A 57671-nucleotide genomic window follows, 5' to 3' on the forward strand; every position below is an offset into this window, starting at 1 on the left:
CGGGTGACGCGCTGCTCGAACAGGCGGTGCACGGCCGCGTCTCGCGGATACGGGTACCGGGTGGCGTTGCAGGTGTGTAGCAAGGCCTGACGCTCTATTGCATCGACCAGTTCCACCTGTGCCAGCACCTGCTGGGCGTCATCCGCCATCGCCCACAACAGGCGCTCGAAATACCCCATGTAACGCTGCACGGTCACGGGGTCAAACAGCGCCGTGGCGTAGTCGAGGCTGCCGACCAGGGTGTCGCCACGTTCGCCCAGGTTGAGCGTGAGGTCGAACTTGGCCACTGTCGCGGCCTGGGCCACGGCCTCCAGCTGCAAGCCCTGCAAGTGCAACGCCGCGCCCTCGGTCGCCTGCCAGTTCAGGGAAGTCTGGAACAGCGGTGTATGCCCAAGGCTGCGTGTCGGGCGGAGCATTTCCACCACGTGCTCGAACGGCAGGTCCTGGTGGGCCTGGGCTTCCAGCACTCGGCTGCGCACCTGCTGTAGCAGCGCTTGGCCGGTGGGCGCCGCACTGCTGTCAATGCGCATCGCCAGGGTGTTGACGAACAGCCCGGCCAGCGGCTCCAGCTCGGCCCGGCCGCGCCCCGCCACCGGACAACCGACCACCACCTCCGGCTGGCCTGCCAGGCGGCCGAGCAAGGCCGCCCAGGCAGCGAGCACGGTCATGTACAGCGTTACCCCGTGGCGCTGGGCCAAGGTCCGCAATGCGGCCGTCAGGCGCGGTTCAAGCTGCAGCGCCAGGCTGGCACCGGCAAAGTCCTGGCGCTCCGGACGTTGACGGTCAGCAGGCAGCTTGAGCAGCTCAGGTGCACCTTCCAGCATTTGTTGCCAGTAGGTCGCCTGGCGTTGCAACTGGTCACCGGCCAGCCAGCGGCGCTGCCACACGGCGTAGTCGCCGTACTGGATGGCCAGCGGCGGCAGCGGGTCATCACTGCCGTTGCACAAGGCTGCGTATTGGGCGCTCAGCTCGTGGGTCAGCACGCCCAGCGACCAGCCGTCGGCAACGATATGGTGAACAGTCAGGGCCAGCACATGCTGTTGCGCCCCCAGGCGCAGCAGGTTGGCCCGCAGCAGCGGCCCGTGGGCCAGGTCGAACGGTGCCGCGGCAAAATCGCGCAGGCGGCCCGGCACGGCCTCGGCGGCTGCGTCTTCACAGTGGAACCAGTCGGCGCCGGGGATCGCGGCAATCACCACCTCGGCGCTGTCATCGCGCGGGATGAAGCGGCTGCGCAAGGTCTGGTGGCGCTCGATGATGCGCAGCAGCGCGCCTTCCAGCGCAGCGGCATCCAGCGGCCCGCGCAGCCCCAGGGCCAACGGCACGTTGTAGGCCTGGTTCCCGCCTTCCATCTGCGCCAGGAACCACAGCCGCTGCTGGGCGAACGACATCGGCAAGGCCTGCTCGTGCGCGACCGGCATAATCTGCGGCAGCTCGCTGCGCCCGGCAGTGGCGAGCACCTGGGCAACGGCAGCGAGCTGCGGGTTGGCAAACAGCTGCGCCAGGCTCAGCTCCACGCCCAGGCGCAGGCGCACCTGCGACACCATGCGCATGGCCAGCAGTGAGTGGCCGCCCAACGCGAAGAAATGGTCACTGCGCCCTACCCGCTCGACCTGCAACAGTTCCGCCCAGAGCTGCGCGAGAGCTTGCTCCAGCTCGCTTTCCGGCGCCTCGTAGGCCTGCTCGAACAGTGCTGTACGCCCAGGCCTTGGCAGCGCCCGGCGGTCGAGCTTGCCGTTGGCCGTGAGCGGCAGTGCCGGCAGCTCGACGAAAGCTACCGGCACCATGTACTCCGGCAAATGCGCCTGCATCTGCGTGCGCAGGCCTTCCGGGGTAAGTGGCTGAACGTCGGCCTTGGCCGTGAAGTAGGCCACCAGTTGCGGCTGCCCGGGCTGGTCCTCACGCGCGATCACCACCGCTTCGTCGATACCGGCCAGGGTCGCCAGGCGGCTTTCGATTTCGCCCAGTTCGATCCGCACGCCACGGATCTTCACCTGATCGTCGTTGCGGCCCAGGTAATCAAGCGTGCCATCGGCCAGCCAGCGCACCAGGTCACCGCTACGGTACATGCGCCCGGCCGCCACGAACGGGTCGTCGAGGAAGCGTTCGGCCGTCAGCTGCGGGCGGTTCAGGTAGCCACGGGCAACCCCGGCGCCGCCGATGTATAGCTCGCCGGGCACGCCCAGCGGCACCGGTTGCAGGTGCGCATCGAGTACATACAGCCGCGCGTTGTCCACCGGCTTGCCGATATGCAGCACACTCCCCGCCTGCAACGCCCCGGAGCTGGCCACCACGGTGGTTTCGGTCGGCCCGTAGTTGTTGACCACGGCAAAGCGCTGGGTGCGGTTGAACTGGCGCAGGCGGTCGCCACCGATCAGCAGGGTGCGCAAGGTCGGGTGTTCCAGTTGGTGGTTGAAGGCATATTCAGCCACCGGGGTGGGGAGGAAGCTCACGTCCAGCGGCTGTGCCTGCCACCAGGCGAGCATGGCGTCGAGGTCGTCGTGGCCCTCGGTCGCGGGGGCCAGGTGCAGCGTGGCCCCGGCGCACAAGGCCGGCCATACCTCCCAGGCCATGGCGTCGAAGCCAAAGCCGGCCAGGCTCGAGGTGTGCCGGCCCTGGCACAGGTCGAAGGCACGGCAGTGCCAGTCGACCAGGTTGTTGACGCTGCGGTGTTCGACCATCACGCCTTTGGGCTGGCCGGTCGAACCCGAGGTGTAGATCACATAGGCCAGGTGGTGCGCGGCAAGCCCTTGAACGGTCGGGTTGCCGTCGGCTGCCGGCCAGCTCGGCTGATCCAGCAACAGCAGGGGTACGTCAACATGCGCAAGGCGATGGCGCAGCGCCTGTTGCGTCAGCACCACCACCGGGCTGCTGTCTTCCAGCAGGTAGCCAACGCGCTCGTCCGGGTGCGCCGGGTCCACCGGTACATAGCCGGCGCCGGCCTTGAGCACGGCCAGCAAGCCCACCAGCGTTTCCAGGCCGCGCCGGGCCACCACCGCAACCCGCTCGTCCGGGCGCACGCCAAGCGCAATCAAGTGATGGGCCAAGGCATTGGCCTGCTGGTTTAGGGCGGCATAGCTCAGCTGCGCGCCGTCACTGGTCGCGGCAATGGCTTGCGGGACGCTGGCGGCTTGCTGCTCGAAACGCTGGTGCAGGGTAAGGTGCTGCTCGTAGCTGGCAGCGCAGGTGTTGAAGCCTTCCAGCAGTTCTTCGCGCTCAGCGGCGGGGAGCATGCCCAGCCGGTTCACGGCCACTTGCGGGGTTTGCAGCAGGCTGTGCAGGGCCTGTTGCAGGTAGGCGCAGACCCGCTGGGCCGGCACTTCGGCGCTGGCCAGCAGGGTCAGGCGGAAGGCCTCGCCGAGGTCGTCCACGCTCAAGGTCAGCGGGTAGTTGGTGGCCTCGGCCGACTCGACAATGTCGATGCCGGCCAACGCGGCCCGACGTGGTTGGGCACTGCCCGGCGCGCTGTGGCGGTAGTTGAGCAAGGCATTGAACAGCGGCGCTGGCGCAGCCACGCCACTGCAACGCTGGGCCAGGGCCAGTGGCGCATGTTCATGGCGCATCAGTGCGCTCAGGCGCTGATGGGTGGCGCGTACGGCGCTAGCCAGGTCGGCGCCGCCCAGGTCCACCCGCAGTGGCAAGGTGTTGATGAAGATGCCCAGCGCCCGGTCAGTGGCTTCTGCGCCCAGCAGGCGGCCCATCAGCACGGTGCCGAATACCACCTGCTCACGCCCGGTCAGGCCGCCCAGCACCCGGCCCCAAGCCAGGTGAAACAGGCTGGCGACACTCACCCCCAGGCTGCGGGCCTGGGCACGCAGCCCTTGGCACAGGGCCGGTGGCAGCTCGAGTTGGTGCTCGTTGTGTGCCGGGCCTGCGCCCTGTACGTCCTGCAGCCCGTAGGCCAGGGTGGCTTCGTCGATATCGCCGAGCATGTCGCGGAAGAACGCTTCGTGCCCGGCTTCGCTGATACCCAGCACCGCTTGTGCCACGTAGTTGCGAAACGGCACCGGTGTGCCCAGCTGCGCCTGCTCGCCACTGAGGAAGGCAATCAGCTCGTGGCGCACCACATCCAGCGCGCTGTGGTCCATGGCGATATGGTGGAACTGCAAGATGGCGGCGAGGCTGCCGTCGGCCTGCGGCGCTTCACGCAGCAGGCGCATCAGCGGCGCCTGGGTCAGGTCGAGCCATTCGCGCCCCGGGGCATCGGCAGGCAGGCTCAGTACCGCCAGCTCGGCGTGGCGCCATACCACCTGCACCGGCGCTTCCAGCCCCTGCCAGTGCACCGAGGTGCGCAGGATGTCGTGGCGGGCGATTACCCCGCGCAAAGCGTCGGCGAACGCCAACAGACGCGCCTCGCTGGCGAACACGAAGCGCGCCTGCATCACGTAGGGGTCATGGTCGGTGGCACTGGCGTGGTGGAACAGCATGCCTTGCTGCAACGGCGCCAGTGGGTAGATGTCCTGCACATTGGCCGCACCGCCGGGGATTGCGCCGACGATGCTGTCCAGGCTGGCCTGGTCGAGCGTGACCAGGTTGAGCATGGGCGGGGTGATGTGCGTGCAGCCTTCCGGGATCAGGTTGCCCGGCACCTGCACCGCGCCCTGCTTCACCGCCACGTATTCGCCACGCTCGATCATGCCGACCAGGGTGGGCTTGTGCGCCCGCAGTTGCGCCACCAGGGTGGTGTCGGTCAGTGCCTGGCGGTTGCCCTGGACCACCAGCTGGCCATCCTTGAGTGCCAGTTGCACATTGTGCGCGGTCAGTGTTGCCAGTAATTGGTTGATGCTCACAGGACGATCTCCATGCTGTCTGTGATGGCTGCGTAGCCGGCCAGGGTCGGTTGGTCGAACAGGGCGCGCACATCGGCCTCCAGGCCTTGCTCACGCAGCCGCGACGTCAGTGTCACTGCCAGCAGCGAGTGGCCGCCCAGTTCGAAGAAGTTATCGTGGCGCCCTACCCGCTCCACGCCCAGCAGCTCGCACCACAGTGCAGCCAGCAGGGTTTCGGTTTCGCCTTCGGGGGCGGCATAAGGGCGCTCCTCGATGGCACCGGGTGCAGGCAAGGCCTTGCGGTCGAGCTTGCCGTTGGGGCTCAGCGGCAGTGCTTCGAGGTGCATGAACTGCGCCGGGACCATGAATTCCGGCAGGTGCGCGAGCAGCGACGTGCGCAGGGTTTCGAGGGTTAGCGCCTGGCCGGTGTAATAAGCGATCAGGCGTTGGTCGTGAGCGAGCACCACGGCCTCCTTGATACCGTCGATGGCAGTGAGGCCGGCCTGTATTTCGCCCAGTTCGATGCGCAGGCCACGCAGTTTGACCTGGTCGTCGTTGCGGCCCAGGTACTCGATGTTGCCGTCGGCCAGGTGGCGGGCCAGGTCGCCGGTGCGGTACAGGCGTGCGCCGGGTACGAACGGGTCGTCGATGAAGCGCTCGGCGGTGAGCTCGGCGCGGTTCAGGTAGCCGCGGGCGACCTGCACGCCGCCGATGTACAGCTCGCCGGCAACGCCCTGCGGGACCGGTTGTTGCTGGTCGTCGAGGATGTACAGGGTGGTGTTGGCGATGGGTTTGCCGATGGGGGTGTTGTCGGGGGCGGTTGTGCAGTGCCAGGCGCTGACGTCGACGGCGGCCTCGGTTGGGCCGTAGAGGTTGTGCAGTTCGACGGTTGGCAATTGTGCGTGGAAGCGCCGTACCAGATTCCCCGGCAATGCTTCGCCCGAACAGATCACGCGGACCAATCGTGGGATCGGTGCATTGTCCGGGGCACACGCCGACCCTGTGGGAGCGGGCGCGCCCGCGAACACCGGCGAAGCCGGTGCCATGCACCGTGTTGGATTCTTCGCGGGCGCGCCCGCTCCCACAGGAATTGCAGTGGGGCCAGATGAGAGGAACACATCCAGCATTGACGGGACGAAATGCAGGGTGGTGATGTGTTCGCGGGCAATCACTTCACGCAGGTACTCGGGGTCGCGGTGCCCGCCTGGGCGCGCCATGACCAGCCTGGCGCCGGTCTGCAATGGCCAGAGGAACTCCCACACCGACACGTCAAAGCTGAACGGGGTCTTTTGCAGCACCACGTCATCAGCATCCAGGCCGTAGGCGTCCTGCATCCACAGCAACCGGTTGACCACCCCGGCATGCTCGTTCATCACGCCTTTCGGCAAACCGGTGGAGCCCGAGGTGTAGATCACGTAGGCCAGGTGTCGCGGGGTCAGTTCATCCACGGTCGGGTTGCTGGCAGCCAGGTCGCCCCAGTTCGGGTGATCAAGATCAATCCGCAGGCCGGCTTCCGGTACTTGCCGGGTAGCCGCATGCACCAGCACCGCCACTGGCGCGCTGTCGCTCAGCATGTGCCGTACCCGCTCTGCCGGGTAATCCGGGTCGACCGGCACATAAGCGCCACCCGCCTTGAGGATGGCCAGCAACCCAACCACCATCGACAGCCCGCGTTCGACGCAGATCGCTACCCGATCATCCGGTTTAACGCCCAACCCGATCAGATGATGCGCCAGGCGGTTGGCCTGTTCGTTGAGCTGACGGTAAGTGAGTTCGCCCTCTTCAGCCCGCACCGCCACGGCATCCGGCGTGCGCACAACCTGCGCTTCAATCATGCCGTGCAGGGTCTGCTCAAGGTTGTAGTCAACCGCCGTGTCGTTGAACGCCACCAGCACGCGCTGGCGCTCCTCGGCCGGCAATACGGGCAGGCACTGCAACGGCAGCTCCGGCTCATGCTCCAGGGCTTCGACCATGCCTTGCAACACCTGGTCCATCTGCCCGCAAATGCGCGCCGCACCCACTTCGACCGGTGTCATGGCCACCAATCGGAAGCCCTGCCCGGTGTCGTCCACGTTCAGGCCCAGCGGGTAGTTGCTGCGTTCCTGGCTTTCCAGGCTGTCGATACCCGCAGTCGCCTGTTTCTGGCTGGCGGTGGCCTGGCTGCTGTGGCGGTAGTTGAGCATCGCGCTGAACAATGGCTGCGGCGCCGCGACACCGCTGCAACGCTGGGCCAGGGCCAGCGAGGCATGCTCGTGGGCCAGCAGCACACTGAGCGACTGGTGGGTGGCATTGGCACCTTCGCGCAGGCTGACGCCGGCAAGGTCGATGCGCAGCGGCAGGGTGTTGATGAACATACCCAGCGCGCGTTCGGCGCCCTCGCCACCTTGCAGGCGGCCTAGCAGTACCGTACCGAACACCACCCGCGGCTGGCCGCTCGCAGCGCCCAGCAAGCGTGCCCAGGCCAGGTGGAACAGGCTGGCGACGCTGATGCCCAGGTGCCGCGCCTGCGCACGCAGGCGTTGCGCCAGGGCTTCATCCAGCCACAGCTGTGCTTCTTCGATGTCGCGGCCATCGCCTTGCACATCGCTGAGGCCGAACGGCAAGGTCGGCTCGTCGATATCGGCCAGTTGCTCGCGGAAGAACGCCTCGTGCTCGGCCTGGCTGATGCCCAGGCGGGCCTGGGCCACGTAGTTGCGGTAAGGCACCGGGGCATGGGCTGGTTCGGTGCTGCCCTGCAGGTAGCCGATCAGTTCCTCGGCGACCACTTCCATGGCGGTGTGGTCGAGGATGATGTGGTGGAACTGCAAGGTGGCTTCGATGGGGCCGTCCGAGTCGGTGTGGAGCAGGCGGATCAGCGGGGCCTGGCTCAGGTTGAATGCGGCGGTGGATTCTTCGCGGGTGAACCCGCTCCCACAGGGGGCCGTGGCAAGCGGAGGGACTTCGCGCAGGACCACCTGGACGGGTTGCGGCAGGCCTTCCCAGAGGATGGCGGTGCGCAGCACGTCGTGGCGGGCGATGACTTTGTCCAGTGCGGCGGCGAAACGGGCCAGGTGCTCGCGGCTGGCGAAGGCGAAGCGCGATTGCAGGACGTAGGGATCGTGCCCGGCCGCACTCAGGTGGTGGTAGAGAATGCCCTCCTGCAACGGCGCCAGCGGGTAGATGTCCTGCACGTTGGCGGCACCGCCCGGCACCTGGGCGACGATGCGCTCGATGGCGGCCTGTTCCAGCGCCACCAGCGGCAGCATGGCGGGGGTGATGTGGTTGCAGCCAGCGGGGATCAGGTTGTCGGGCACCTGCACCTCGCGCACTTGGCCCAGGGTGGCGGCCAGAGCGGCGATGCTCGGTTGGCCGAACAGCGTGCGCACATCCACCTGCAAGCCTTGCCGGCGCAGGCGTGCAGTGAGGTTGACCGCCAGCAGCGAGTGGCCGCCCAGCTCGAAGAAGTTGTCGTGACGGCCCACCCGCTCGACCTGCAACATGTCGGCCCACACCAACGCCAGTGCGTTTTCGACTGCGCCTTGTGGCGCCTGGTATGCCTGACTGGCCAGCTGGGCCGGGTCCGGGTCTGGCAAGGCTTTGCGGTCGAGCTTGCCGTGGCGGGTCAGCGGCAACCCAGCCAGGCGCGTGAACGCCAGCGGTACCAGGTGCGCCGGCAAGCGTGCCTGCATGGCCTGGCGCAAGGCGTCCGGCGAGACCGGCGCGCGTTCGGTGAACCAGGCCAGCAGGCGCTCGCCACGCACCAGCACCACGCCATCGGCAACGCCTGGCTGGGCAGCCAGCACGCTTTCGATCTCGCCCAGCTCTACCCGTACGCCACGGATCTTCACCTGATCGTCGTTGCGGCCCAGGTAGTCCAGGGTGCCATCGGCATTCCAGCGCACCAGGTCGCCGCTGCGGTACATGCGCGCATCGGCCTCGGTGCTGAACGGGTCGGCCAGGAAGCGCTCTGCGCTAAGGGCGTCACGCTTGAGGTAGCCGCGGGCCACACCGGCACCGCCGATGTACAACTCGCCTGTCGCGCCCACCGGCACCGGCTGGCGCTGCGCGTCGAGCACGTAGACGCGGGTATTGGCGATCGGCTTGCCGATGTGCAGCAGGCCGCCCGGGGTCAGGCGCCCGGAGCTGGCCACTACGGTTGTTTCGGTGGGCCCATAGTTGTTGACCACGTCAAAGCCTGGGTCGTGCTCGAACTGGCGCAGGCGGTCGCCACCGACCAGCAGCGTGCGCAAGGTCGGGTGCTGGCGTTCGCGGCGCAGTGCCTGCTCGGCGACGGGGGTCGGCAGGAAGCTGACCGCCAGCGGTTGCTCCAGCCACCAGTCCAGCAGTTCGTCGACGTGTTCACCGGCAACCTGCAGCGGTGGCAAATGCAGCACCGCCCCGGTACACAGCGCCGGCCAGACTTCCCAGGCCAGCGCGTCGAAGCCGAACCCGGCCACGCTGCTGGTGTGGCTGCCTGCGCCGACGGCAAAGGCCTCGCAGTGCCAGTGCACCAGGTTGGCCAGGGTCGCATGCTCGACCATCACCCCCTTGGGCTGGCCGGTCGAGCCGGAGGTGTAGATCACGTAGGCCAGTTGCCGATGGCCCAACCCATCTACCTGCGGGTTGCTGTCGGCTGCGCCTTGCCAGGCATCCTGGTCCAGCACCACACGGGCGGTTTCGCCGACCAGTGCTTGCGTTGCAGACTCCACCAGCACCAGCGCGGGGGCACTGTCGTCCAGCAGATAGCCGATACGCTCCGCCGGGTAAGCCGGGTCGATTGGCACATAGGCCGCACCGGCCTTGAGCACCGCCAGCAGGGCAACCTGGCGGTCCAGGCTGCGTGGCAGGCACAGTGCAACGCGGTCACCCACCTGCACGCCCCGTGCAATCAGGTAGTGGGCCAGGCGGTTGGCGCTGCGGTTGAGCTCGCCGTAGCTCAGCACCCGGCCATCCTGCACCAGGGCAGCAGCCTGCGGCGTGCGGGCCGCCTGGGCTTCGACCAGTGCATGCACGGTCTGCCCGTTCGGGTAGCTACGCTGGGTGGCATTGAAGGTTTCCAGCAATTGCTGGCGTGCGGCCTGACCAAGGATCGGCAGCGTGCTGACCGCCACATCTGCTGCCTGCTCCAGTGCCTGGACCAACGCCTGCAGCGCCTGGCGCATCCAGCCTGCCACCCGCTCGGCGCCCACGCCTTGCTGGGCCAGTACGCTCAAGGCAAAGCCTTCGCCCAGGTCATCGACGCTCAGGGTGAGCGGATAGTTGCTGCGTTCCTCCCCGCCCAGCAGGCGCACACCCTGGGCGCCGGCAGCGGTGCCGCCGGCACTGCTGTGGCGGTAGTTGAACAAGGCGCTGAACAGCGGCGAGGACGCCGCCACGCCGCTGCAGCGTTGGGCCAGGGCCAGCGAGGCATGCTCGTGGGCCAGCAGCGCCGACAGCCTTTGGTGGGTCAGGCGCACCGCCTGCTGAACCGGCGTCGACAGGTCGATGCGCAGGGGCAAGGTGTTGATGAACACGCCCAGCGCCCGGTCCGCCCCTTCACCGCCTTGCAGGCGGCCCATCAGCACCGTGCCGAATACCACGTCGCTGCGGTTGGCCAGCACGCCCAGCACCCGCGCCCAGGCCAGGTGCGCCAGGCTGGCGGCACTGACGCCCAGTTGCCGGGCCTGATCGCGAAGGCTGCGGGCCAGCGTGGCGCTCAGGGCCAGGTGGGCTTCTTCGATGGCATGCCCTTCGCCTTGCACATCGGCCAGGCCGAACGGCAGGGTCGGCTCGTCCAGGTCACCCAGCATCTCGCGGAAGAACGCTTCATGGCCGGCATCGTCAGCCGCCAGGCGCGCCTGGGCCACGTAGGTGCGGTACGGCACCGGCGCGGGCAACTGCTCGCCCTGCCCCGCCATCAGCGCCTGCATTTCGCCGGCGATCACCTCCATGGCGGTATGGTCCAGAGCCAGGTGGTGGAACTGCAGGATCGCCACCACCCGCTGGTTGGCCGGGTCGGCCGCATGCACCAGGCGCAGCAGCGGTGCGCAGGCCAGGTCCAGGCGCTGGTGACGGGCGTCGAAACGCGCCTGCAACGCATCTATCACGGCCACGTCGCCAAGGCCTTCGACCGCCGTGACGCTCATGCACGCCTTACGCCACACCACTTGCACCGCTTGCTCCAGGCCTTCGCTGACCACGGCGGTGCGCAGGATGTCATGGCGGTCGATCACCTGCTGCAAGGCAGCGGCCCAGCGCTGCAGGTCGGCCAGGCTGTCGAACGCCAGGCGCGATTGCAGCAGGTACGGGTCGCCCTGTTCGGCGCTGAGGTGGTGGTAAAGGATGCCTTCTTGCAGCGGTGCCAGGGGGTAGATTTCCTGCACGTTGGCCGCGCCGCCCGGCACGCAGGCAACAATACGGTCGATGCTGGCCTGGTCCAGTTCGATCAGGCTGAGCATGTCCGGGGTGATGACCTGGGCATCTACAGGTACCCGGTTGGCCGGTACCTGCACCTCACGGCCAGTACCGACTGCCGCGGCCAGTGCCGCCAAAGTCGGTTGGGCGAACAGCACACGCACATCGGCACCCAGGCCGGCCTTGCGCATGCGCTCGACCAGGGTCACGGCCAGCAGCGAATGGCCGCCCAGCTCGAAGAAGTGGTCGTGGCGCCCGACCTGCTCAACCTTCAGGGCCTCTGCCCAGATAGCGGCCAGGGCAACCTCCACTTCACCTTGCGGCGCCTCGAAGGCACGGCTGACCAGCGCATCGGCGCCCGGTTGCGGCAGTGCGCGGCGGTCGAGCTTGCCGTTGGCTGTCAACGGCAGCTCGGCCAGGCACACGTAGGCAGCCGGCAGCATGTAGTCTGGCAGTTGGCCCTGCAGTCGAGCGTGCAGTTCGGCCACTACCGGTGCCGCCGTGTGTGCGCTGAAGTAGGCCACCAGGCGTTTGTCGCCCGGGGTGTCTTCACGCAGTACCACGGCGCTGTCGCGAACGCCGTCGCACTGGCCGAGGCACGCCTCGATTTCCCCCAGCTCGATACGGAAGCCGCGCAGCTTGACCTGCTGGTCGGCACGGCCCAGGTAACGCAGCGTGCCGTCGGCCTGCCAACTGGCCAGGTCACCGCTGCGGTACATGCGTGCCCCTGGCTGGCGGCTGAACGGGTCGTCGAGGAAGCGTTCGGCGCTGAGTGCGGGCTGGCCAAGGTAACCCAGGGCCACGCCATCGCCGCCGATGTACAGCTCACCAACGGCGCCTACCGGCAGCGGTTGCCGGTGGGCATCGAGCACATAGCAACGGCCATTGCCGATCGGCTTGCCAATCGGGATGCTGCCCTGGCCGACGGTGGTTATTGCATGGGTGGTGCTGAAGGTAGTCGCCTCGGTCGGGCCGTAGCCATTGAGCAAGTGCTGCGGCGCGCCGTCGCGCAATACCCGGGCGACCACCGCCGGGTCCAGCACGTCACCGCCCACCATCAGGTAGCGCAGTTTGGCGAAGGCTGGCAGCAAGGCTTCGGCAAACTGGTGGAACAGGCCTGCGGTCAGCCAAAGCACGCTCACGCCCCGCTCCAGCAGCTCGTCACGCAAGGCCTCGCGGGCCAACACCTGCTGCTGGTCGATGACCACCACGCGGGCGCCATTGAGCAGGGGCGCCCAGACCTCCAGGGTACTGGCGTCGAATGCCGGGTTGGAGGCGAAGGCCACGCGGTCCTCACGGGTGAACTCGGCGAAACCGTTGTTGATCACCAGGCGCACGATCGCCCGGTGCGGCACCTGCACGCCTTTCGGAGTACCGGTGGAGCCCGAGGTATACATGATGTAGGCCGCGCTGTCGGCGTTCACCGGCAGGTCCGGCGCATGGCTTGGGTAGGCGGTCAGGTTGCAGCGATCCAGCTCGACCCGCAGGGCATGACCAGGCTGCGTTTCGCTGGCGAGCGTGAGCAGCACGCGGGCCTGGCTGTCGTTGATCATGAACGCCTGGCGTTCGGCAGGCGCATTGCTGTCCAGCGGCACGAACACCGCCGCGCATTTGCTGACGGCCAATTGCGCAGCCAGCAGTTCAAAGCTGCGCGGCAGCAGCAACGCTACACGGTCACCCGGGCTGACACCCAGGCCCAGCAGGTGGTGAGCCAGGCGATTGGCGTGCTGCTCCAGTTGCAGATAGGTCCACTCACGCTTGCCGTGCACCACGGCGGTAGCCTGTGGGGTGACCGCGGTATGGGCACCGAACAGCCGGTGTAGCGCATGGTCCCGCGGGTAATCGCGGCGGGTTGCGTTGAAGCCTTGCAGCACCCGTTCGCGCTCGCCCGGCGCCAGTTGGCTCAAGGCATGCAATGGGGTGGCCGGGGCATGTTGCAGGGCATCGGCCAGTTGCTCCAGGGCCGTCGCGAGCAGGCGGCACACCTGCCCGCCGTCCACCTGTGCCAGCGCCTGCACGGTCAGGACAAAACCATCACCCAGGTCATCGACATTGACCACCAGCGGGTAGTTGCTGCGCTCATGGGCGGCCACCTGTTCGATGCCTTGCCACGCCTGGCGCAGTTCTACCTTGGCCGGGGCGCTGTGGCGGTAGTTGAGCAGGCTGGTGAACAGCGCCTGGGTAGCCGGTACGCCGCTGCAACGCTGGGCCAGGGCCAGCGATGCCTGTTCGTGGGCCAGCAGCCGCGCCAGACGCTGGTGGGTCAGGCGTACGCCATCGGCGGCCGCTGCCGCACCAACGCTGACGCGCAAGGGCAAGGTGTTGATGAACATCCCCAGCGCCCGCTCGGCACCCTCGCCGCCTTGCAGGCGACCCAGCAATACCGTACCGAACACCACCTCTTCGCGCCCGGACAGCTGCGCCAGTACCTGCGCCCAGGCCTGGTGCACCAGGCTGGCAACACTTACGCCCAGTTGCCGGGCCTGCTCGCGCAAGCGTACAGACAGTGCGCCATCCAGCGCCTGACGGCTGTCATACACCTCGCCGGCATCGCCTTGCACATCGTGCAGGCCGAAGACGACAGTGGGTTCGTCAATGTCACCCAGCAGTTCGCGGAACAGTACTTCGTCGGCCTGGGTGTCGGCGCCCAGGCGGGCCTGGGCCACGTAGTTGCGGTAAGGCACGCTGGCCTCGACGAGCGGCTGGCCTTGCAGCACGGTGGTGATTTCGGCCACCAGCTGCTCGACCGCTGCGTGGTCAAGGATGATGTGGTGGATCAGCAACGTGGCTTGCAGGCCACTTTCGGCCTGCTCGGGCAGCAGCCGCACCAGCGGCGCCTGGTTCAGGTTGATGCCAGCGTGGGTCTGTTCGCGGCCCAAAGCGCTAGCGACCGATGGCGTATTGCGCCATACCACTTGCACCGGTTCGTCAAGGGTTTGCCAGTGGATGCTGGTGCGCAGGATGTCGTGGCGGGCAATGATCTGGTCGAGCGCGGCGGCAAAGGCATCCAGCTCGGCCTGGCCAGGGAAGGCGAAGCGCGCCTGCAACACGTACGGGTCGGCGCCGTTGCTGGCCAGGTGGTGGTAAAGAATGCCCTGTTGCAGGGGCGCCAGGCCGTAGATGTCCTGGATGTTCTCGGTACCCCCGGGCACCTGCGCGACCAGAGTGTCGATGGCAACCTGCGAAAGCTCGGCCAGCGGCAGCATGGCCGGGGTGATGTGTGAGGTGCCTGCGGCAATGCGGTTGGCCGGCACCGCCACCCGGGTTCCAGCGCCCAGTGCTGCCGCCAGCGCGGCCAGGGTCGGTTGGCCGAACAATACACGGATATCGGCATGCAGGCCTTGTTCACGCAGGCGTGCAGTGAGGGTGACGGCCAGCAGCGAATGGCCGCCCAGTTCGAAGAAGTTGTCGTGGCGCCCGACCTGCTCCACGCCCAGCAGCTCGGCCCAGATGGCTGCGAGCAGGCGTTCGGTAGCGCCTTGCGGGGCTTCGAACGGGCGGTCCTGCAGCACACCGGGTTCAGGCAGCGCCTTGCGGTCGAGCTTGCCGTTGGGGCTCAGTGGTAGTGCTTCGAGGTGCATGAACTGCGCCGGGACCATGAATTCCGGCAGGTGCGCGAGCAGCGACGTGCGCAGGGTTTCTACCGTTTGCGGCTCACCGGTGTAGTACGCGACCAGGCGCTGGTCCTTGGCGAGCACCACCGCCTCCTTGATGCCGGCAATGGCAGTGAGGCCGGCCTGGATCTCGCCCAGCTCGATGCGCAGGCCACGCAGCTTGACCTGGTCGTCGTTGCGGCCCAGGTACTCGATGTTGCCGTCGGCCAGGTGGCGGGCCAGGTCGCCGGTGCGGTACAGGCGTGCGCCGGGTACGAACGGGTCGTCGATGAAGCGCTCGGCAGTGAGTTCGGCCCGGTTCAGGTAACCACGGGCGACCTGCACGCCGCCGATGTACAGCTCGCCGGCAACGCCCTGCGGGACCGGTTGTTGCTGGTTGTCGAGGATGTACAGGGTGGTGTTGGCGATGGGTTTGCCGATGGGGGTGCTGTCGGGGGCGCTGGTGCAGTGCCAGGCACTGACGTCGACGGCGGCTTCGGTTGGACCGTAGAGGTTGTGCAGTTCGACGGTTGGCAATTGTGCGTGGAAACGCCGTACCAGACTTCCCGGCAAAGCCTCGCCCGAACAGATCACTCGGACCAATCGTGGGATCGGTGCATTATTGGAGGCATGCGCCGCCCCTGTGGGAGCGGGCGAGCCCGCGAACACCGGCGAAGCCGGTGCCATACACCGTGTTGGATTTTTCGCGGGCGCGCCCGCTCCCACAGGGATTGTGGTGGGGCCGGAGGAGAGGAATACATCCAGCATTGACGGGACGAAATGCAGGGTGGTGATGTGTTCGCGGGCAATCACCTCGCGCAGGTACTCGGGGTCGCGATGCCCGCCTGGGCGGGCCATGACCAGCCGTGCGCCGGTCTGCAATGGCCAGAGGAATTCCCAGACCGACACGTCAAAGCTGAACGGGGTCTTTTGCAGCACCACGTCATCGGCACCCAGGCCGTAGGCGTCCTGCATCCACAGCAAGCGGTTGACCACCCCGGCATGCTCGTTCATCACGCCTTTCGGCAGGCCGGTCGACCCTGAGGTGTAGATCACGTAGGCCAAATGCCGCGGGGTCAACCCCGCCACAAGCGGATTGCTGCCACGCAGATCGCCCCAGATCGGCTGGTCCAGATCAATCAGCAGACCGGTTTCCGGCACATGCCGGGTAGCCGCATGCACCAGCACCGCCACTGGCGCGCTGTCGCTCAGCATGTGCCGCACACGCTCTGCCGGGTAGTCCGGGTCGACCGGCACATAAGCGCCGCCGGCCTTGAGGATGGCCAGCAACCCAACCACCATCGACAGCCCGCGTTCGACGCAGATCGCTACCCGATCATCCGGTTTAACGCCCAACCCGATCAGATGATGCGCCAGGCGGTTGGCCTGTTCGTTGAGCTGGCGGTAAGTCAGCTCGCCCTCTTCGGCCCGCACCGCCACGGCATCCGGCGTGCGCCCAACCTGCGCTTCGATCATGCCGTGCAGGGTCTGTTCAAGGTTGTAGTCAACCGCGGTGTCGTTGAAATCGAGCAGCACGCGCTGGCGCTCCTCGGCCTGCAACACGGGCAGGCGCTGCAACGGCAGCTCCGGCTCATGCTCCAGGGCTTCGACCATGCCTTGCAACACCTGGTCCATCTGCCCGCAGATGCGCGCCGCGCCGACTGCGGCAGAGGTCATGGCGACCAGACGGAAGCCTTCACCCAGGTCATCCACGTTCAGGCTCAACGGGTAGTTGGTACGCTCCTGCCCTTCCAGTACCTCAATGCCTTCCCAGCCTTGGCGCTGGGTGGCATCGGGCTCGGCACCATGGCGGTAATTGAGCATGGCGCTGAACAGGGGCAACGGTGCGGCCACGCCACTGCAACGCTGGGCCAGGGCCAGCGAGGCATGCTCATGGGCCAGCAGAGCGCTGAGCCGCTGGTGCACGGCCCGGGCGGCGCTTTGCAGGCCGATATCGGCCAGGTCTACGCGCAGGGGCAAGGTGTTGATGAACATGCCCAGCGCGCGCTCGGCACCCTCGCCGCCCTGCAGGCGGCCCAGCAGCACGGTGCCGAACACCACGCTGTGCCTGCCGCTGGCAGCCGCCAGCAACCGCGCCCAGGCCAGGTGGAACAGGCTGGCAACACTGATGCCCAGTTGCCGGGCCTGTTGCCGCAGGCGTGCGGCAAGCTCGGCCGAGAGTGGCAGCTTGGCCTCCTGCATGTCGCGGCCGTCGCCTTGCACGTCACCAAGGCCGAACGGCAAGGTCGGCTCGTCGATATCGGCCAGTTGCGCGCGGAAGTATGCCTCGTGCCCGGCCTGGCTGATGCCCAGGCGGGCCTGGGCCACGTAGTTGCGATAAGGCACTGGGGCATGGCTTGGGGCCGGGGCGCCTTGCAGGTGGGCGGTGAGCTCTTCGCCGACCACTTCCAGGGCGGTGTGGTCGAGGACGATGTGGTGGAACTGCAAGGTGGCTTCGATCGGGCCGTCCGAGTCGGTGTGGAGCAGGCGGATCAGCGGGGCCTGGCCCAGGTCGAGAGCGGTGTTGGGTTTTTCGCGAGCATGCTCGCTCCCACAGGGTTCGTGTGCAATCGTAGGGACTGCGCGCAGGACAACCTGCACGGGTTGTGGCAGGCCTTCCCAGAGGATGGCGGTGCGCAGCACGTCGTGGCGGGCGATGACTTTGTCCAGCGCGCTGGCGAAGGCTTGCAGGCGTTCGCGGCTGGCAAAGCGCAGCCTGGAATACAGCACGTAGGGGTCGTGCTCGGCGCTGAGGTGGTGATAGAGGATGCCCTCTTGCAACGGCGCCAGCGGGTAGATGTCCTGCACATTGGCGGCGCCGCCGGGTAACTGGGCAATGATGCGGTCGATGCCAGTCTGGTCCAGGTCGATCAGGCTGAGCAGCTGCGGTGTGATCTGCGTGCAGCCTGGCGGAATGCGGTTTTCCGGTACGTCCACCTGTTGGTCGGCGCCCAGCGTGGCGGCCAGGGCCGCGATGGTCGGCTGGCCGAACAGGGTGCGTACATCAACTTGCAGGCCCTCCAGGCGCAAGCGCGCGGTCAGGCTGACGGCCAGCAGGGAATGGCCACCGAGCTCGAAGAAGTTGTCGTGCCGACCGATCTGTTCAACCCCCAGCAACTCGCTCCACAGCCGGGCCAGCAAGGTTTCGGTGCTGCCCGTGGGTGCTTCGTAGGGCCGCCCGTGCAGGGCCGCATCCGCTGCTGGCAGCGCCTTGCGGTCGAGCTTGCCGTTAGGGGTCAGCGGCAACTGCTCCAGGTGAATGTACAGGGCCGGCACCATGTAGTCCGGCAGTTGTGCCTGCACTGCCTGGCGCAGGTTGTCCGCAGGCTGCGCGGTACCTGTGTAGTAGGTGACCAGGCGTGCGTCATCTACCGCGAGCACGACGGCCTCGCGCACCCCCGCTACGCGACTCAGGCTGGCTTCGATCTCACCCGGTTCAATACGCAGACCACGCAGTTTGATCTGCTGGTCGGTACGGCCAAGGAACATCAGGTTGCCATCCCGGTCCAGGCGCACCAGGTCACCACTGCGGTACAGGCGCTCACCCGTGACGAAAGGGCTGGCGATGAAACGCTCGGCCTGCTGCTCCGGCAGGCCCAGGTAGCCACGCGTTACACCCGCGCCACCGATGTGCAGCTGCCCGGCGACGCCCCACGGCACAAGCTGGTCGTCACCGTCGAGCACATACAGCCGGGTATTGTCGATGGCCCGGCCGATTGGCAAGGCACCCTGGGGCACTTCCTTGTCTGGTTGCAGCGTCCATACGCTGCAATCCACCGTGGTCTCGGTGGGGCCGTAGACGTTATGCAGGCGTACCTGCGGCAAGCGCTTGCGCACCTGGGCTGCCAGGGCGCTGCTCAGCTCTCCACCGCCACAGACGATGTCGGTCAGGCTGCTGCAGTGGCTGCTCTCGGGCTGCTCGATGAACTGCTGCAGCAAGGCTGGCACGAACTGCACCACTGCCACCTGCTGCGCCTGGATCAGCTGCGCCAGGTAGGCCGGCTCGCGCTGGCCGTCGGGGCGGGCCAGCACCAGGCGCAAACCGCTGCACAGCGGCCAGAACAGCTCCCAGACCGAAGCGTCGAAACTGACCGGGGTCTTGTGCAGCACGCCACCCTCGCCCGCTGTGGGGCAAAGGCGGCGGCTCCAGTGCACCAGGTTGACCACGTTGCGGTGCTCGACCATCACGCCCTTGGGCACGCCGGTAGAGCCGGAGGTATAGATCACATAGGCCAGGTGGTGGGCGCCAAGCCCGGCAATACGCGGGTTGCTGACCGGTTGCTGCTGCCAGCAAGGCTGGTCCAGGTCGACCCGTGGCAGCTGGGCGGCTGCGGCTACTTCGCGGGTGGCGCCATGCACCAGAACGGCCAGCGGTGCGCTGTCGGCCAGCATGTGGCGGATGCGCTCGGCCGGGTAGCCGGGGTCGACCGGTACATAGGCAGCACCGGCCTTGAGAATGGCCAGCACGCCGATGACCATGTTCAGCCCACGCTCGATGCAAATCGCCACCCTTTCATCGGGGCCGGCACCCAGGCCGATCAGGTGGTGCGCCAGGCGGTTGGCCTGTTCATCAAGCTGGCGGTAACTCAGTTCCCCCTCTTCGGCCACCAGTGCGATGGCATCGGGTGCACGACGCACCTGCGCCTCGAACAGGCGGTGCAGCGGCTGCTCAAGGTCATGGGGCTGCGGTGCAGGCTGCGTCAGTAGCTGTTGGCGCTCGGCCTGGGTCAGCACCGAAAGTTGCTGCAACGGCAAACCGGGCTGGTGTTCGAGTGCGTCCAGCAAGCCGACCAGCACCTGCTGCAATTGCTCGCACAGGCGCTGGGCCCCCACCTGCGCCGTGACCTGCGCGCTGATGCGCAGCCCGTCGCCCAGCTCATCGACGTTGACGCTGATCGGGTAATTGCCATGCCCGCGCGGGGGCAACACCTCGATGCCCTCCAGGGCTTGCTCACGCGCCTGCTGCTCGCTGGCCGTGGCGCCATGGCGATAGTTCAGCATGGCGCTGAACAGCGGTGCCGGCGAGGCCACGCCGCTGCAACGCTGGGCAAATGCCAGCGAGGCGTGCTCATGCACCAGCAGCGTCGCCAGCCGTTGATGGGCCTGGCGCACCGCTGCACGCACATCCAGCCCTTGCAGGTCCAGGCGCAGTGGCAAGGTATTGATGAACATGCCCAGGCCCCGGTCGGCACCGGCGCCACCTTGCAGGCGCCCTAGCAGGACGGTGCCGAACACCACGCTGGACTTGCCGCTGGTGGCCGCCACCAGGCGTGCCCAGGCCAGGTGCAGCAGGCTTGCGGTGCTTACGCCCAGTTGCCGGGCCTGACGATGCAGGCACTGGTACTGGGCGTGCGGCACCATCACGCTGGCCAGTTCGAACTGGCTGGCCTGGCCCTGCAGGTCGCAGAGGCCATAGGGCAAGGTCGCTTCGTCGATGTCGCCGAGTTGCGCGCGGAAGAACGCTTCGTGTTCCGCATCACTGATGGCCAGGCGGGCCTGGGCGACATAGTTGCGGTATGGCACCGGCGCCTGTGTGGGCTCCAGGCCGTGCAGGTGGTCGCGGATTTCGGCCAGCACCACTTTCATGGCCGTGTGGTCGAGGACGATGTGGTGGAACTGCAGGGTGGCCTGGATGGGGCCGTCTGATTCGCTGTAGTGCAGGCGGATCAACGGGGCCTTGCCCAGGTCGAGATCGGTGCCGTCTCGTTCGCGAGCATGCTCGCTCCCACAGGGTGATTGCGCAACCGCAGGGACTGTTCGCAAGACCACCTGGACGGGTTGCGCCAAGCCGTCCCAGAGGACGGCGGTGCGCAGCACATCGTGGCGGGCAATGACCTTGTCCAGCGCGCCGGCAAAGGCTTGCAGGCGTGCCAGGCTGTCGAAGACGATGGGCCATTGCAGCAGGTAGGGGTCTGCCCCGGTCGCGCTCAGGTGGTGGTAGAGAATCCCCTCCTGCAACGGCGCCAACGGGTAGATGTCCTGCACATTGGCGGCGCCGCCAGGTACGCTTGCGACAATGCGGTCGACCGACCCTTGATCCAGTGCCAGCAATGGCAGCATGTCAGCAGTTATCCGTGTGCAGGCAGCCGGAATACGGTTTTCCGGCACGGTGACCTGCCGGCCTTGCCCCATGGCAGCAGCCAGGGAGGCTACCGTCGGCTGGCCAAACAGCACGCGCACATCCGTTGCCAGGCCTTGTTGGCGCAAGCGCTCGATCAGGCTGACGGCCAGCAGCGAGTGGCCGCCCAGTTCGAAGAAGTTATCGTGGCGCCCTACCCGGTCGACACCCAGCACGTCGGCCCAGGCTGCCGCCATGGCAGCTTCGGTCTCGCCCACAGGGGCTTCATAGCTGTGTCCCACCAGGTCGGTGGTGTCCGGCTCGGGCAGCGCGCGGCGGTCGAGCTTGCCATGGCTGGTAAGCGGCAGTTCATCCAGGCGGATCAGCGCTTGCGGCACCATATGCGCCGGCAGGCAGGCTTGCAGCGCCTGGCGCAGGCCCTCGATCGCCACGGGTGCGGTTACGGTGAACCAGGCCAGCAGGCGCTCACCGCGCACCAGCACCACGGCATCGCCGATGCCGGCCTGGGCCGCCAGCGCTGCCTCGATCTCGCCCAGTTCCACGCGTACACCGCGGACCTTCACCTGGTCGTCGTTGCGGCCCAGGTAATCCAGCGTGCCGTCGGTGTTCCAGCGCACCAGGTCGCCACTGCGGTACATGCGCGCACCCGGCAGGCGGCTGAACGGGTCGGCCAGGAAACGCTCTTGCGTCAGTTCAGGGCGGTTGAAGTAGCCACGCGCTACCTGCGCGCCGCCAATGTACAGCTCGCCGGTAACCCCCACCGGCACCGGCTGACGGCGCTCATCCAGCACGTACACGCGGGTGTTGGCGATGGGTTTGCCGATGTGCAGCGCCGCGCCCGCGTGTAATACGCCCGAGGTGGCCACCACCGTGGTTTCGGTCGGCCCATAGTTGTTGACCAAGGCAAAGCCCGGGTCGCGGTCGAACTGGCGCAGGCGGTCGCCCCCCACCAGCAAGGTGTGCAGGGTGGGGTGCTGCAGCGGGCGGCGCAATGCCTGCTCGGCAACCGGCGTGGGCAGGAAGCTGACCGCCAGTGGCTGTGCCAGCCACCAGTCCAGCAGTTCATCGACATGCTCGTTGCCGATGTGCGTGGGCGGCAGGTGCAGCGTGGCCCCGGCACACAAGGCCGGCCATACCTCCCAGGCCATGGCGTCGAAGCCGAAGCCGGCCACGCTGGAGGTACGTACGCCGGCCTTAAGGGCAAAGGCCTGGCAATGCCAGTGCACCAGGTTGGCCAGGGTGTGGTGCTCGACCATCACCCCTTTAGGCTGGCCAGTGGAGCCGGAGGTGTACACCAGATAGGCCAGTTGGTGGGCATCCAGGCCGGCAACCTGTGGGTTGTCGGTGCGGCTATGGAAGGCTTCTGGCGAGTCGAGGTCGAGCCGCGGGACCGCGGCCGGCAGCCCGGTGATGTGCGTTTCTGCGAGGACCAGCCGCGGGGCACTGTCGGCCAGCAGGTAGGCAATGCGCTCGGCCGGGTACGCCGGGTCTACCGGTACGTAGGCCGCACCGGCCTTGAGCACGGCCAGCAGGCCGACGATGCGTTCACAGTGGCGGCCCAGGCACAACGCAACGCGGTCACCACGCTGCACGCCATCGGCGATCAGGCGGTGCGCCAGCTGGTTGGCGCGCCGGTTCAGCTCGCCATAGCTGAGCGCCTGCTCACCCTGGCTGACCGCGCTGACATCCGGGGTACGGGCTGCCTGGGCTTCAAACAAGGCGTGTACCGTGTGCCCCTGCGGGTAGGCTTGCGCGGTGGCGTTGAAGCTGCCGAACAGCTGCTGATGGGCCGATTCATCAAGGATCGGCAGGCGGTTCAGCGTAGTGGTCGGGCTTTGTTCCAGCGCCTGGACCAGTTGCGCGACGGCGTTGGCCATCCACCCCGCCACCCGTGCGGCGCCAATGCCGGGCACGGCCAGCACGCTAAAGGTAAAACCGCTACCCAGGTCGTTGACGCTAAGGGTCAGTGGGTAGTTGCTGCGCTCTTCGCCGCCCAGCAGGCGAACGCCCTCCCAGATGCCCTCGCCTTCGCGCGGCGCATCGTCGGCGCTGTGCCGATAATTGAGCAAGGCACTGAACAGCGGTGCCGCAGCAGGCACGCCGCTGCAGCGCTGGGCCAGGGCCAGCGGCGCGTGTTCGTGGGCCAGCAGCGACGACAGGCTGCGGTGGGCCGCGCGTACGGCGGCATGCACCTGCGCAGTGGTGTCGACCCGCAGCGGCAAGGTATTGATGAACATGCCCAAGGCACGGTCGGCACCCTCGCCCCCTTGCAGGCGGCCCATCAGAACGGTGCCGAATACCACGTCGTCGCGGTTGGCCAGCACCGCGAGCACCCGCGCCCAGGCCAGGTGCATCAGGCTGGCGGCACTCACGCCCAGTTGCCGGGCCTGGCCGCGTAAACGCTGGGCCAGCCGGTTGTCCAGCGCTTGCGTTGCACTCTGGATATCACGGCCATCGCCTTGCACGTCGGCATGGCCCAGCGGCAAGGTTGGCTCATCGACGTCGGCCAGCATGTCGCGGAAGAACGCTTCATGCCCCCCCTGGTCGCCCAGGCAAGCCTGGGCCACGTAGTTGCGGTACGGCACGGCGGGCGGCAGGGTGTGCCCCTGGCCGAACAGCAGGGCGCGCATCTCGCGGGCGACCACGTCCATGGCGGTATGGTCGAGGGTAAGGTGATGGAACAGCAACACCGCCACCACCTGCTGGTTGGCTGGGTCGAGGCTGTAATACAACCGGGTCAGCGGCGCCTGGCCCAGGTCGATGCGGTGATGGCGGGCGTCGAAGCGCGCGTGCAGCTGGTCGATGCGTGCCACACCGGCCTGCTCGGGCAAGTCGTCGACTTCGCAGACGCACAGTGTTGCCTGGCGCCACACCACTTGCAGCGGCTGCGCCAGGCCCTGCCAGTGCACGGCCGTGCGCAGGATATCGTGGCGGTCGATCACCTGTTGCAAGGCCCCGGCCCAGGCCAGCAAGCGCTCGACACTGTCAAAGGCCAGGCGGGTCTGCAGCAGGTACGGGTCGCCCTGTTCGGCGCTCAGGTGGTGGTACAGCACCCCTTGTTGCAGCGGTGCCAGCGGGTAGATTTCCTGCACGTTGGCGGCGCCGCCCGGCACGCTGGCGACAACCTGGTCGATGACCGCCTGGTCCAGTTGTACCAGGCTGAGCATGCCCGGGGTAATGTGCTCGGCCCCCAGCGGCACGCGGTTGGCCGGCACCTCGACTTCCTGGCCCGCCCCCACTACAGCGGCCAGCGCCACCAGGGTCGGCTGGGCGAACAGCACCCGTACGTCGGTCACCAGCCCTGCCTTGCGCAGGCGCTCGACCAGGGTCACGGCCAGCAGTGAATGGCCGCCGAGTTCGAAGAAATTGTCATGCCGCCCCACCCGCTCGACACCCAGCACCTCGGCCCACACCTGCGCCATGGCGGTTTCGGTAGCGCCCTGCGGTGCCTCGTAATGCTGGCCGAACAGTTCGCCGGTGGCCGGGTCGGGTAGCGCGCGGCGGTCGAGCTTGCCGTGGCTGGTCAACGGCAGTTCGTCCAGGCGGGTGAATGCCTGCGGCAGCATGTGCGCAGGCAGGCTGGCCTGCAACGCCTCGCGCAGGGCCTGTGGGGCTAGCGGCGTGGTCTCGGTGTACCAGGCCAGCAAGCGTTCGCCGCGCACCAGCACCACGGCAGCGTCGATGCCCGGCTGCGCCGTGAGGGCGGCTTCGATTTCACCCAGCTCCACCCGCACGCCACGGATCTTCACCTGGTCATCGTTGCGCCCAAGGTAGTCGAGGGTACCGTCGCTGTTCCAGCGCACCAGGTCACCGCTGCGGTACATGCGGGCATTCGCCTGGGTACTGAACGGGTCGGCCAGGAAGCGCTCCTCGGTCAGCGCCGGGCGGTTGAAGTAGCCCCGCGCCACCTGTGCCCCGCCGATGTACAGCTCCCCGGTCACCCCGACCGGAACGGGTTGCAGGCCTTCGTCCAGCACGTAGACCCGGGTATTGGCAATCGGCCGGCCGATATGCAGGGCACCGCCGGGGGTGATCGGCCCCGAGGTAGCCACTACCGTGGTTTCGGTCGGCCCGTAGTTGTTGACCAGGGCGAAGCCTGGGTCGCGGTCGAACTGGCGCAGGCGGTCGCCACCGACCAGCAAGGTGCGCAAGGTCGGGTGCTGATGTTCACGGCGCAGCGCCTGCTCGGCCACCGGGGTGGGCAGGAAACTCACCGTCAGCGGTTGTTGCAGCCACCAGTCGAGCAGCTCCTCGACATGTTCATTACCGATGTGCGCCGGCGGCAGGTGCACGGTGGCCCCGGCGCTCAGGCTTGGCCACACCTCCCAGGCCATGGCGTCGAAACCGAAACCGGCAACACTGGAGGCATGCGTGGCACTGTCCACGGCAAAGGCCTGGCAATGCCAGTGCACCAGATTGGCCAAGGTGTGGTGTTCGACCATTACCCCCTTGGGCTGCCCGGTGGACCCGGAGGTGTACACCAGGTAGGCCAGTTGTTGCGCATCCAGGCCGGGTACCTGCGGGTTGCTGTCGTCAGCGGCATAGGCAGAGCCCTGGTCCAGGTCCAGTCGCGGGATGTCGACTGGCACGCTGTCGATGGCGCTTTCCGCCAGCAGCAGCGCCGGCGCGCAGTCATTGAGCAGGTAGGCAATGCGTTCGGCCGGGTAGCCTGGGTCAACCGGTACATAGGCAGCACCGGCCTTGAGCACACCCAGCAGGCCAACCAGCCGCCGGGCGTTGCGTGGCAGGCACAGGGCAACCCGGTCACCCAGCTGCACGCCCCGCGCGCGCAATTGGTGGGCCAGCTGGTTGGCCTGGCGATTCAGCTCGCCGTAGCTCAGCGCCTGGGCGCCCTGCTGCACCGCCAGCACATCAGGTGCGCGGGCGGCCTGGGCCTCGACCAGCGCATGCACGGTGTGGCCTTGCGGGAAATGCCGGTCACTGTCGTTGAACTGCTGCAGCACCTGCTCGCGCTCGACCGCTGGCAGCACGGCCAGCGCCTGCAATGGCGTGGCGGGTGCCTGCTCCAGGGCATCCACCAGGCTGTCCAGCACCTGTTCGAATTGCACGCACAAGCGCGGCGCATGCCATTCGGGCAGGCTTTGTACGGTCAGGCGCAGGTCGTCACCCAGGTCATCGACGCTGACAGTGAGCGGGTAGTCGGTACGCTCTTCGGCGCCGACGATATCAATGCCGGGGGCCACCGGGATGATCTCGGCGGCATCCCCGGCGTCACTGTGGCGGTAGTTGAGCATGCTGTTGAACAGCGGCGCAGGCGCTGCCACGCCGCTGCAACGCTGAGCCAGGGCCAGCGATGCCTGCTCGTGGCCGAGCAAGGCGCTGAGCCGGCGATGGGTGGCCAGCAGCCCGTCGCGCACACTGTGCTGACCCAGGTCTATGCGCAATGGCAAGGTGTTGATGAACATGCCCAGCGCCTGCTCACCGCCGTCACCGGTGGTCATGCGCCCCAGCAGCACGCTGCCGAACACCACGGCCTGACGCGCCGAGAGCTGGCCGATCAGCCGGGCAAAGCCCAGGTGCAGCACGCTGGCCGGGCTGACCCCGAGTTGCCGGGCCTGGTTGCGCAAACGCTGGCTGAGCGCCGGCGCCAGGGTCAGGCGTGCCTGTTGCAGGGGTTGCTCGACTTTGCCCTGCTGGCCGAAGGCAAGCGTGGGCTCATCGATATCGGCCAGCATCTCGGCAAAGAAGCGCTCATGGGCCTGTTCGTCGAGGGCCTGACGGGCTGCCGCCAGCACGTCGCGAAACGGCATGGGTGCCGGCAGCTGCGCCGCTGTGCCGGCAAGGTGTGCCTGGATCTCGCGGCGCACGATGTCCAGCGCGGTGTGGTCCATGATCACGTGGTGGAACATCAACAGCGCCACCCACTCATCGCCCTCGCCCTGGGCGTGCATCAGCTGCATCAGTGGGGCCTGACGCAGGTCGAGGCGGTAGTGGCGCGGGTCGAAGCGCTGGCACAGGCTGGCCAGTGCGCTACTGCCGGCCAGCGGCAGGGCCTCGCGCACCAGTGCCGCTTCACGCCAGACCACTTGTACCGGGGCATCCAGGTATTCCCAGTGCAGCGCGGTACGCAGGATGTCGTGGCGCTGGATGACCCATTGCAGTGCCTGGGCAAAGGCCTCCAGGTGGGCCTTGCTGGCAAAGCGCAGCTGCACCTGCGAAAGGTAAGGGTCGCCGTCGGTGGCGGACAGGTGGTGGTAGAGCATGCCCTGCTGCAACGGCGCCAGCGGGTAGATGTCCTGCACATTGGCCGCACCGCCCGGCACGCTGTCGACGATGCGGTCGATGGCGGCCTGGTCCAGCGCTACCAGCGGCAGCATGTCGGGGGTGATGCGAAAGGCCGGGCTGAGCCAGTCGTCATCCTGTTGGGCAAGCATCTCCAGCAAGGCCGGCTTGTGCCGTGACAGCGCCTCCCACAAAGGGTCGTCCAGGGTTTCTTCGTCACCGAGGACGATCAGGTCCTGGTCTTCACGCTGGAGTCGGATTGCACGGGTGGAAAGAGCAGCCATCAGTTCGCTGAAGTGCATCGGTAAGCATCCTGCTTTGCCTGGAAATAGGGATGGTGGACACGCTAATGGATCGTGACCGGGCGGTCTGACATGGGAAGTGGGGACAATTCGGACCTGCGTGGTGCATGGCACCGGCTGCGCCGGTGTTCGCGGCTGAAGCCGCTCCCACAGGTACCACGTCAACCCGAAGCCAGCACAGTCCCTGTGCTGGCTTCTCGGGTCAGAGGCGCCGGCGCTTGCCCAAGCTGGGAATGGTGGTTTGTGGCACTACCACGGCAACCTGCTCGCGCTGGGTGCTGGCCGCCAGCCCCGCCAGTGTCGGCTGGCTGAACAGGGTCCTGGCATCCACGTGCAACCCGGCCTGGCGCATGCGCGCCACCAGGCTGACCGCAAGCAACGAATGCCCGCCCAACTCGAAGAAGTTGTCGTCACGGCCTACCTGCTCGATCTTCAGCACCTCGGTCCAGATCCCGGCCAGCGCTGTTTCAAGCTCGCCCTGTGGTGCCTGGTACTCACGGCTGATCACAGCCTCCGCACCTGGTGCCGGCAGCGCCTTGCGGTCGACCTTGCCATTGGCGCTCAACGGCAACGCCGCCAGCCCCACGAACGCCTGCGGCACCATGTACTCGGGCATGCGCGCCAACAGGTGGCTGCGCAACGCCTCCAGCGCCGGCGCCTGCTGGCCATCGCTGCAGGTGAAATACGCCACCAGGCGCTCGTCACGCATCAGCACCACCGCCTGCCCGACCGCCGGGTGTGCAGCCAGCAAGGCTTCGATTTCGCCCAGTTCCACCCGCAAACCGCGTAACTTGACCTGGAAGTCGTTGCGGCCGATGAAGTCCAGATCGCCGTCGGCGCGGTAGCGCACCAGGTCACCGGTGCGGTACAGGCGGTCGCCCTCGACAAACGGGCTGGCGATGAAGCGCTCGGCCTGCAGTTGCGGCAACCCCAGGTAGCCACGCGCCACGCCGACACCACCGATGTGCAGCTGCCCGACCGCACCCAACGGCACCGGCTGGTCATGGGCATCGAGCACATACAGCCGGGTATTGGCGATCGGCCGGCCGATCGGCGGCGCCTGCGTGGGTAGCGGTGCATGCGCTGGCAAGGTCCAGGCGGTGCTGTCCACGGTGGCTTCGGTAGGGCCATAGACATTGTGCAGGCGCACGTTGGGCAGGTGTTTTCGCACGCTGTGCACCAGGGCCAGGGTCAGCTCACCGCCACCACAGAAAATGTCGGTCAGGCTGGTGCAACGCTCAACACCCGGCTGTTCGAGAAACTGATGCAGCAGCGCCGGCACGAACTTGACGATGCTGACCTGCTGCGCCTGGATCAGCTGCACCATGTACGCCGGGTCGCGATGGCCATCGGGCCGCGCCAGCACCAGGCGCAAACCGGCGGTCAACGGCCAGAACAACTCCCACACCGAACCATCGAAGGTGAAAGGCGCCCGTTGCAACAAGGCATCGCCCGGGCGCGGCGGGCAGATTTGCGAACCCCAGTGCATCAGGTTGCACAGGCCTCGGTGCTCGACCATCACGCCCTTGGGCGCACCTGTGGAACCCGAGGTGTACATCACATAGGCCAGTTGTGACGGCCCCAGCCCCGCCACCTGTGGGTTGTCGGCCGGGTTGGCCTGCCAGCCGATGTCGTCGAGGTCGAGCCAGCGGCATGGCAACGAGGCGAACAGGCCCTGCGTGGCGCCGTGAACCAGCACCAATGTCGGGTTGCAGTCTTGCAGCATGAAGCGCAGGCGCTCTTGCGGGTAGCCAGGGTCCAGCGGCACATAGGCACCACCAGCCTTGAGCACGCCCAGCAAGGCGACCATCAGCGCAACGCCGCGCTCGACGCACACGGCCACCCGGCTGTCAGGGCCGACCCCTTGGGCAATCAGCTGATGGGCCAGGCGGTTGGCCTGGGCGTTGAGGGTTTCGTAGTCAAGGCTGTCGTCGCCTGCCTGCAAGGCAATGGCCTTGGGCGTGCGCCGGGCCTGGGCCTCGAATAGCGCCGGCAGGGTCTGCCAGGTCGGGCTAAGGTTGTCTTCAGTGCGGTTGAAGTCCTGCAACAATCGCTGCAGCTCGCCGTCCGGCACTGTGCGCAAGGCCTGGAGGCCCGCACTGCTGCGGCTGGCGAGTGCATCGCCTAACTGCTGCAAGGCGTTGAGCAAATAGTCCATGACCCGTTGCGCACCGATCGCACGTGGTGCGCGAATGGCCAGTTGCAGCGAGTCCGCCTGTTCATCCACGGTCAGCACCAGCCCATAGCTGTGTACCTCGCTGGCCTCGGCCAATTCCATCCCTGGCAGCACCTGGCCGAACGGCAAGCTACCCTGACGGTAGTTGACCAGGCTGTCGAACAACGCGCTGCCTAATGGCAAACCACTGCAGCGCTGGGCCAGCAGCAGTGGCGCATCTTCATGCGCCAGCAGCGCGGCCAGCCCGGCGTGGGTTTCACTCAGCGCTTGGCCCGCGGAACGCTGCGCCAGGGTGACACGCAGGGGCAAGCTGTTGATGAACATGCCCATGGCCCGACCGGCACCCGGGCCGGCCATGCTGCGCCCCAACAGCACGGTACCCAGCACCACCTCGTCGCGCCCGCCCAGGGTGCCCAACACCTGTGCCCAGGCCAGGTGCAGCAGGCTGGCCAGGCTCGCGCCCTGTTGTCGGGCCTGCTGGCGTAGCGCGGCGACCCGCTCGCTGACCAGGCAGTGGTCGTGGCGCTCCAGCTGCTGCTCATCGACCGTTGTGCCCCCGTACCCACTGATCGGTGCTTGCGGCTCGATACCGGCAAGCTGCTTGCTGAAGAAGGCAGCGTGGCCAGCCTGGCGCTCGGCCTGCGTGCTGGCGGCGACATAGTCGCGGTACGCCACTGGCGTGGGCAAGCGCTCGCCTTGCCCACTCATGAAGGCTTCCAGCTCGCCCAGCAGTATCTGCAGCGATACGGCGTCGTTGACCAGATGATGGAAGCGTAACAGGCCCAGCCAACGCCCCTGCCCGGCATCTTCACTGCACACCAGTGCCATCATCGGCGCCTGGCGCAGATCCAGCGGCCGCTGCTGCGGGTCGAAATGGCTGCGCAACTGCCCGGCGGGGCCGTGCCAGTGCTCAACCGGCAACCGCGCCTGGCGCCAGACCACCTGCTGCGGGTGCTCCAGCCCCTCCCAGCACAGGCTGGTACGCAGGATATCGTGGCGCTCGATCACCTGCTGCAAGGCAACGGTAAAGGCTTGCAGCTGCCCGTGACTGCCGAAGGTAAACAAGGCCTGCTGCTGGTAGGGGTCGCGGGCATCGGTGACATGGTGATACAGCAGCCCTTGCTGCAGAGGTGCCAATGGGTAGATTTCCTGCACGTTGCCAGCCCCGCCCGGCACCGTGGCGACAATCCGGTCAATGGCAGCCTGGTCCAGTTCGGTGAGCGCGAGCATGCCTGGGGTAATCTGCTGGCAACCCGGCAGCACCCGGTTTTCCGGCACCACCGGGCTGTCGACCTGGGTCACGCTGGCCGCCAGGCTGGCCAGGGTCGACTGGCCGAACAGCACCTGTATGTCAGCCTGTAAGCCTTGCTGACGTAGGCGCTCGACCAGTTGCACGGCCAACAGCGAATGGCCGCCCAGTTCGAAGAAATGGTCCTGGCGCCCTACCCGCTCAACCTGCAGCAACTCGGCCCACAGCTGCGCCAACTGCTGCTCGACTGGCCCCTGTGGCGCTTCATGCTCACGGCGCACCTTGGCGCTCTCGTCGGCCTGCGGCAAGGTGCGGCGGTCCAGCTTGCCATTGGTGGTCAGCGGCCAGCGCTCAAGGCGTACATAGGCACCCGGCAGCAACGCAACCGGCAGGCGTTCGCGCAAGTGCTCGTGCAACGCACGCGGGGTCACCGGCGCGTCAGCGATGAACCAGGCCTGCAACTGGCCGTCGCGCAGCATCACCACGCATTCGCGCACGGCCGCATGGCTGGCCAGGGCAGCCTCGATTTCGGCCAGTTCAACCCGTACACCGCGGATTTTCACCTGGTCGTCGTTACGCCCGAGGTATTCCAGGGTACCGTCGGGCAGCCAGCGCACCAGGTCACCGGTGCGGTACATGCGTGCCCCCGCTTGCGGGCTGAACGGGTCGTGCAGAAAGCGCTCGGCCGTCATCTGTGGCCGGTTCAGGTAACCGCGGGCAACGCCCTTGCCGCCCACATACAGTTCACCCACCGCACCGGGTGGCAGCAACCGGCGCTGCTCATCGAGCACGTACAGCCGGGTGCTGGCCACCGGGCCGCCGATATGCAGCGGCCCACCCGCCACGACCTGGCCGGAGGTGGCCACCACCGTGGTTTCGGTAGGGCCATAATTGTTGATCACCCGGTAGCGGCGCTCGCGGGCCAGGCGGCGCAGGCGGTCACCGCCAACCAGCAGGGTTTGCAGGGTCGGGTGCAGCTCGCCCTGGGCAAACGCGTGCTCGGCCACCGGGGTTGGCAGGAAGCTGACATCCAGCGGCTGCGCCCGCCACCAGGCGAGCAAGGCGTCGATGTCTTCGGCGCCATCGCGCACCGGCGCCAGGTGCAGGGTCGCGCCGCTGCACAGCGCTGGCCAGACTTCCCAGGCCATGGCATCGAAACCGAAACCGGCCAGGCTCGACTGCTGCCGTCCGGGGCCCAGGTCGAAGCTGCTGCAGTGCCAGTCAACCAGGTTGGCCAGCATGTGCTGCTCGACCATCACGCCTTTGGGCAAGCCGGTGGAACCGGAGGTGTAAATGACATAGGCAAGGTCGCTTGGCGATTGCGGTGCAAACCGGAACGCCGCGGCTGGCGTGGCGGCCCAGTCGAAACGATCCAGCTCGACTTGCCGAAGGCCGTGGGCCGGCAAGCGTTCGGTCAGCCGGGAAAACGTCAGCAGTACGTCAGGCGCGCTGTCTTCCAGCAGATAAGCCAACCGCTCACGCGGATGAGCCGGGTCAATCGGCACATAGGCGGCGCCAGCCTTGAGTACGGCCAACAGCCCCACCAGGGTGTCCAGCCCGCGCTGGGCGATCAGGGCCACCCGGCGTTCAGGCCGCACGCCCAGGCCTGCCAGGTGTTGTGCCAGCAGTTCGCCACGCCGCTCAAGTTCGCCATAGGTCAGCGCCTGGCCGTTGTGCAGCGCAGCCACTGCCGCCGGCCGGGCCCTGGCCTGGGCCTGGATGCGCTGCTGAATCAGGCCCGCATCAGCCACTGGCGTTTGCGTGGCATGCCACTGTTCGAGTGCGGCATGCTCACTGCCGGTCAGCAGGTCGAATTGGCCAGGCAACGCCTGCGGCTGCTGTAGCCCTTGCTCCAGCACATGCAGCAGGCGCCCGGACAACGCCTGGGCTTCAGCATCGGTAAACCAGGCCCGGTTGTGCACCACGTGCAGCGTCGCCGCATCACTGTGGCTGTTGCAGCGCAGGTGGATACTCAACGGCGTCGGTTCATGGCCGTTGCAGATCATCACGGTATGGCCAGGCGCGTCAGCTATCTGCAAGGCATTGCTGTCTTCTTCGAACGAGACCATCAGTTCGAACAACTGTGGCCGTTCTTCACGCAGCACACCGAGGCTGCGATTGAGTTCACTGAGGGCAAAGCGCTGATGGCGATAGTCCTGTTTCAGCGCATCGCGGATGCCCTCTACCAGCGCGGCGAACGAGCATTCGCGGGCAAAGCCCATGCGCAGCGCACTCACTTGGGTGAACAGCCCCAAGGTTGCCTTGAAGCGGGCGTTGCCGCGGTTGCGCACAGGCAGCCCGACCACCCATTCGTCACGTTGCCAGGTGCGCGTCACGCAAACATGCAACGCAGCCAGCAGCACATGCAGCGGCGACGCTTGCAGCCCGGCAGCAAAGCGGCGCATGCGTGCCAGTAACTGGCTGTCGAGCGCTTGCACCTGTGCGCCACTGGGCCAGTCATTCGCCGGCGCAGTGCGCTCGCGCGGGGCAAACAGGGCGTCGGGCAACTGCTGGTAGCTGGCCAGCCAGTAGTCGCGGTCACGTGCATGCCGCGCTGACGCCTGATACTGGGTATCGTCTGCAATGAAGGCCTGGTAGGAGGCTGCCCCGCGCGGCAAGGGCAGGCCTTGCTGCCGCAACTGGTAGTAGTCGGCAAGCTGCTTGAACCACTGGTCTACCCCCCAGCCATCGAGAATCAGGTGATGGGCCTGCACCGCCAGCAGGTAACGCTGGTCGGCAATGCGGATCAACGTTGCCCCCCATAACGGGCTGGCATCCAGGCTGTAGGGCGTACGCATTTGTGCTTCCAGCAAGGCCAGTGCAGCGGTGAACGGCTCGCTGGCCTGGCGCAGGTCGTGGCAGGCCAGTGGCACGGCCATGTGCGCGGCAAAATACTGGCGGGCAAGGCCGGCTTCGGTGACCAGTACCGTGCGCAGGCCATCATGCTCGGCCACCAGGTGCTGCAGTGCCTGCTGCAACTGCCCGGCATCCACCCTGCCCTGCAACTCCACATACGCGCCGATGTTGTACAGCGGCGAGTCGCCATGGCTGATCTGGTCAAGCCAGATGTCACGTTGGGCAACGGTCAGGGCAAAGGTTTCGACGGCGGGCATGATTCGGCAGGTCCTTCTGGTTGATCATCCGCGGATTCAAGCATCGCCGCCTGCAACTGTATGGCCCGTTAATCCCGGACAATCGCACCTAACGGGGCGGGCTGCTGAAAAACGTGTAGGAAATTAGCCACACCGCGCCATCCACGATGGCCTACGGCACACGGTATACGCCGCGATCAGGCGAGATTCGCCGTGCTTCTGGCGTCAAATAGCCGGCCTGGCGCGAATCTGCGCAAAAACTACCCTGCCCGGCAGCCACCCGCTGCGGCAGATCGGTGGCATTTTCTGTCCCGGTTTTCCATTACAGACGCCCGCCCGGTAGCGGGCTTGAATACGCCCACCCTCCCGCAATGCCAACCCACACGGAGCACTCGACAGCGAGACCACCCGCCGCAATACCCTGAACCGAGGAAGACAAGGAAATGATGCAGACCGACAGCCGCGAATACCGCCCCGACCCACAGCTGTACCTGCAATTGGGGGAACTGATCGCCAGCACCGGCGCTGCAGGCTTTGCCGACCAGATGTTACGCCTGGTCGAAGCACAAGTGCCTGTCCAACGGCTCGAACTCAGCGAATGGACCCTCGATCTGCAGCGGGCCAATGTCAGCCATATCGAAGTACTGGGCAGTGCCGGCCTGCAACCCGCCCACGCTGCCATCGACAACCTGCGCCAACCGTTGCTGCAACGCATCATGCAGATGAAAGACCCGCTGCTGATCGAGTTCAAGGCGCCACAGGGCGCCCTTCATCCGCGCCAGAATGCCCACCAGTGCCACCTGGTGTCGTGCAGTGGCAGCAAACGCTGGGTGATCAGTTTTCATCGTTTGCCAAGCCAGCGCACGTTCTCCCTGAGTGAACTGTCGCAGCTCAAGAGCTTGTCCGACACGCTGCTGCCGCTGGTGGAACACCACGGCCAACTGCTTGATCAAGGCGCCATGCGTCGCGCCGGGTCGCCCCTGGCCGACCTTGAAGCAGGCTCGCTGCGCCATTCGTTTGGTGAGCGGCTGGTGCAGGAAGCGGTACGCCTGTCGACCCGCGAACAGGAGGTGTGCCTGGGCCTGCTGACCGGCGGTACGGTGCCAGAGATGGCCCAGCGGCTGAATGTGAAGAACAGCTCGGTGGAAACCTACCTCAAGCGTGCCACTGCCAAATTGGGGGTCAGTGGCCGCCATGGCCTGGCGAAATGGATGGCCGGTGCCTGACTGCGAGACCCTGCGATGCCCCGACATGTATTGACCTTGTGCGCCGTACTTTTGTGCGGCTGTACGCTTGCCCCTGATTATCAGCGACCTGGGCCTTCCGTGGCGGCACACTTCCCGCAGGGGGCAGCCTACGCCGGCAACCTGTCACCCACCCAGGCGGGCGAGGACTGGCAGCAGGTATTCCGCGACCCGGTACTGCGCCAGTTGATCGACAATGCCCTGGCCAACAACCGCGACTTGCGCACGGCCGCGCTCAACGTCGCGGCCTATCAGGCGCAGTACCGGATCCAGCGGGCCGACCTGCTGCCCAAGGTAACGGCCAATGGCCAGGGCCAGCGCCAGTACTTGCCAAGGGGCATGACCGGCACCGGCCAGGGCGTGATCAGTTCCAGCTATGCCGCGACCCTGGGGGTGAGTGCCTACGAGCTGGACCTGTTCGGGCGGGTGCGCAGCCTCAGCGACCAGGCGCTGCTGACCTACCTGGCCAGTGACCAGGCACGGCGCAGTACCCGTCTGAGCCTGGTGGCGAGTGTCGCCAGCGTGTACCTGACCTGGCGCGCCGACCAGGAACTGCTGACCCTGGCCAACGAAACCCTGGTGGCCGACGAGCGCAGCCTGCGCCTGACCAGCAACCAGCGCCGTGCCGGCACGGTATCGGCTCTGGACCAGATCCAGGCGCGTACCAGTGTCGACAGTACCCGGGCGGCAGTGGCCCGTTACAAGCGCCTGGTGGCGCAAGACCTCAACCAGCTGACGCTGTTGGTGGGCGCCCCGGTGGCCGCCGACCTGGCCGCCCTGCCCCTGGCAACCGAGCAGATTGCCGGGCTGCCAGCCGGGTTGCCATCGGACTTGCTGCAACGCCGGCCCGACATACTCCAGGCCGAATACCAACTGCGCACGGCCAATGCCAATATCGGCGCAGCGCGGGCAGCGTTCTTCCCCAGCATCAGCCTGACCGCCAATGCCGGAAGCACCAGCCCCGAGCTCAACGGCCTGTTCGATGGCGGTTCTGGCACCTGGCTGTTCCAGCCGCAGATCAGCCTGCCGATCTTTACCGCCGGCAGCTTGCGGGCAAGCCTGGACTACGCGCGCCTGCAAAAGGACATACAGGTGGCGCAGTACCAGAAAGCCATCCAGGGTGCTTTCCAGGAGGTAGCCGACGGGTTGGCTGCGCGGGCAACCTATCAGCGCCAGTTGCAGGCGCAGCGCGACCTGGTGGCGTCCAGCCAGCGTTACTACGACCTGGCCGAGCACCGTTACCGGATCGGCGTGGACAGCAGCCTTGTCTTTCTCGATGCGCAGCGCTCGTTGTTCAGCGCCCAGCAGGGGCTGATCAACGACCGTCTGGCGCAGTTGGTGGCAGAGGTGAGGCTGTATGCCGCGTTGGGTGGGGGGTGGAACGAGAGTGACTGAATGCGATGCGGGCGCTCTCGCAGGTGTGGGAGCGGGTTCACCCGCGAAGAATCCAACGCGGTGGATGGCACCGGCTTTGCCGGTGTTCGCGGCTAAAGCCGCTCCCACAGGGAGATGCGCGGGATTGTCAAGTTTTAAACAAGACAATTGCTCCTGCAAAAATGCTTAAACCGCTGTCAGGTGCTCATACAGGATGGTCGCACCGACCAGCATCAGCACGATGCCGCCAATGATCTCGGCACGCTTGCCTACCACCGAGCCCAATGCCCGGCCCAGCATGGTGCCGATGGTGACCATCGTCATGGTCGCCAGGCCGATCGCCGCTGCCGCCACCCAGATGTTCACATCGACAAATGCCAGGCCGATGCCCACCGCCAGGGCATCGATGCTGGTGGCCACTGCCGTTACCGCCAGTAACCAGAACGAGTGCTGGCTTTGCTTCTCCTCCTCCTCTTCATCCGGCTTGAGCCCGGCATGCACCATGTGCGCCCCCAGCAACAGCAGCAGGAAGAAGGCAATCCAGTGGTCCCACTGTTCGACATACTGGCTGGCTGCCTGGCCCAGCAGCCAGCCGATGACCGGGGTTATGGCTTCGATCACACCAAATATCAGCCCGGTGCGCAGGGCTTCGGCCAGGCGAGGTTTGTGCAGACTGGAACCTTTGCCGATGGCGGCCGCAAAGGCATCCGTGGACATGGCGAAGGCAAGGAAAACGAGGGAAATGGGATTCAACGATCAGGCTCCGCCGGGCTACGAGTCAACGACAGCTATCCGCAGGCCCGGCTTGGCCACAGAAAGGTCGTTGGTCTCGCCAATCCGGCTGGATGCACAGGCCATGGCAGGTTGCCAAATATGTTGACCGGTGCGCCTTCGCAGGGGCGCGAAGGCAGGCTACTCCCCAAAGAGTGGGGCGATGATACCAGCGCCAGGTGAAAAAAGCGTGAACGGTTTTATCGGGTGTACACGGGTCTAGACTGAACAGAACCAGCTACCCGGGGGGCTGCCACACGTGGAGGTGTGAGATGAGCCAGTTCAAGCGCTTGTTTGTCATGCTCGGCCCGCAGATGCGCCATACGCCAGCGCTGCAACGCGCGGCGGCGCTGGCGGAATCCAGCGGTGCACTGCTGGATATCAATGTGTTCGTCGACGATGTCGACACCTTTGGCTTGATGAGCGATGGCCGCGAGCGTGAGCGGCTGCTCAGTGACAACCGCCAGTGGCTGGCGGATGAGGCCGAACAACTGGGCAATGCGGGCCTGGATGTGTCCACCGAACTGTTGTTGACCCGCGACCCGCTGGCCAGTGTGCTGGAGCGGGTCGAACGGCAAGGCTGCGACCTGCTGGTCAAGGACGTGCAGCATGAACCGGTGCTCAAACGCCTGCTGGTCACGCCACTGGACTGGCAGTTGCTCAAGGACAGCCCGGTTGCCGTGCATCTGGTCAGCGACATCCGCCTGCCCCTGCCCCGGCAGATTGCCGCGGCGGTGGACCTGAACAGCCACGGAGCTGGCGAGCACCTGGATGAGCAGGTCATACAGGCAGCGCATGCGCTGGCCCTGCAATGCGACGCCGAACTGCACTTGCTGCATGTGTGCGATGCAGCCAAGACCCACATCGCCGATTTCGGCGCCGGTACGGTGACCATGCCGGGTTTCGATGGCAACGTGCGAACCGCGCAGCGGGCGGCATTCAACCGCCTGGGTGACCACCACCAGATCCCGCTGGAGCGCCGGCACTTTCTGGAAGGCGCCGCGATCAGGGCAATTGCCCAGTTTGTCGGCCACAGCCGCGCGGATGTAATCGTGATGGGCAGCCACCGGCATGACGCCATGCAGACATACCTTGGCGGAACGACGGCGCATGTGCTGGAGCATCCGCTGTGCAATGTGCTGGCGATCAAGGCGGTGCGCTGAGGGCTAGTAATCTTGTCTGGCCTCTTCGCGGGCATGCCCGCTCCCACAGGTACATCACAGGCTCAGGACATGTGGAGTAACTGTGGGAGCGGGTTCACCCGCGAAGAATCCAGCACCGATCGGTCTGCTTGGTATCTGGTACACCAGTGCCACTTAAAAAGAATGCATTTGATAATGATTCGTAGTAGTTTCGCGGCGCTTGCCCACCCTTTCTTCAGCGCCCTACTCCAGGATCGTACCGTCGATGCGTCGCACGTTCGTTTCGCTTTGTGTGCTTCATGCTGTCTCCCCGCTGGCCTTTGCCGAGCCTGAACCGCTCAGCGAACCCGCGCAGATCGAACTCCAGGCCCTCAGCATCACCGGCAGCGCCGACAGTGAGCGCGCCGATGGCCCGGTCCAGGGCTACAAGGCCACCCGCTCGGCCAGTGCTACCCGCACCGACACGGCGCTGCACGAAACGCCGCAATCGGTCAGCGTGGTGCCCAAGGATGTGCTGGAAGACACCGGTGCCACGCGCCTGCAGGACGGCCTGGACTACGCCGGCGGTGTGGGCCGCGCCAACAACTTCGGCGGCCAGGGCCTGACCACCTTTACCGTGCGTGGTTTCACTACCGGCGAGTTCTACCGCAACGGGTTCCCGATCAACCGCGGCTACCCCAACGCCCCGGATGCCAATACCGTCGAGCGCCTGGAAGTGATCCGTGGCCCGGCTACCAGCCTGTACGGCCGTGGCGACCCCGGTGGTACGTTCAACGTGGTCAGCAAGCAGCCCCTGCCAGAGTCCAAGGTCACCCTGGGCAGCCAGTTCGATGACCAGGGCATGCACCGCGCCACGCTGGACGCCACTGGCCCACTCAACAGCGACGGCTCGCTGGCCTATCGCCTGAATGTGCTGGGTGAAGGCGGTGAAAGCTTCCGTGACGACGTCGAAAGCGAGCGCTACGATGTGGCGCCAGTCATCAGCTGGCAGGTCAATGACGCCACGAAGATCATCTTCGAGGGCGACTTCATGCGTAACAACCACCCGTTGGACCGCGGCCTGACCCGTTACGCCACCCAGACAGGGAGTGCCTCGCGCGACACGTACATCTGGGAAAAAGGCAGCGACAACCTGCTGCACAATGACAACAACATGGCCCAGGTACGTTTCGAGCACCTGCTCAACGACAACTGGACACTGGCCGGAGGTTTCCAGTTCCTCGATGGCTCGCTCAAGGGGAACGCTGTTGAAGCCAATGGCGCACCGGCAGATGGTCGCACGCTGCAGCGCAACTTCAACTACCGCAAGCTCGAGTGGACCGATCGTGATTGGCAGCTGAACCTGACCGGGCATTTCGATACCGGCGGCTTCAGCCATACTTTGCTGACCGGGGTGGAATACGAGAACTACGACTACAACTCGATCATTCAGCGTTCCTCTGCGGCTAATGGCACCTACCCTATCGACATCTACAACCCGGTCCTGGGCCAGACTCGGCCAGCGCTTACCCGCACCACCACCTGGGACAAGGAAAACCTGCAGACCTGGGCCTTCTTCATCCAGGATCAGGTGGCCCTGACCGAGCGCCTGAAGGCGCTGGCAGGGGTGCGCTTCGAGCGCTTCGAGCATGACTACGACAACAAGCTGACCGATGCCGGCGATTTCAGCAAGGGCGAAAACGGGGTCACGCCGCGCTTCGGCCTGCTCTACGACCTGACCGATACGGTTGCGGTTTATGCCAACACCGCACGCTCGTTCAAGCCCAACAGCGGCACGCCCTTTGCGGGAGGTGGCTTTGATCCGGAAAAAGGCAAGTCCTACGAACTGGGCGTGAAGTGGGAGCCGCTGGATCGCCAGCTTAGTGTGGATGCAGCGGTGTACCACATCGTCAAGGAAAACGTGCTCACCCTGGATCCGGCAAACACCAACTACAGCCTGGCCGCTGGCGAGGTGCGCAGCCGTGGCCTGGATATCAACATTGCTGGCAACATCACGCCGGAGTGGCGTGTGATCGGCGGCTACGCCTATGTCGACGCTGAAGTGACCAAGGACAACCGCCTACCCACCGGCACACGCCTGGCGAACATCCCGCGCAACACGTTCAGCCTGCTCAATACCTACGAGTTCCAGGACGGTTTTGCGAAAGGCCTAGGCCTGGGGGTTGGGGTGAAATATGTGGATGACCGCAATGGCCAGACCGAGGCGGTCACCTACAACATGGACCAGTACACCGTGGTTGACCTGCTGGCTTTCTACAAGGTCAACGAGCACGTGCGCCTGAACCTGGACGTGAAGAACGTGTTCAACAAAGAGTACGACGAGGGGGCGTTCAACCTTTACGCCTACCCTGGGGCACCTCGGACAGTGCAGGCTGGGGTTTCGTATACATTCTGAATGGCTGGGGCCGCTGTGCGGCCCCCTCCTTTAGAAACCTTTGCTGTAGAACAGCGAGTACGACTCGATCCCGTCGTTGGGCTGCTTGATCCCCGCATTGGAATAATGCATTGCACGGATCCCCACCTTCTGCTCACCCGGCAACTTCAGGCCAAAGCCGATGCGGTCTTCGAAGTTCACTGCCGAGCCCATGCGCTGGTCGCCCACATCGGTCTTGGAAAACGCCGCCAGGCCAATACCCGCCTCGATGTACGGGGTATAGGTGAAACCACTGAACTCGTAGGTAAATACCGGGCTGAACGACAACGAATGTGCACCACTGGCGTCACCGCCCTCCCAGTAGGTGTAGGCCGCATCCCAATAGCCGGTCAGGTAACCGGTGCTGCTCTCCAGCCACTTCTTGTCCCAGTCGAACGCCACGCCAATACGGTAAGTCATGTCGCCCTGGCCAGTGGCGCCAACCGCACCGGACACCTGCGCGGCCTGGGCCAGGTTGGCCCCTGCAAAGGCCAGCACTGCAGCGGCCAGCGATGCTGCTAGACGGGTTTTCATCAACGACTCTCCTGATGGTCTACACGGCAAGCGGGGGCTTTGGCCCCTCGATTTTATTGGGTGACCGGCGCATCCAACCCGGTCACACGAAGTAATAGTTTTTTGATTATTGTCCAGATAATCAGAAAGTTGAAAGTGAATTACCACTATTGGCTAATTAGCTTCCTCAGGTGCAGTCTGCATGGCCTGGATGAAGTACTCCGCCCAGGCAAGAGTACATGCGTACTCCTGCCTGTTTTGCGTTAACGCCAGTTCAGGCTCACCGTTGCAGGCGATTTGCCGTTAACGGTCACCATTTGCTGCACCGTCTGCCCTTGGGCGTTGCCAGTCACTTTGTATTTGCCAGGAGGCAACTGCACATACAGCAGTGGCCCGGCATCCGTGACACTGAGTACGGAGTGGCCTTGGGCGCTCTGGATGTCGACATTGGCACCGCTCTCGAACTTACCTTCCGGCCCGGTAGAAAGCTCTATATGCAAGTCGTAGCCTGGGGTTTTGCGCAGGGCATTGGCCTCATCCTGGCCAATGCCTCCCTGAAGATAACGCACGCCGTTCTGTTCCTGGGGTTGCAGCTGAACGGCCTGCATGTCGATGGGGGCATTGAGATCGGCGGCGGCAGCCAGGGTCCATGGCAGCGCCAAGGTGATCAGCAATGCAGCGCCGAGGGCATAGTGATGGTTACGCATGGTACGACCCTCCTTTCGAGGATGGCTTACCTTGTATCTGATCCTTCAGGCGTAACGGTGTTCTGGCGAGGACGTGGTCAGGGTCGTGATATTCGGCACTAACTGATCAAGCTAACGTTAATTTAAATATGAATCATTAGGTTGCACTGGTTTCCTCAAGCAGTTTCACGAACATGCTCAAGCTGCGCGATACCGTGCCCCGACGCCACACCAGCCAGGTTTTCAGGTAGCGGAAATCCTCCGACATGGGCCAGGCACTGACGGTGCTACACCCGGGCATGTTGTCGAGCATGCTGCGCGGCATCATGGCCAGGCCGGCGCCAGCGCTGACGCAGGCCAACATGCCGTGGTACGACTCCATCTCGTGAATCTTGCCCGGCACCGCCTGGTCTTTCACGAACCAGTTTTCGAAGTGGTGGCGATAGGAGCAGTTGGCGCGGAAGGCGTAGATGCTCTCACCGTTCACATCCTGGGCGCGGGTGACTGGCGCGTGGTTGAGTGGCGCGATCACCATCATCTCTTCCTCGAACACTGGCATGCCCTCCAATGTCGGGTGCAGCACCGGCCCATCGACAAACGCCGCCACCAGGCGACCCGACAACACACCTTCAAGCATCGTCCCCGAGGGCCCGGTAGACAGGTCCAGGTCAACTTTCGGGTAGCGCTGGTTATACGCCGCCAGCAAGGCCGGGATGCGTACGGCTGCCGTGCTCTCCAGCGAACCAAGGGCGAAGGTGCCCTGCGGGTCTTCACCGGCCACGGCCAGGCGCGCCTCCTGCACCAGATCAAGGATGCGCCGGGTGTATTCAAGGAAATTCCAGCCGGCAGGTGACAGGCGCAGGCGGCTTTTTTCACGAATGAACAGTTCGACGCCCAAGTCTTCTTCCAACTGCTTGATGCGCGTGGTCAGGTTCGACGGCACCCGATGAATGTGCTGCGCGGCGGCGCTGATGCTGCCCTGCTCTGCCACGGCCTTGAAGATCTCCAGTTGCACCAGGTCCACAGCCTTTCTCCAAACGTGAATGTTTCGCTCATTATTATTCAGTTTTCATTAAAGCCATAGCCCACTAGTCTGGCGTCACTGATTAACAACAACGAGAGTGTCCGCCATGAGCGCGATCAGCAGCCTGACCCACGCCATCTCCCTCGACCCGTACAGCGGCGAGCAGATCGGCGCCTACCCGTTCGATACCGACGCCGCACTGGAAGCGGCGCTGCAACGTGCCAAGGTTGGCTACCGCCAGTGGCGCCAGGTGTCGCTGGGTCAGCGCAGCGAGTACCTGCTCGCCCTGGCCAGCACCCTCGAAAACAAGGCCGAAGCCTTTGCCCAGATGATCAGCCGCGAAATCGGCAAGCCGATCGCCCAGGCCCGTGGTGAGGTCAGCAAGTGCGTCGGCCTGTGCCGCTGGTATGCCGAGCACGGCCCGGCCATGCTGGCACCGGAAGCGACCCAGGTTGAAAAAGCGCGTATCGAATACCGCCCGCTTGGCCCGATCCTGGCCGTGATGCCGTGGAACTTCCCGGTCTGGCAAGTGTTGCGTGGCGCCGTTCCGGCAATCCTGGCGGGTAACACCTATGTGCTCAAGCATGCGCCGAACGTGATGGGCAGCGCCTACCTGCTGGGCGAACTGTTCAAGGATGCCGGCCTGCCGGAAGGCGTATTCGAAGTACTGAACGTGACGCCGGACGGCGTCACCCGCGCCATCAACGACCCTCGCATCGCCGCCGTTACCCTCACCGGTAGCGTGCGTGCAGGCATGGCAATTGGTGCCCAGGCCGGTGCTGCGCTGAAAAAGTGCGTGCTGGAGCTTGGCGGTTCCGACCCGTTCATCGTGCTGGCCGACGCCGACCTGGATGCCGCCGTCAAGGCTGCGGTCATCGGCCGCTACCAGAACACCGGCCAGGTTTGTGCTGCAGCCAAGCGCCTGATCGTGGAAGAAAGCGTTGTCGAGGAATTCACACGCAAGTTTGTTGAAGCCACTCGCGAGCTGAAAATCGGCAACCCGCTGGACGACGCAACCTACATTGGCCCAATGGCCCGCTACGATCTGCGCGACGAGCTGGATGGCCAGGTGCAGGCAACCCTCGCCGAGGGCGCCACCCTGCTGCTGGGCGGCAACAAGGTCGAGGGCGTAGCCAACTTCTACGCGCCGACCGTGTTCGCCAATGTGACCCCGGACATGACCGCGTTCAAGCAGGAGCTGTTCGGCCCGGTAGCGGCGATCATCACTGCCCGTGACGCCGACCATGCGGTGGATCTGGCCAACGACAGCGAGTTCGGCCTGGCCTCGACCATCTACACCGCCGACTATGCGCTGGCCGAGCGCATGACCGAAGCACTGGATACCGGTGGCGTGTTCATCAACGGCTACTGCGCGTCCGACCCCCGCGTGGCGTTCGGTGGCGTGAAGAAGAGCGGTTTCGGGCGTGAGTTGTCGCACTTTGGGGTGCGCGAGTTCACCAACGCCCAGACTGTCTGGCTGGACCGTAACTGATTCAAAACCTTTGGGGCTGCTTTGCAGCCCATCGCGACACAAGGCCGCTCCTACAGGAATATGCGATTCCCTGTAGGAGCGGCCTTGTGTCGCGAAGGGCCGCAGAGCGGCCCCAAAACTATCAATCCCGGACCTGGTCCTTGACCCAGTCCAGCATCCCCCCCGGCACGATCAGCTCATGCCGGGCCCGCGAACACGCGGTATACAACCCCGCCAGCATCCGCGCCCGTTCATTGCGGTTACCCGCCACCTGCGGCGCCACCATCAGCTCCGGTGACACCATCACCCGGGCGAATTCCATGTTCTTTACATCGCGCACCCGGCCGAGAAACAGCTTGGGCGCCTTGTCCCAACGGTAGCGACTCTTGGCTTTGGCAAAATGCTCCGGTGTATAGCCTTTGCGCAGCATGTTGGCCACAGCAAGGAAGGCCTTGTCATCCCCCTTGTCCTGCTCCAGCGCCTGCCAACTGGCATATCGGAACAGCATCGGGTGACGCGGCCGGGTGCCGTAGCGATAGAGCTCGATGCAGTCCTCGACAAACAGCTCGAAGTCCTTGCGTGCGCTTTTCAGCAAAACGAACGGCACGCCTTGGTGGGTCAAGCGCTGGAACCAGCCGAACAAGCCCCATTCGTCATCGACAATCAGCGCCGTGGGTTGCTCAGGCACTGTCACGGCATCAAAAAAACTGACCCGGGTGTAGTGCTCGGCACTGCCACTGAAGGCCGCCTGGATCGCCGCCGGGTGCGCCTGGATCAGTGGGTTGAGCACATTGTCCATGGTGGGCCCCGCACGCAGGGAATGATCGATAAAGCGTTGGCGGATGAAGCTGCCATGGTGTGGGCTGAGGCCATTGAGGTTCTGCAGCTCGTCACCCAACGCAATGATAGACTGCGGGCTGCGGTCCAGGACGGCTAGCATGGGGGCCGACAGCTCGTGGGCCTCGTCGACGATCACGTGGGTATAGCGGCTGTCGATCACATAGCCCGTCAACGACAGCAGTTTGACCCGATGGTAGTCACGCACCGGCAACTGGATTTCCCGTGCAGACGGGCGAATCAGCTCTTGCCAGTACAGCCGCGCTTTTTCCAACAGCACTTCCTGGTCCAGTGGTGAGGTACCAGGCCCGGCCCAAGGCAGATGGTGCAATTGCAGTTGGGTGTCGGCGCTGTGGCAAAACGTGCGCACGGCGCGGACGCACAAGGCAACCACATCACGCGCGGCAAGCGTGCCGATGTCGGGGATGGCCAACCAGCGCACCACTTGCGCGTCCTGCGGGCGCCACGACAGCTTGGTGCGAGAGGGGTCGCGCAGTCGCCAGCCGTTGGCGGTAAGGTCGCGGTTCAGCAATTCGTCGGCCAGTTGGCCAAACGTCAGTGCGGTGTAGGCCGCAGCGTCCTTCACCCGCGCCTGCAGTGCACGCAACTGGCCTTCGGTCAGCGCCAACAGCAGCGTACGCTGTGGCTCCAGCAGACGGGCGAACTGATGAATCAGGAAGGTCTTGCCAGTACCGGCGAAGCCTTGCACTGCCACCGACTCGTCGATGCCACTTAGGAATTCACGCAACAGGCGGTTCTGCTGGTCGCTAAGCATCAGGTCGCTAGCCAGCGATGGCAGGTATACCGGGTGCAGCGGCGTGGCCCGCTGGCGGTAGGTGTCGGCGAACTGGAAATTCCACTGGCCTTCAGCATCCAGCAACTCGTTTGCCTGGTACTCGACTTCTTCCGACAAAAGCGCAATGCCGTTTTCGCCCAACATGCCCAGGCCCATGGCAAAGGCCTCACGATCGAAGTGCTGGGCCACCTGGCCCTGGAAGCGCCCGGGGGCGGCGCTCTCGACTTCGTTGGCGATGCGCACGATTTCGGCGAACCGCCGCTCTTGCGCGTCGGCCGAAGCGGTGGCGGGCTGGCGTGGCAGGTTTTGCACGAACAGCACGGCGGCAGCGTCGAGCACGCTGGCGGTGGTGAAGAAGGCGCTATTGGGCTCACCGGCGAGGCGGTCGGCCTGGTCGCTGGGCAAAGGCAGGTAGAACATCGTGACCTCGGTTGGAATCAGGCCGGCACGATAGCAACTTTCGGCGCTGATTGTGGAATACCTGTGGGAGCGGGCATGCCCGCGAAGCAGGCCACTCGGTGTATGGCACCGGCCTTGCCGGTGTTCGCGGGCACGCCCGCTCCCACAGGTCCCTGCTATATCAATGATTTAGCGGTTGCTTTTCGAGAACAGGTTTACCTTCGAAATGGGCATTGCGCACCGGTTGCGCCTCAATGTCTCGCTGGGAAACTCCTTGAACAACTGTCGATAACTCTCTGAAAACCTTCCCAAATGCCAAAACGACCAACGCATCGCTACTTCGGCCACAGTCCCCTTGCCATCGCGTAACAGATCACGACGCGCACCGTTCAACCGGCGTAGGCGCAACCACTGCGCCGGTGGCATTCCGGTGAATGCCTTGAACGCCTGCTGCAACTGCCGCAGTGAAACCCCTGCAACCTCTGCCAGCTCCAGCAGGTTCAAGGTCTCCTCGGGGCAATCTGCCGCCCACTCGCTCACCCGGCGCATGATCGCCCGTTCTTCGTCACGCCTTCCCAGAGCCACGCCCTCCAGGCGCTGGCTGGCGTTATCAAGGATGAACAGGCAATCCTCCAGCAGTTGCTCCGCCAGGGCCTGCCCTTGCAGCGGGCAATCCGCCCCGCCAAGGCGCGTCAGCGTGGCGCTGAGCCAACTGCCGAACAGTGCGTTCTGGCCACTGCCCAGCGGCACCATGAACAACCCTTCCAGGCGTTGTGGGTCCAGGCCATGGCGGGCCAGGAACGCCTGGTCGAATACCACCGCCACTTCCTGATAGTTCTCTGGGGTGATCCAGATATTGCGGCTTTGCTCGTTCAGCAAATACAGGCTGTTTTCACTGCGGTCGAAACAGAACGCCAGTGAGCCACTCGGGGCTCGAAAAAACTGCTCCACCCGTGTATTGAGCCGCTCCTCATACACCTCCACGCCATCCATCCCCAGCCAGCGAAGTTCACCGCTGAAATGCCCAGGCGACATCTGCCGGTAGTGCTGCTGCCAGCCAGGGGTAGCGCGCACCTGCTCAGAGACATCGGTGGTATGAAAGGCCTGGACTTGCAGCGCATTGGGCGTTGTCACGCGAGTTCCTAGTTGCACTCTTTTGGTGCATTGCTTGCCGAAGAAAATGGATAGATCGGCCCCGGGGGCTGAGACCAAGATAGTCTCCAGCGCGTCACCTGGGAAGCGGTTCACCTGACAAGCCCTGTAACAGCTGCCCGCTCCCACACAAAAACCCAACCAAGAGGTCTGTATGAACGCCCCCTTCGATCAGCTGTACACCTGGCTGAAAGAACACCGCATCACCGAAGTCGAATGCGTGATCAGCGACCTGACCGGCATCGCCCGCGGCAAGATCGCACCCACTGCCAAGTTCCTGCATGAGCGAGGCATGCGCCTGCCAGAAAGCGTGCTGCTGCAGACGGTCACCGGTGACTACGTCGATGATGACATCTACTACAACCTCCTCGATGCCGCCGACATCGACATGGTATGCCGCCCCGACCCAAGCGCTGTGTACCAGATCCCGTGGGCGATCGAGCCGACTGCGATCGTGATTCATGACACCTTCGACAAGCAAGGCAACCCCATCGAGCTGTCGCCGCGCAACGTGCTGAAGAAAGTGCTCAAGCTGTACGCCGACAAAGGCTGGCAGCCCATCGTCGCGCCAGAGATGGAGTTTTACCTGACCAAGCGCTGTGAAGACCCGGATTTGCCGCTGCAAGTACCGTTGGGGCGCTCTGGCCGTGCCGAAAGTGGCCGCCAGTCGTTCTCGATTGACGCCGCCAACGAATTTGATCCGCTGTTCGAAGACGTCTATGACTGGTGCGAGATCCAGGGCCTGGACCTGGATACGCTGATTCACGAAGACGGCCCGGCGCAAATGGAGATCAACTTCCGCCACGGCGATGCGCTGGACCTGGCCGACCAGATCACCGTGTTCAAGCGCACCATGCGTGAAGCGGCGCTCAAGCACAATGTGGCCGCTACCTTCATGGCCAAGCCGATCACCGACGAGCCGGGCAGTGCCATGCACCTGCACCAGAGCGTGGTCGACATCGCCACCGGCAAGCCGATTTTCGCCAACGAAGACGGCAGCATGAGCCCGCTGTTCCTGCACCACATTGGCGGCTTGCAGAAGTACATCCCCAAGCTGTTGCCGATGTTCGCGCCCAACGTCAACTCGTTCCGCCGCTTCCTGCCGGACACCTCGGCACCGGTAAACGTCGAGTGGGGTGAAGAAAACCGCACCGCCGGCCTGCGCGTGCCTACCTCAAGCCCCGAGGCGATGCGCGTGGAAAACCGCCTGCCGGGTGCCGATGCCAACCCGTACCTGGCGATTGCCGCCAGCCTGCTGTGCGGCTACCTGGGCATGGTCGAGCAGATTGACCCCAGCGCGCCGGTACAGGGCCGGGCCTACGAGCGGCGCAACCTGCGCCTGCCGATCACCATCGAAGACGCGCTGCAGCACATGGAAGACTGCGAAACCGTGCAGCAGTACCTGGGCAAGCAGTTCGTTCAGGGCTATGTGGCCGTCAAACGTGCCGAGCACGAGAACTACAAGCGCGTGATCAGCTCGTGGGAGCGCGAGTTCCTGATGCTGAGCGTCTGAACCGCACAGGGCTGCTTCGCAGCCCTCTTTATACCGAACGCCAAGAACAAGACCAACGAGGTGTACCCATGCGTCATCTGCAAGCCCTGATCCCCGCTGCATTCACCCTGCTGTTCGCCACCAATACCCACGCCACCCCTTCGGTGAGCGTGTACAACTGGACCGACTACATCGGTGACACCACACTGGCCGACTTCCAGGCCAGCAGCGGCATCAAGGTGGTCTATGACGTGTTCGACTCCAACGAAACCCTGGAAGGCAAGCTGTTGGCCGGGCGCACTGGCTATGACGTGGTGGTACCCTCCAACCACTTCCTTGCCCGCCAGGCCCAGGCTGGCGCCTTTCTGCCACTGGACCGCAGCAAACTGCCGAACTGGCAGCACCTGGACCCCAAGCTGCTGAAGCAACTTGAACAGAACGACCCCGGTAACCAGTACGCCGTGCCGTACCTGTGGGGTACCAATGGCATCGGCTACAACGTGGAAAAGGTCAAGGCAGCGCTAGGCGTCGACCATATCGATTCGTGGGCGGTGCTGTTCGAGCCTGAGAACCTGAAAAAGCTCAAGCAATGCGGCGTGGCATTCATGGACTCGCCCGATGAGCTGTTCCCGGCCATGCTCAACTACCTGGGCATGGACCCGCGCAGCGAAAAACCGGCCGACTACGCCAAGGCCGAAGCCCGCCTGCTCGAGTTGCGCCCTTACATCACATACTTCCATTCCTCCAAATACGTTTCCGACCTGGCCAATGGCGATGTCTGCGTGGCCTTCGGCTACTCCGGCGACGTGTTCCAGGCCGCCAACCGTGCAGTAGAAGCCAAGAACGGCGTGAAAGTGGCCTACAGCATTCCCAAGGAAGGCAGCAACCTGTGGTTCGACCTGCTGGCCATTCCCAAGGATGCCAGCAACCCCGAACAGGCCCTGGCGTTCATCAACTACCTGCTCGACCCCAAGGTGATCGCCAAAGTCAGCGCGACGGTGGGCTATGCCAACGCCAACCCGGATGCCAAGGCCTACATGGATGCATCACTGGTGAACAACCCCGAGATCTACCCACCCCAGGATGTGCTGGACAAGCTGTACATCTCCAGCACCCCCAGCCCCAAGACCATGCGCGTCATGACCCGTTCCTGGAGCAAGATCAAGTCCAACCGCTGAGTCGAGAACGCCCATGCCTTTCAATACTCAACACGCCGCCTCGTACTATGCCGCCACGGCACGCGATGCGGCACCCTACCCCAGCCTGGATGGCGAAGTTACGGCAGACGTGTGCGTGGTCGGCGGTGGCCTGACCGGCGTAAATACTGCCCTGGAGCTCGCCGAGCGCGGCCTTTCGGTGGTGCTGCTGGAAGGCCGGTGCATCGGCTGGGGCGCCAGCGGGCGCAATGGCGGCCAGCTGATTCGCGGTATCGGCCATGACGTCAGCGGCTTCGCCCGGCACGTCGGCCAGGAGGGTGTGCAATACCTGAAGCAGGCCGGCATCGATTCGGTGGAGCTGGTGGCCAACCGCATTGCCCGCTATGGCATTGCCTGCGACCTGCGCTGGGGCTTTTGTGAACTGGCCAACACAGCAGCCCAGTTCGCCGCCTTCAAGGATGAACAGGACGAGCTTTTGGCACTGGGCTATCGCCATGAAACACGCCTGGTCGGTGCCGGGCAGCTGAACGAGATTGTCGCCAGCAACCAGTACGCCGGTGGCCTGGTCGACATGGGTTCGGGTCACCTTCACCCGCTCGATCTGGTCCAGGGCGAAGCCCGCGCGGCATACGGCCTGGGCGTGCGCATTTTCGAGCAAAGCCCGGTGCTGCGCATCGACCACGGCCCCAGCGTGACCCTGCACACGGCTCGCGGCAAAGTAAGGGCAAGCAACCTGGTACTGGGCTGCAACGCCCACCTTGACGAGCTGGAGCCCCGCTTGAGCGGCAAGGTGCTGCCGGCCGGCAGTTACGTGGTAGCCACAGAACCCTTGCCCGAAGCGCTAGCCCGAAGCTTGATCCCGCAGAACATGGCGCTGTGCGACCAGAAGGTCGGCCTGGACTACTACCGCCTTACCGCCGACCGCCGCCTGCTGTTTGGTGGCGCCTGCCACTATTCCGGTCGTGACCCCAAGGACATCGCTGCCTACATGCGGCCCAAAGTGCTGAAGGTGTTCCCGCAACTGGCCAATGTGCGTATCGATTACCAGTGGGGCGGCATGATCGGCATCACCGCCAACCGCTTCCCTCAAGTCGGGCGCCTGAGCCAGCACCCGAACGTGTATTACGCCCAGGGCTATTCAGGGCATGGGCTGAACGTGACGCACTGGACGGCGAAACTGCTGGCCGAAAGCATCGCCCTCGGCCATAGCCATGGCCTGGATGTGTTCAGCGCCGTGCCGCACCTTACCTTCCCAGGCGGCAAGGCGCTGCGCTCGCCGCTGCTGGCCTTGGGGATGCTGTGGTATCGATTGCGCGAAGCGCTCGGTTGATAGCGTGCGGGCGTGCACGCTGCCTGCAGAGGGGGGCAAGCCCGCGATGCGCAAGATACCTGAACAAAAGCACCTAACCCATTATTCTGATGAAGCTGCTTAAAATTGAAATTACTTTAAAGAAGAACCTGCAATCCCTTGTTTTTAATAACATTCAATAGTTTCAAGGCCGGTCCTGAAGGGCTTGTTTCGCCCTGTTCCCATTTACGTACTGTCGAAGCGGTGGTATGGAGGTGCATCGCGAATACCGGCTGACTGAAGTTGAGTGTCTCACGCAAAAGGCGTATGTCCAGAGCACTGAAATCTCGGACCGGCGCCGGGCACAACGCTTCGTAATCACGAAGCGTGACCTTGCCGATCGCGCCGGCCTCGTGAAGGGTGACAAGGTCGTCACGTAACGATTCAACCAGTTTGCTGCTCACAATCTACCTCCATCAACACACCTGCTTGCAACGCTCGACGGAGCGCTATCGGTGATAAATCCTTGCGCTTGAAGATCTCCATAACCACATCCCAAACATACCCGTAACGGGCATATTTTTCCAAGAGTGGCTACAGATGAAAAGCCAGTGAGATCCCAGGCGTCTGTAGGATTTTTCAACCATGCAACGCTCGCTACTCTCGAATCAGCAGCCCGAGTTGAACCCGCCCACTGGCCAACTGTCATGCACCTGCTAGCGTTGTTCTGGCCGACCTCTCATGGATGCGCCTTCATCATGAAATCACTGCCTCGCATTACCCTGTTGTGCGCCGCATTGCTTGCCGTGACCGCCTGCTCCAGCAATCGCGTGGACCCCAAGGACTACTCCGGTTTCCTCAAGGATTACAGCCGCCTGCAAGAAGCCAAGAGCCCGTCTGGCGACCCGGTGATGCGCTGGATCGACCCCAAGGTCAATATCAACCAGTACAGCCAGGTGTTCATCGAGCCCAGCCAGTTCTACCCCAAGCCACAGCCTACAGCGGTTATTACGCAACAGACGCTGGGGGAAATCACCCGCTACTTCAATGAGGCCCTGCGCCGTGAAATCGGCAGTGTGATGCCGCTGGCCCAAGGTCCGGGCCCGGGTGTGATCGTGGTACGCCCGGCAATTACTGCAGTGTCTACCAGCAACGAGGGCCTAAAGCCCTACGAGGTCATCCCCATCGCGCTGATCGCAGCTGGTGTGAACACCGCCACGGGTGGCCGTGACCAGGATGTGGATGTGGGGGTGGAAGCGGCGTTCCTTGATGGGGGCAGCCAGAAGGTACTCGCCCAGGTGGTACGCAAAGGTGCGGGCCAGGAGTTGGAGAACGATACCCAGAAGCTGACCCTGAATGACGTCAAGCCGGTGCTGGATGGCTGGGCCAAGGACATGCGAGCAAGCTTCCTGGAGGCGAAGCAGAAAGCCCGCTGATTCCACCCTGACTCAATTGGTTAACGCAATCTGTTGTAGGAGCGGCCTTGTGTCGCGATGGGTCGCGCAGCGGCCCCAGATTTTCAGCTTCGCCGCATACATTGCCGGGGCCGCTGCGCGGCCCATCGCGACACAAGGCCGCTCCTACAGTTGACCGCGTCAGGACTTAGCACTCGACAAAAGCTACGGCCAGGCCGCCACGCGAGGTTTCCTTGTAGTTGGCATGCATGTCCGCCCCGGTATCACGCATGGTGCGGATCACCCGGTCGAGCGAGATGAAGTGCTCACCATCCCCGCGCAACGCCATTTGCACAGCGTTGATCGCCTTCACTGCCGCAATTGCATTGCGCTCGATGCACGGCACCTGAACCAGGCCGCCAACCGGGTCGCAGGTCAGCCCCAGGTTGTGCTCCAAGGCAATTTCGGCTGCGTTTTCCAGTTGCGGCGGCGTAGCGCTCAGCACCTGTGCAAGGCCGGCTGCGGCCATCGAACAGGCAGAACCCACTTCTCCCTGGCAGCCCACTTCAGCACCGGAAATCGACGCGTTCTTCTTGCACAGGATACCCACCGCTGCTGCGGCCAGCAGAAAGTCCACGACATCGGCGTCGCTGGCGGCAGGGTTGAACTTCATGTAGTAGTGCAACACCGCCGGGATGATACCGGCCGCACCATTGGTAGGCGCGGTAACCATGCGCCCGCCGGCGGCGTTTTCTTCATTGACCGCCAGGGCGAACAGGTTGACCCACTCCATGGCGCTGAGGGTCGAGCCGATCACGTTAGGCTTGCCCAGTTCCTGCAGGCTGCGGTGCAGGCGCGCCGCACGGCGCTTGACGTGCAGCCCGCCAGGCAAGATGCCTTCGTTGCGCAGCCCGTTATCAACGCACTCACGCATGGCCGCCCAGATACGCAGCAGCCCTTCCCGCACCTCGGCTTCCGGGCGCCATGCACACTCGTTGGCCATCATCAGTTGCGCCACGCTCAAACCGTGGGTTTTGCACAAGGCCAGCAACTGGGCACCACTGTCGAACTCATAAGGCAGCACCACTGCGCCGCCTTCAGTGGCCGGAGCATCGATTTCGGCCTGCTCGACGATGAAGCCGCCACCCACCGAATAGTAGGTCTGACACAGCAGGCTGCCCTGCCCGTCCATGGCTTCCAGGCTCATGGCATTGGGGTGGTACGGCAGGTTTTCGTCGAGCAACAGCATGTCACGGCCATAGTCGAATGCCAGCGGGTGGCTGCCATCCAGCATCAGGCAATGCTCTTGCAACACCTGACCGATACGCGACTCGATGGTGGCCGGGTCGATTCTGTCCGGCCATTGGCCCATCAGGCCGAGCAGGCAGGCGCGGTCGGTGGCATGGCCAACCCCGGTGGCCGACAGTGAGCCATACAAGCGCACTTCGACACGCATCACCCGCGCCAGCAGCCCCTGCTCACGCAAGGCCTGGGCAAAAGTCGCTGCGGCCCGCATCGGGCCAACAGTGTGGGAGCTGGACGGCCCGATGCCGATTTTGAAAAGGTCGAAAACACTGATAGCCATACTAATGCCTGACCGTCCCCTGAGGTGAACCCAGAGCACGGTTATCTGAAGAAATTGAGTGGTACTGCGATATTGCGCGATACTGACGCCATGGCTCACGGATGACCAACGAAACTTTCTAAGCAAGGCTTTAGTGGTACTAAACGATGCGACGACAACTCAATGGCCAGCTGTTCGTGTGGCTACATGTATTCGCCTGCGCTGCCCGACACCTGTCCTTCACCCGATGCGCCGAAGAGCTGCACATCACCCCGGGTGCGGTCAGCCAGCAAATGCGTCAGCTGGAAGAACGCCTGGGTTACCGGCTTTTCCTGCGCCGGGCGCGCGGTGTGGAGCTGAGCGCCGAAGGGCAGCGCCTGGCCCAGACGGTGACCGACGCCTACGGCAGCATCGAGGCCGAACTGCTGCGCCTGGACGCCGGTGAAATCCGCGGTACGTTGCGGGTGCGTTCGATCCCGTCATTCCTGGCTAAATGGCTTACACCCCGCCTGCCGCGTTTTCAGCAGCGCTACCCCGACATCGAATTGCGCCTGGTGGCCGAGGACAGCGCCCAGGCATTGACCTTGGGCGACTTCGACCTGGCGATCGACCTGAACGATGGCAGCTACCCCGGCATGCTCTCGACACCGCTGCTGGACGAGCAGATCTTCCCGGTGTGTTCACCCTCCCTGCTGCGCGGGCGCCCGCCGCTGCATGGGCCGGCAGACCTTGCCCATTACCCGCTGCTGCATGACATCACCGCCTGGCGTGGCAGCTCGGAATATGCCGAATGGGAGTTCTACCTGGAGGGCATTGGCGCCGCCGGCCTGGATGTGCGACGTGGGCACACCTTCAACCGTAACCACCTGACGATCGAGGCGGCCATTGCCGGTATCGGTGTAGCGATTGCCCGGCGCACGCTGCTGAATGACGAACTGGAACGCGGCGCACTGATCGTGCCGTTCGGCGTGCCGATTGCCAACCACAAACGCTACATGGTGCATTACCCGCCGGGCGGGTTGAACCAGCCGGGGGCACGGGCGGTACATGACTGGCTGGTGGAGGAAGCGCGCGGGTTCAGGGAGTTGCATCCGCTAAACAAGGAATGACCAATCTCCTACTGCTGATCGCGGTCCTGTGGGAGCGGGCGAGCCCGCGAACACCGGCTTAGCCGGTGCCATCCACCGCGTTGCTTGTTTCGCGGGCGCGCCCGCTCCCACAGGGTCCGTGGCGCGCTTTCGAACTGTTAATACGCCTGCTTGCCGGTAAAGGCATTCAGGGTGCGCACCAGGATCACAAAGTCCAGCCATAGCGACCAGTTGTTGATGTACTCGATGTCCGAGTCCACCCGCTGGATCATCTGCTCGATATCCTTGGTCTCGCCCCTGAAGCCACGCACCTGCGCCAGGCCGGTCATGCCCGGCTTGATGTTGTGGCGGGCAAAGTAGTCAACGATATCCTGCGAATACAAGGTGTCGTGCTGCAGCGCATGCGGGCGCGGCCCGACCAGCGACATTTCCCCGGTCAGCACGTTGAACAACTGTGGCAGCTCATCCAGGCTGGTGCGGCGGATAAACGCGCCAATCCGGGTCAGCCGCGGGTCATTCTTCTGCGCCTGTTTCACCACCCCATTATCCGGCTGGTGAACATGCATGCTTCTGAACTTCCAGATACGGAACGATTCGCCGGTCCAGCCCGTGCGCTCCTGGCGGAAGAACACCGGCCCGGGGCTGGTAAACTTGATGGCCAGGGCAACACCCAGTAATACGGGCGACGCGCACAGTAGAATGAGCGCCGCCAACACCCTGTCTTCGAGGTTTTTCAGGAACAGGCTCATGCCCGTCAGCGGTGTTTCGGACAAAGTAAGTACAGGGATACCGGCAATTTCCCTGACGCTATGGTTGATCAGGCGCAACGAGAAGATATCCGGCACCCAGTTCACCGCAATGCACTTGTCGAGCAGCTTGAAATACACATCGTTGATGACCTCGGAGCCCCCGAGCGGCGTAACCAGGTAGACGGTGCGTATGCCATGCTGGGCAACGATTGCATCCAGGTCCGCAATGTGCCCCAGCACGGGTAGACGCTGCTTGCCTTCAGCATTGTCACGCCCCTGCCCTGCGCCCTGGTCAAGCAGCACGCACCCCAGAACCCGCTCGCCAAACCAGGGGTTGTTGCTGATTTTCTGATAAAGGAAATTGGCCAGGTCGCCGTCGCCGATAATCAGCGCATTGTCCAGGCGCGCATGGGCGGTAAAGCGCTTTTGCAATTCACGAACAGCAAAGTGCAGGAACAACTGGGCAATGTAACCAATGATGAACAGCTGCACGACCAGTAGCCGTGAATAGGTTTCGCTCTGTTTGGTCAAAAACGCCATGACCACGAGGAAGCAGAACGTTGCAGACCACGCTTTGAACAGGCGGAAGGCCTTGATCGAAAGGCCCACGTTCGTGCGGTAGATAGCATAATGGTCGTAAATCACGGCCAATGCACCAATCAGCAACAGCAGCATGATTACATAATCGGAGGTTATGTAACCAAACTGATCATAGATGAGGTACCAGGCAATACCTGTGACCGCAATACCATCAAGCCCGGCCTGGATGGCGTTACTTACGCTGCTTCTTCTCTGGAGTAAGGAACGACTGCTTCTGGGTTCGAAAACCATTTCAGACCTCATCTATGTGAGCGTGGCAAGTGCCTTCCATCAAACATCAAGTCTTGAAAACGGCTTATGTAACGCCACCGAAGCAGGATCGTGCAGCCCCCAAGCCACTGATCTCACTGTAGCAGCCACCCGCCATCAAGGCGGATTCTGGCCGATTCATCCAGCCCCTCTGGCCGAATCGGCTGCCCTGCCGTACAGCAGCGTTCGCAACAAAAACAGTGGGTTGCCCACCACATAACGCATGAACAAACGTTTTGGCTCGCGCAACAGCCGGTAGGCCCATTCGCCCCCCAGGCGCCGTAGCCAATGCGGTGCCCGGCTTACCTTGCCACCGAGGAAGTCCAGGATAGCCCCGCCACACACGATCAGGCACGGTCCGCCAACCGCTGCCAACCTGGCTGCTACCGCCTCCTG

The 57671-nt window shown here is 64.8% G+C and carries 23 protein-coding genes (2 of these 23 running past the window's edge); 10 read left to right on the plus strand and 13 right to left on the minus strand.

The window, feature by feature from the left end:
* The 3 genes from ACQKPZ_RS02230 to ACQKPZ_RS02240 all read right to left on the minus strand — a co-directional run.
* A protein-coding gene (locus ACQKPZ_RS02230; RefSeq protein ID WP_427535284.1) for an amino acid adenylation domain-containing protein crosses the window boundary here: on the minus strand, positions 1-4787 show its beginning. 6637 nt of this gene lie to the left of the window's left edge; only the first 4787 of its 11424 coding nucleotides appear in the window; the start codon lies at positions 4785-4787; its stop codon lies beyond the left edge, outside the window.
* Positions 4784-27355 carry a non-ribosomal peptide synthase/polyketide synthase gene (locus tag ACQKPZ_RS02235; RefSeq protein WP_427535285.1) on the minus strand — a complete coding sequence of 7524 codons (22572 nt, stop codon included), beginning with the start codon at positions 27353-27355 and terminating at the stop codon, positions 4784-4786. The genes ACQKPZ_RS02230 and ACQKPZ_RS02235 overlap by 4 nt, the downstream gene beginning before the upstream one ends.
* A gap of 202 nt (positions 27356-27557) precedes the next feature.
* A complete protein-coding gene (locus ACQKPZ_RS02240; RefSeq protein ID WP_427535287.1) occupies positions 27558-33893 on the minus strand; it encodes an amino acid adenylation domain-containing protein in 6336 nt (2111 codons plus the stop codon).
* A 422-nt stretch (positions 33894-34315) separates the two neighbouring features.
* On the opposite strand from ACQKPZ_RS02240, the gene ACQKPZ_RS02245 reads away from it, so the two are divergent.
* Positions 34316-35098 carry a helix-turn-helix transcriptional regulator gene (locus ACQKPZ_RS02245; protein ID WP_427535288.1) on the plus strand — a complete coding sequence of 261 codons (783 nt, stop codon included), beginning with the start codon at positions 34316-34318 and terminating at the stop codon, positions 35096-35098.
* Positions 35099-35113: 15 nt separating this feature from the next.
* Positions 35114-36511 (plus strand): efflux transporter outer membrane subunit, encoded by a 1398-nt coding sequence (locus tag ACQKPZ_RS02250; protein WP_427535290.1) that lies wholly within the window; start codon positions 35114-35116, stop codon positions 36509-36511.
* 165 nt (positions 36512-36676) lie between these two features.
* Here the strand turns inward: ACQKPZ_RS02250 and mntP are convergent, their stop codons facing one another.
* Complete coding sequence (gene mntP / locus ACQKPZ_RS02255) at positions 36677-37243, minus strand: manganese efflux pump MntP (RefSeq protein ID WP_427535291.1); 567 nt, start codon at positions 37241-37243, stop codon at positions 36677-36679.
* A gap of 290 nt (positions 37244-37533) precedes the next feature.
* Between mntP and ACQKPZ_RS02260 the strand changes: the two genes are divergently transcribed.
* Together ACQKPZ_RS02260 and ACQKPZ_RS02265 are read left to right on the plus strand one after the other, a co-directional pair.
* On the plus strand, positions 37534-38424 hold the full coding sequence (locus ACQKPZ_RS02260; protein ID WP_427535293.1) for a universal stress protein: 891 nt from the start codon (positions 37534-37536) through the stop codon (positions 38422-38424).
* Positions 38425-38668: 244 nt separating this feature from the next.
* A complete protein-coding gene (locus tag ACQKPZ_RS02265; protein ID WP_427535294.1) occupies positions 38669-40798 on the plus strand; it encodes a TonB-dependent siderophore receptor in 2130 nt (709 codons plus the stop codon).
* 30 nt (positions 40799-40828) lie between these two features.
* Here the strand turns inward: ACQKPZ_RS02265 and ACQKPZ_RS02270 are convergent, their stop codons facing one another.
* The 3 genes from ACQKPZ_RS02270 to ptrR form a co-directional block, all read right to left on the minus strand.
* Positions 40829-41350: an acyloxyacyl hydrolase gene (locus ACQKPZ_RS02270; RefSeq protein WP_427535295.1), complete on the minus strand. Its 522-nt coding sequence runs from the start codon at positions 41348-41350 to the stop codon at positions 40829-40831.
* 242 nt (positions 41351-41592) lie between these two features.
* Positions 41593-42036, minus strand: a complete 444-nt coding sequence (locus tag ACQKPZ_RS02275; protein WP_427535296.1) for a carboxypeptidase regulatory-like domain-containing protein — start codon at positions 42034-42036, stop codon at positions 41593-41595.
* Between the two features lie 136 nt (positions 42037-42172).
* A complete protein-coding gene (gene ptrR / locus ACQKPZ_RS02280) occupies positions 42173-43039 on the minus strand; it encodes a putrescine utilization regulator PtrR (protein WP_427535297.1) in 867 nt (288 codons plus the stop codon).
* A 106-nt stretch (positions 43040-43145) separates the two neighbouring features.
* On the opposite strand from ptrR, the gene ACQKPZ_RS02285 reads away from it, so the two are divergent.
* Positions 43146-44531, plus strand: a complete 1386-nt coding sequence (locus tag ACQKPZ_RS02285; protein ID WP_427535299.1) for an aldehyde dehydrogenase family protein — start codon at positions 43146-43148, stop codon at positions 44529-44531.
* 121 nt (positions 44532-44652) lie between these two features.
* Here ACQKPZ_RS02285 and ACQKPZ_RS02290 read toward each other — a convergent pair whose 3' ends face one another.
* Positions 44653-46563: an AAA family ATPase gene (locus ACQKPZ_RS02290; protein ID WP_427535301.1), complete on the minus strand. Its 1911-nt coding sequence runs from the start codon at positions 46561-46563 to the stop codon at positions 44653-44655.
* A gap of 168 nt (positions 46564-46731) precedes the next feature.
* Positions 46732-47676, minus strand: coding sequence for a helix-turn-helix domain-containing protein (locus tag ACQKPZ_RS02295; RefSeq protein WP_427535303.1), 945 nt, complete (start codon positions 47674-47676; stop codon positions 46732-46734).
* 172 nt (positions 47677-47848) lie between these two features.
* Between ACQKPZ_RS02295 and ACQKPZ_RS02300 the strand changes: the two genes are divergently transcribed.
* The 3 genes from ACQKPZ_RS02300 to ACQKPZ_RS02310 all read left to right on the plus strand — a co-directional run bounded on the left by ACQKPZ_RS02300 (position 47849) and on the right by ACQKPZ_RS02310 (position 51673).
* A complete protein-coding gene (locus ACQKPZ_RS02300) occupies positions 47849-49207 on the plus strand; it encodes a glutamine synthetase family protein (RefSeq protein ID WP_016715275.1) in 1359 nt (452 codons plus the stop codon).
* Between the two features lie 68 nt (positions 49208-49275).
* Positions 49276-50364 (plus strand): polyamine ABC transporter substrate-binding protein, encoded by a 1089-nt coding sequence (locus ACQKPZ_RS02305; RefSeq protein ID WP_427535305.1) that lies wholly within the window; start codon positions 49276-49278, stop codon positions 50362-50364.
* A 13-nt stretch (positions 50365-50377) separates the two neighbouring features.
* On the plus strand, positions 50378-51673 hold the full coding sequence (locus ACQKPZ_RS02310; RefSeq protein ID WP_427535307.1) for an NAD(P)/FAD-dependent oxidoreductase: 1296 nt from the start codon (positions 50378-50380) through the stop codon (positions 51671-51673).
* A 116-nt stretch (positions 51674-51789) separates the two neighbouring features.
* On the opposite strand, the gene ACQKPZ_RS02315 is transcribed toward ACQKPZ_RS02310, so the two are convergent.
* Positions 51790-52095 carry a helix-turn-helix domain-containing protein gene (locus ACQKPZ_RS02315; protein WP_427535309.1) on the minus strand — a complete coding sequence of 102 codons (306 nt, stop codon included), beginning with the start codon at positions 52093-52095 and terminating at the stop codon, positions 51790-51792.
* Positions 52096-52389: 294 nt separating this feature from the next.
* Between ACQKPZ_RS02315 and ACQKPZ_RS02320 the strand changes: the two genes are divergently transcribed.
* A complete protein-coding gene (locus ACQKPZ_RS02320) occupies positions 52390-53067 on the plus strand; it encodes a DUF3313 domain-containing protein (protein ID WP_427535311.1) in 678 nt (225 codons plus the stop codon).
* A gap of 166 nt (positions 53068-53233) precedes the next feature.
* Here the strand turns inward: ACQKPZ_RS02320 and ACQKPZ_RS02325 are convergent, their stop codons facing one another.
* Complete coding sequence (locus ACQKPZ_RS02325) at positions 53234-54610, minus strand: L-serine ammonia-lyase (protein WP_391125811.1); 1377 nt, start codon at positions 54608-54610, stop codon at positions 53234-53236.
* A 146-nt stretch (positions 54611-54756) separates the two neighbouring features.
* Here ACQKPZ_RS02325 and ACQKPZ_RS02330 point away from each other — a divergent pair, with 146 nt between their 5' ends.
* Positions 54757-55698 carry a LysR substrate-binding domain-containing protein gene (locus tag ACQKPZ_RS02330; protein WP_427535313.1) on the plus strand — a complete coding sequence of 314 codons (942 nt, stop codon included), beginning with the start codon at positions 54757-54759 and terminating at the stop codon, positions 55696-55698.
* Between the two features lie 137 nt (positions 55699-55835).
* Here ACQKPZ_RS02330 and ACQKPZ_RS02335 read toward each other — a convergent pair whose 3' ends face one another.
* The gene (locus ACQKPZ_RS02335; RefSeq protein ID WP_427535315.1) at positions 55836-57257 is read right to left on the minus strand and encodes an undecaprenyl-phosphate glucose phosphotransferase; all 1422 of its coding nucleotides are present in this window, start codon (positions 57255-57257) and stop codon (positions 55836-55838) included.
* Positions 57258-57413: 156 nt separating this feature from the next.
* Positions 57414-57671, minus strand: partial view of a WecB/TagA/CpsF family glycosyltransferase gene (locus tag ACQKPZ_RS02340; RefSeq protein ID WP_427535317.1) — the 3' portion only. The gene runs 501 nt beyond the window's last position; 258 of the gene's 759 nt are visible here — the last part of the coding sequence; the start codon falls outside the window, past its right edge; its stop codon occupies positions 57414-57416.

Origin of the sequence: Pseudomonas sp. NPDC089547 (assembly GCF_050280665.1) — a bacterium.
Lineage (GTDB): Bacteria > Pseudomonadota > Gammaproteobacteria > Pseudomonadales > Pseudomonadaceae > Aquipseudomonas.

Coding starts and splice junctions, on each gene's coding strand:
- ACQKPZ_RS02235 (WP_427535285.1), bottom strand. CDS start 27,355: ATGCACTTCAGCGAACTGATGGCTGCTCTTTCCACCCGTGCAATCCGA.
- ACQKPZ_RS02240 (WP_427535287.1), bottom strand. CDS start 33,893: ATGCCCGCCGTCGAAACCTTTGCCCTGACCGTTGCCCAACGTGACATC.
- ACQKPZ_RS02245 (WP_427535288.1), top strand. CDS start 34,316: ATGATGCAGACCGACAGCCGCGAATACCGCCCCGACCCACAGCTGTAC.
- ACQKPZ_RS02250 (WP_427535290.1), top strand. CDS start 35,114: ATGCCCCGACATGTATTGACCTTGTGCGCCGTACTTTTGTGCGGCTGT.
- ACQKPZ_RS02260 (WP_427535293.1), top strand. CDS start 37,534: ATGAGCCAGTTCAAGCGCTTGTTTGTCATGCTCGGCCCGCAGATGCGC.
- ACQKPZ_RS02265 (WP_427535294.1), top strand. CDS start 38,669: ATGCGTCGCACGTTCGTTTCGCTTTGTGTGCTTCATGCTGTCTCCCCG.
- ACQKPZ_RS02270 (WP_427535295.1), bottom strand. CDS start 41,350: ATGAAAACCCGTCTAGCAGCATCGCTGGCCGCTGCAGTGCTGGCCTTT.
- ACQKPZ_RS02275 (WP_427535296.1), bottom strand. CDS start 42,036: ATGCGTAACCATCACTATGCCCTCGGCGCTGCATTGCTGATCACCTTG.
- ACQKPZ_RS02285 (WP_427535299.1), top strand. CDS start 43,146: ATGAGCGCGATCAGCAGCCTGACCCACGCCATCTCCCTCGACCCGTAC.
- ACQKPZ_RS02290 (WP_427535301.1), bottom strand. CDS start 46,563: ATGTTCTACCTGCCTTTGCCCAGCGACCAGGCCGACCGCCTCGCCGGT.
- ACQKPZ_RS02300 (WP_016715275.1), top strand. CDS start 47,849: ATGAACGCCCCCTTCGATCAGCTGTACACCTGGCTGAAAGAACACCGC.
- ACQKPZ_RS02305 (WP_427535305.1), top strand. CDS start 49,276: ATGCGTCATCTGCAAGCCCTGATCCCCGCTGCATTCACCCTGCTGTTC.
- ACQKPZ_RS02310 (WP_427535307.1), top strand. CDS start 50,378: ATGCCTTTCAATACTCAACACGCCGCCTCGTACTATGCCGCCACGGCA.
- ACQKPZ_RS02320 (WP_427535311.1), top strand. CDS start 52,390: ATGAAATCACTGCCTCGCATTACCCTGTTGTGCGCCGCATTGCTTGCC.
- ACQKPZ_RS02325 (WP_391125811.1), bottom strand. CDS start 54,610: ATGGCTATCAGTGTTTTCGACCTTTTCAAAATCGGCATCGGGCCGTCC.
- ACQKPZ_RS02330 (WP_427535313.1), top strand. CDS start 54,757: ATGCGACGACAACTCAATGGCCAGCTGTTCGTGTGGCTACATGTATTC.
- ACQKPZ_RS02335 (WP_427535315.1), bottom strand. CDS start 57,257: ATGGTTTTCGAACCCAGAAGCAGTCGTTCCTTACTCCAGAGAAGAAGC.